Source organism: Bordetella muralis, assembly GCF_965139205.1.
Taxonomy (GTDB): domain Bacteria; phylum Pseudomonadota; class Gammaproteobacteria; order Burkholderiales; family Burkholderiaceae_B; genus Bordetella_A; species Bordetella_A muralis.
On record NZ_CBCSIU010000029.1, the window covers coordinates 1 to 48,331 of the forward strand.

Annotated in this window: 37 protein-coding genes and 2 pseudogenes; 22 read left to right on the plus strand and 17 right to left on the minus strand. The window is 61.1% G+C overall.

Features of this window, described 5'->3' with window-relative positions:
- Positions 1-243: 243 nt before the first annotated feature.
- Entirely contained in the window at positions 244-1,185 is a 942-nt protein-coding gene (argF, locus tag ACNA0I_RS24310; protein ID WP_415808599.1) for an ornithine carbamoyltransferase, read from the minus strand.
- 111 nt (positions 1,186-1,296) lie between these two features.
- Between argF and ACNA0I_RS24315 the strand changes: the two genes are divergently transcribed.
- Entirely contained in the window at positions 1,297-1,587 is a 291-nt protein-coding gene (locus tag ACNA0I_RS24315; RefSeq protein ID WP_415808600.1) for a DUF3579 domain-containing protein, read from the plus strand.
- Between the two features lie 9 nt (positions 1,588-1,596).
- Here the strand turns inward: ACNA0I_RS24315 and ACNA0I_RS24320 are convergent, their stop codons facing one another.
- The 3 genes from ACNA0I_RS24320 to ACNA0I_RS24330 form a co-directional block, all read right to left on the minus strand.
- Positions 1,597-3,705 (minus strand): TonB-dependent siderophore receptor, encoded by a 2,109-nt coding sequence (locus tag ACNA0I_RS24320; RefSeq protein WP_415808601.1) that lies wholly within the window; start codon positions 3,703-3,705, stop codon positions 1,597-1,599.
- 284 nt (positions 3,706-3,989) lie between these two features.
- Positions 3,990-4,946, minus strand: a complete 957-nt coding sequence (locus tag ACNA0I_RS24325) for a 2-hydroxyacid dehydrogenase (RefSeq protein ID WP_415808602.1) — start codon at positions 4,944-4,946, stop codon at positions 3,990-3,992.
- A gap of 42 nt (positions 4,947-4,988) precedes the next feature.
- On the minus strand, positions 4,989-5,960 hold the full coding sequence (locus tag ACNA0I_RS24330; protein ID WP_415808603.1) for a Bug family tripartite tricarboxylate transporter substrate binding protein: 972 nt from the start codon (positions 5,958-5,960) through the stop codon (positions 4,989-4,991).
- A gap of 200 nt (positions 5,961-6,160) precedes the next feature.
- Between ACNA0I_RS24330 and ACNA0I_RS24335 the strand changes: the two genes are divergently transcribed.
- From ACNA0I_RS24335 to garL, 4 genes are all read left to right on the plus strand, one after another.
- Positions 6,161-7,246, plus strand: a complete 1,086-nt coding sequence (locus ACNA0I_RS24335) for an SMP-30/gluconolactonase/LRE family protein (RefSeq protein WP_415808604.1) — start codon at positions 6,161-6,163, stop codon at positions 7,244-7,246.
- A 150-nt stretch (positions 7,247-7,396) separates the two neighbouring features.
- Entirely contained in the window at positions 7,397-8,104 is a 708-nt protein-coding gene (locus ACNA0I_RS24340; protein WP_415808625.1) for a FadR/GntR family transcriptional regulator, read from the plus strand.
- Positions 8,105-8,211: 107 nt separating this feature from the next.
- The gene (locus tag ACNA0I_RS24345; protein WP_415808605.1) at positions 8,212-9,333 is read left to right on the plus strand and encodes an Ldh family oxidoreductase; all 1,122 of its coding nucleotides are present in this window, start codon (positions 8,212-8,214) and stop codon (positions 9,331-9,333) included.
- Positions 9,334-9,453: 120 nt separating this feature from the next.
- On the plus strand, positions 9,454-10,221 hold the full coding sequence (garL, locus tag ACNA0I_RS24350; RefSeq protein ID WP_415808606.1) for a 2-dehydro-3-deoxyglucarate aldolase: 768 nt from the start codon (positions 9,454-9,456) through the stop codon (positions 10,219-10,221).
- 190 nt (positions 10,222-10,411) lie between these two features.
- Here garL and rpsT read toward each other — a convergent pair whose 3' ends face one another.
- From rpsT to ACNA0I_RS24405, 11 genes and pseudogenes are all read right to left on the minus strand, one after another.
- Positions 10,412-10,675 carry a 30S ribosomal protein S20 gene (gene rpsT, locus ACNA0I_RS24355; protein ID WP_094821746.1) on the minus strand — a complete coding sequence of 88 codons (264 nt, stop codon included), beginning with the start codon at positions 10,673-10,675 and terminating at the stop codon, positions 10,412-10,414.
- 144 nt (positions 10,676-10,819) lie between these two features.
- Complete coding sequence (locus tag ACNA0I_RS24360; RefSeq protein WP_415808626.1) at positions 10,820-11,770, minus strand: DUF4880 domain-containing protein; 951 nt, start codon at positions 11,768-11,770, stop codon at positions 10,820-10,822.
- A gap of 133 nt (positions 11,771-11,903) precedes the next feature.
- A complete protein-coding gene (gene murJ, locus ACNA0I_RS24365) occupies positions 11,904-13,463 on the minus strand; it encodes a murein biosynthesis integral membrane protein MurJ (RefSeq protein WP_415808607.1) in 1,560 nt (519 codons plus the stop codon).
- A gap of 201 nt (positions 13,464-13,664) precedes the next feature.
- Entirely contained in the window at positions 13,665-14,423 is a 759-nt protein-coding gene (locus ACNA0I_RS24370; protein WP_415808608.1) for a 3-hydroxyacyl-CoA dehydrogenase, read from the minus strand.
- A 74-nt stretch (positions 14,424-14,497) separates the two neighbouring features.
- Positions 14,498-15,027, minus strand: a 530-nt coding sequence (gene adk, locus ACNA0I_RS24375) for an adenylate kinase (RefSeq protein WP_415808609.1), incomplete at its 5' end; no start/stop codon positions are given.
- Between the two features lies 1 nt (position 15,028).
- Positions 15,029-15,154, minus strand: a pseudogene (locus ACNA0I_RS24380) (nucleoside monophosphate kinase); the annotation flags it as partial.
- A 96-nt stretch (positions 15,155-15,250) separates the two neighbouring features.
- Positions 15,251-16,018, minus strand: coding sequence for a 3-deoxy-manno-octulosonate cytidylyltransferase (gene kdsB / locus ACNA0I_RS24385; protein WP_415808610.1), 768 nt, complete (start codon positions 16,016-16,018; stop codon positions 15,251-15,253).
- Positions 16,015-16,206: a Trm112 family protein gene (locus ACNA0I_RS24390; protein ID WP_415808611.1), complete on the minus strand. Its 192-nt coding sequence runs from the start codon at positions 16,204-16,206 to the stop codon at positions 16,015-16,017. The genes kdsB and ACNA0I_RS24390 overlap by 4 nt, the downstream gene beginning before the upstream one ends.
- Before the next feature lie 96 nt (positions 16,207-16,302).
- Entirely contained in the window at positions 16,303-17,448 is a 1,146-nt protein-coding gene (gene lpxK, locus ACNA0I_RS24395) for a tetraacyldisaccharide 4'-kinase (protein WP_415808627.1), read from the minus strand.
- 53 nt (positions 17,449-17,501) lie between these two features.
- Positions 17,502-17,915 (minus strand): ExbD/TolR family protein, encoded by a 414-nt coding sequence (locus ACNA0I_RS24400; RefSeq protein WP_094821739.1) that lies wholly within the window; start codon positions 17,913-17,915, stop codon positions 17,502-17,504.
- Positions 17,912-18,532: a MotA/TolQ/ExbB proton channel family protein gene (locus tag ACNA0I_RS24405; RefSeq protein ID WP_415808612.1), complete on the minus strand. Its 621-nt coding sequence runs from the start codon at positions 18,530-18,532 to the stop codon at positions 17,912-17,914. The genes ACNA0I_RS24400 and ACNA0I_RS24405 overlap by 4 nt, the downstream gene beginning before the upstream one ends.
- Positions 18,533-18,887: 355 nt before the next feature.
- Between ACNA0I_RS24405 and xseA the strand changes: the two genes are divergently transcribed.
- The 4 genes from xseA (at position 18,888) to pcaF (ending at position 23,878) form a co-directional block, all read left to right on the plus strand.
- Positions 18,888-20,243 carry an exodeoxyribonuclease VII large subunit gene (gene xseA / locus ACNA0I_RS24410; RefSeq protein WP_415808613.1) on the plus strand — a complete coding sequence of 452 codons (1,356 nt, stop codon included), beginning with the start codon at positions 18,888-18,890 and terminating at the stop codon, positions 20,241-20,243.
- Positions 20,244-20,394: 151 nt separating this feature from the next.
- The gene (gene sodB / locus ACNA0I_RS24415; protein WP_094821736.1) at positions 20,395-20,973 is read left to right on the plus strand and encodes a superoxide dismutase [Fe]; all 579 of its coding nucleotides are present in this window, start codon (positions 20,395-20,397) and stop codon (positions 20,971-20,973) included.
- Between the two features lie 172 nt (positions 20,974-21,145).
- Positions 21,146-22,528 carry a chloride channel protein gene (locus ACNA0I_RS24420; RefSeq protein WP_415808614.1) on the plus strand — a complete coding sequence of 461 codons (1,383 nt, stop codon included), beginning with the start codon at positions 21,146-21,148 and terminating at the stop codon, positions 22,526-22,528.
- 144 nt (positions 22,529-22,672) lie between these two features.
- Positions 22,673-23,878: a 3-oxoadipyl-CoA thiolase gene (pcaF, locus tag ACNA0I_RS24425; RefSeq protein WP_415808615.1), complete on the plus strand. Its 1,206-nt coding sequence runs from the start codon at positions 22,673-22,675 to the stop codon at positions 23,876-23,878.
- Between the two features lie 139 nt (positions 23,879-24,017).
- Here the strand turns inward: pcaF and ACNA0I_RS24430 are convergent, their stop codons facing one another.
- Both ACNA0I_RS24430 and ACNA0I_RS24435 read right to left on the minus strand, forming a co-directional pair.
- The gene (locus tag ACNA0I_RS24430) at positions 24,018-24,440 is read right to left on the minus strand and encodes a DUF192 domain-containing protein (RefSeq protein ID WP_415808629.1); all 423 of its coding nucleotides are present in this window, start codon (positions 24,438-24,440) and stop codon (positions 24,018-24,020) included.
- A 246-nt stretch (positions 24,441-24,686) separates the two neighbouring features.
- Complete coding sequence (locus tag ACNA0I_RS24435) at positions 24,687-24,932, minus strand: cold-shock protein (RefSeq protein WP_006220277.1); 246 nt, start codon at positions 24,930-24,932, stop codon at positions 24,687-24,689.
- A gap of 220 nt (positions 24,933-25,152) precedes the next feature.
- On the opposite strand from ACNA0I_RS24435, the gene clpS reads away from it, so the two are divergent.
- The 13 genes and pseudogenes from clpS to ACNA0I_RS24500 all read left to right on the plus strand — a co-directional run bounded on the left by clpS (position 25,153) and on the right by ACNA0I_RS24500 (position 48,180).
- Positions 25,153-25,467 (plus strand): ATP-dependent Clp protease adapter ClpS, encoded by a 315-nt coding sequence (clpS, locus tag ACNA0I_RS24440; RefSeq protein ID WP_415808616.1) that lies wholly within the window; start codon positions 25,153-25,155, stop codon positions 25,465-25,467.
- Between the two features lie 222 nt (positions 25,468-25,689).
- Positions 25,690-30,885, plus strand: a complete 5,196-nt coding sequence (locus tag ACNA0I_RS24445) for an alpha-2-macroglobulin family protein (protein WP_415808617.1) — start codon at positions 25,690-25,692, stop codon at positions 30,883-30,885.
- Positions 30,886-31,039: 154 nt separating this feature from the next.
- A pseudogene (pbpC, locus tag ACNA0I_RS24450) lies at positions 31,040-33,061 on the plus strand (penicillin-binding protein 1C); the annotation flags it as partial.
- Positions 33,062-33,117: 56 nt separating this feature from the next.
- Positions 33,118-35,427, plus strand: coding sequence for an ATP-dependent Clp protease ATP-binding subunit ClpA (clpA, locus tag ACNA0I_RS24455; protein ID WP_415808618.1), 2,310 nt, complete (start codon positions 33,118-33,120; stop codon positions 35,425-35,427).
- Between the two features lie 2 nt (positions 35,428-35,429).
- A complete protein-coding gene (locus tag ACNA0I_RS24460; RefSeq protein ID WP_415808630.1) occupies positions 35,430-36,812 on the plus strand; it encodes a paraquat-inducible protein A in 1,383 nt (460 codons plus the stop codon).
- A 27-nt stretch (positions 36,813-36,839) separates the two neighbouring features.
- On the plus strand, positions 36,840-38,489 hold the full coding sequence (locus tag ACNA0I_RS24465; RefSeq protein WP_415808619.1) for a PqiB family protein: 1,650 nt from the start codon (positions 36,840-36,842) through the stop codon (positions 38,487-38,489).
- Between the two features lie 3 nt (positions 38,490-38,492).
- The gene (locus tag ACNA0I_RS24470) at positions 38,493-39,146 is read left to right on the plus strand and encodes a PqiC family protein (RefSeq protein WP_415808620.1); all 654 of its coding nucleotides are present in this window, start codon (positions 38,493-38,495) and stop codon (positions 39,144-39,146) included.
- A gap of 142 nt (positions 39,147-39,288) precedes the next feature.
- Complete coding sequence (gene putA, locus ACNA0I_RS24475; protein WP_415808621.1) at positions 39,289-43,101, plus strand: trifunctional transcriptional regulator/proline dehydrogenase/L-glutamate gamma-semialdehyde dehydrogenase; 3,813 nt, start codon at positions 39,289-39,291, stop codon at positions 43,099-43,101.
- Between the two features lie 243 nt (positions 43,102-43,344).
- Positions 43,345-44,490 carry a branched-chain amino acid ABC transporter substrate-binding protein gene (locus ACNA0I_RS24480; protein ID WP_415808622.1) on the plus strand — a complete coding sequence of 382 codons (1,146 nt, stop codon included), beginning with the start codon at positions 43,345-43,347 and terminating at the stop codon, positions 44,488-44,490.
- A 195-nt stretch (positions 44,491-44,685) separates the two neighbouring features.
- A complete protein-coding gene (locus tag ACNA0I_RS24485) occupies positions 44,686-45,537 on the plus strand; it encodes a branched-chain amino acid ABC transporter permease (RefSeq protein WP_415808631.1) in 852 nt (283 codons plus the stop codon).
- Positions 45,538-45,569: 32 nt separating this feature from the next.
- The gene (locus tag ACNA0I_RS24490) at positions 45,570-46,655 is read left to right on the plus strand and encodes an ABC transporter permease subunit (RefSeq protein WP_415808632.1); all 1,086 of its coding nucleotides are present in this window, start codon (positions 45,570-45,572) and stop codon (positions 46,653-46,655) included.
- Positions 46,652-47,458 (plus strand): ABC transporter ATP-binding protein, encoded by an 807-nt coding sequence (locus tag ACNA0I_RS24495; protein WP_415808623.1) that lies wholly within the window; start codon positions 46,652-46,654, stop codon positions 47,456-47,458. The genes ACNA0I_RS24490 and ACNA0I_RS24495 overlap by 4 nt, the downstream gene beginning before the upstream one ends.
- The gene (locus tag ACNA0I_RS24500) at positions 47,455-48,180 is read left to right on the plus strand and encodes an ABC transporter ATP-binding protein (RefSeq protein ID WP_415808624.1); all 726 of its coding nucleotides are present in this window, start codon (positions 47,455-47,457) and stop codon (positions 48,178-48,180) included. Before ACNA0I_RS24495 ends, ACNA0I_RS24500 begins: the two co-directional genes overlap by 4 nt.
- Positions 48,181-48,331 lie beyond the last annotated feature (151 nt).

Here is a 48,331-nt window from a genome sequence, read left to right on the forward strand (position 1 = left end):
GGATTGGCGGGGGAAGTCCGGGGGCCATGTTTGAGCGAAGCGAGTTTGGCCCCCGGCCCGCCGATGGTTCGCGGACGTAGGCCGAGTCCCCGTTGAGGGGACGAGTCAGCCGACCAGGCCTGTCCGCCACTGCGCCCCGGCTGCGGCAAACGGCTCAAGAACTCGCTTTTCCCGCCGCACCGAGGGCGTCAAAACCTATGTGCCGAGGGCCAAGAGCTCAAGCATCTCGCGCCCGAACGGATTTCAATCGATTTTGCCCAACAACAGGAATTCCATCAGGGCTTTCTGCACGTGCAGTCGGTTCTCTGCCTCGTCCCAGACGACGCTTTGCGGGCCGTCGATGACTTCACCGGTGACTTCTTCGCCGCGGTGAGCGGGCAGGCAGTGCATGAATACGGCCTGGGGATCGGCGGCAGCCATCATTTCCGCGTCGACGCACCAGTCGGCAAAGGCGGCGCGGCGGGCGTCGTTTTCGGCCTCGTAGCCCATGCTGGTCCAGACGTCGGTCGTCACCAGGTGAGCGCCCCGGCAGGCCTCGATGGGATCGGCAAACTGGCGCAAGACGCCCTCGGGCGGGGTGCCAATGCGATTGGGCTCGAGCTCATAGCCCGACGGCGTGGACACATGCAGCGTAAAGCCCAGCATTTCGGCCGCCTGCAGCCAGGTGTACGACATGTTGTTGGCATCACCGATCCAGGCAACGGTCTTGCCGGCGATCGGGCCACGATGCTCGATGTAGGTGAAGATGTCGGCCAGAATCTGGCAAGGGTGGAATTCGTTGGTCAGCCCGTTGATGACCGGCACGCGCGAATGCGAGGCAAAACGCTCGATGCGGGTCTGCTCGAACGTGCGGATCATGACGATGTCGACCATGCGGGAAATCACGCGGGCCGTGTCTTCGATGGGCTCGGAGCGGCCCAGTTGCGAATCGTTGGACGTCAGGTTGATGACAGAGCCGCCCATTTGGTACATCCCGGCCTCGAAGGAGACGCGAGTGCGGGTGCTGGCTTTCTCGAACACCATGGCCAGAGTGCGGTCGTGCAGCGGCATATGGGGCTCGTAGCGCTTGAACTTGTCTTTGATCAAGCGGGCACGGTCGAGAACATAGGCGATTTCACTGGGGGAAAAGTCCCGGAACTGCAGGAAGTGCCGCAACGGGCCAGTCTGGTGCGCAGGAGGTGTCATGATGAAAAGGGCGAAGCCAAAACATCAATCATATACAATTCGCGGCGCGGGCCGCATCTTTGTCGTTTGTCCGATCCGGACGCAGCGCACGCCGCCCGTGGTGAAAAATTCATGACAAATCGCGTCAAACAATTCGTTATTCACGGTGTCACCGAGAGTGGCTCCCGTTTTCGTCCCAGTGATTGGGCCGAGCGCCTGGCCGGCGTGATGGCCCAGTTCCGGCCGCCCGGCTCGGCTGGCAGCCATCTGACTTATTCGCCCTATGTTTTACCGATGTTGATCGATGGAGTGCGGGGCGTGGTGGTGGATCTGCGGCTGCGGGACCTGGAGCCGCTGGCCTACAAATTCGTGGTGGACTTCGCCCGCGACAATAACCTCAGGACCGAGGAGCGCGAGGTGTGACGCCTCGGCCTAATATTGGTACCCCAGTGTCAGCATGGCGGTGCGGCCGTCTCCCAGCGCGACGGCGTTACGCAAGCCGCCGGTGAAGTAGTCCTTGTCGAACAGGTTTCGCACGGTCAGCGCCGCTCGCCAATGTGCCGCGTGATACGCGACACCGACGTCTGCCACGGCGTAACCGGGAATTTCGTACCCGTAGGCATGACGGGGGCTTTCTCCCCGTACGGCGCCGTTGAGTTCCCAGCCTAGCAGCCGGTCCTGCAGGCGATATCGCGCCGTCAGATTGAAACTGTGCCGCGGCACGTTGTCCAGCCAATCTCCCTCTGTGGAAGGCGATTGACCGCCGTCGTCGGTGATGATGGCAGCGGTATAGGCATAGCCTCCCATCAGGCTCAAGCCGTTGCCCAGATCGGAGGCAAAGCCGATTTCCGCACCCCGGGTACGTTGTTCACCTACGGCGATACTGAAGCCGTCGTTGAAGGGGTCGGATTGCAGGACGCTGCGACGGCGCAAATCGAAGGCGGCCAACGTCAAGCTGGTGGCCCCATCATCCAGATCGAATTTCACGCCGATTTCCCATTGCGATCCTTTTTCGGGATCAAACACATTGCCATCGACGTCGGTTCCGCTGTTGGGATAGAACGAGGTCGCATAGCTGATATAGGGACGCACGCCTGGCCACATTTCGTACATGATGGCTGCAGAGCCGGTGGTGGCTTGAGACGGATTGTCTGCGCGCTCGCCGTTCAAATGGTTGGTGGAGTAGGTCGCGGCTTGGTCGCGCCTCAGGCCTGCTACGAATTGCCAGCGCTCGCCGAACTCCATCTGGTCGCGTAGATAGACGCCCAGTGTGCGTAATGTCGACGTGGTATCGGTTCGGGGATTGGCGGGGCAGGTGATATCGCTGCCGTAGACGGGGTCATAAACATCCAGCGTGCCTACGCTGCAGGTGTACGACAACGCGTTTTCCCGTGACCGTAGATAGTCGATCCCGACGGTGACGGTATGGCGGCCCAGCGGGGTGTCGAAAAGGCGCTGGGCATTGGTGTCGAGGGAAAAGGTGTCGCCGTCCCAGGCCTGGTCTGTCGCCGTGCGCCGCAGCGTTCGATTGTCCGCATTCAGCGTGCCGTTGGCGATCAACTGACCCGTGACCGAGAACTGTTGCCAGCGCAGATTTTGATTGAGAGTCCAACCATTGGCAAAGCGATGGGTGAGGGCATAGCCGATGCGGCTCTGGAATGCCCGATAAGGGTCCTGGTCCGGTTCGCCGATGAATCGGCTGCGGGCGATGCTGCCCAAGGGGTTGGGCAATACGGAGCCCGCCAGTGGTAGACCCTGCTGGCGGATGTAGCGGCGTTCCTGGTAGCTGGCCAAAATCGTAAAGTCGGTGGCGGCGCCCAGGTCCAGCGATAACGAGGGGGCGATCCAGCGATTTTTGAACCACACATAGTCGGTCGCGTCGTGGGAGTTCATCGCGAGTGCGTTCAAACGAAACGCTGCCTTGCCGTTGTCGGAGAGCGGAGTCCCCATGTCCAGCGTGCCCTGGTAGAAATCATGGCTGGCCACCGTGACATCGGCGCGGGCAAAGGCCTCGGCTTGTGGACGTTTGCTCACCATGTTTACCAGTCCGCCCGGCAACACCAAGCCATACAGCAATGACGCGGGCCCTTTGAGGACTTCGACTTGGTCGACGCCGAACAATTCTTGTGCGACACGGTTGCTGTCTGAGACGCGCAGGCCGTCCAGAAAAATGGAATCCGATGCCACTTGACCGCGAATGATCAGATCGTCCCAGCCGCGGCGACCAAATTGATTGCTGACCACGTCCGGCACATTATGCAGGGCATCGGCCAGGGTCTGCGCCTGTTGGCTGTCGAGCACGGCGCGTGGTACTACGGTGATGGATTGCGGTGTCGCCGATAGCGGAATAGAGGATTTATTGACTTGTGGCGGGGTGACCGGATTGAATGCCTCGGTATCGTCATTGCCGGTTATCTGTACTGCCGGCATTTGCGCGATGTCATTATCGGGATGGCCTGTAGTGGTGGACTGCGCGATGGCGAGGGCGGGGACGAGTACGATCAGGCAAGCAAGGGGACGTTGCGGCAACGGCGAGGGCATGGCGTGATTTGAAAGGCAGCGAGGTGAGGGGGGCGAGGCGAGAGCAGAGGTCGATATCTACTCGGGAATAATAATTATTGCACTAATAACGATAATCGTTTTTATTTAGCATTTTGACCCATCGTCGATGAGGTGTAATGATGTTGGACGGTCTTTGAGGGACGCGCCTGAGTCCGTAAGGAAAGAGACCGGATTCAGGTGCAATAGCGGGCGTTGCACCCGCTTGGCAGACCAGTGCCGGCACGAGAGTGAGCCGTTGCACGGCTCACTGTGCGGCTGAGGTGTTATTCGACCGGCGTGACCAGTTTGCCGTTCTGGAAATACGATGCCAGGTTTTCCAGCATCAGGTCTTCCATGGCAAGACGGGTTTCGTAGGTGGCGCTGCCAATGTGAGGCAGCAAGACCGTGTTATCGCTGTCGATGAGGGCCTCGGGCACTTTGGGTTCGTATTCGAACACGTCCAGGGCGGCGCAACCGAGTTTGCCGTTCTCGAGGGCGGTTGTCAGGGCTTGTTCGTCAATGACGGGACCGCGCGCGATGTTGACGATGATGCCTTTGGGACCCAATGCCTCGATGACCTGCTGATTGACCAGATGGCGGGTTTCCGGGCCGCCGACGGTCGCAACGACCAAGAAATCGGCCCAGGTAGCGAGATCGATCAGCGAGGCTTCGTAGCCGTACGGCACATCAGTCCGTGCACGGCGGTTGTGATAGCGGACTTCCATGTCGAAACCGTCACCGCGGCGGGCGATGGCCTGGCCGATGCGGCCCAGGCCGATCACACCCAGTTTTTTGCCGCTGACGCGGGTGCCCAGCGGGATGTTGCCATGGACCTGGCCCCAGCGGCCGGCGCGTACAAAACGGTCGCCCAGGCTCATGCGGCGCGCCCCGGCGATCATCAGCCCCCAGGCCAGATCGGCCACGCAGTCGGTCAGGACGTCGGGCGTGTTGCTGACGAGGACACCACGGGCACGGGCGGCTTGTACGTCGATGGTTTCGTAGCCCACCCCCCAACTGCAAATGGCTTTCAGATCAGGCAGCGCATTGATCAGGTCGGCGTCGGCGCCCATGGTTGCCGAGGTGACCACGGCGGTGATGCCTTTGCCGTGGTCGGTGAGGGCGGCTTTGCGATCCCCGTGTTTCCAGAGCTCGAAGACGTCGTAGTCGTTGGCGAGCCGTTGGTTGGCAGAAGGAGAGCCGGACAGAGAGCCGACCTGAAGAATGCGTGGCTTGGTGGTCATGTCGTTGATGATTGGGGTGGGAAAAAGCAAATGCTACTTGATTTATTGCAACTCAATGCCGCCTTCTTTGATGACCTGTTTCCAACGGGCGACCTCGGCTTTTTGGAAGGCGGCGAACTCTTCGGGTGTGTTGGCCACGACCTCAAAGCCCAGGCCTTGCAGCGTTTTCGTCACGCCGGGATCACGCAGCGTGGTGCGCAGTGCGTCGGAGAGGGTTTTCACGACAGGGGCGGGAGTGTCTTTGGGCACGGCAAAACCTTGCCACGAGTACACCACCATGTCTTTGATGCCGGCCTCGGCCAGCGTGGGCACGTTGGGCAATTCCGGTGAGCGGGTGTCGCCGGTGATGGCCAGGGCCTTCAGTTTGCCAGCCTGTACATGTTTCTGTACTGCGCCGAGGTTCTGGAACGAGACGTTGACCTGGGCGCCCAAAAGGTCGGCAATGGCCGCGCCGCCGCCGCGGTAGGGGACGTCTACACCGGTCGTGCCGGTGCGCTGACGAAACAGGATGGCAGACAGGTGGTCCGAGGATCCTGTGCCGGATGAGGCGTACGAGACTTTGCCGGGATTTTTCTTGGCGTATTCCACCAGTTCGGCGACGGTGTTGGGCGGGAACGAGGGCGGTGCAACCAGGATGTTGGGGTTGCGCACGGCCTGAGTCAGATAGGTAAAGTCCTTGCTCGGGTTGTACGAGAGTTCTTTGTACAAGGCCTCGTTAATGGCAAAGGTGCCGATAGAACCGACCATCATGGTGTAGCCGTCTGGCGTGGAGCGTGCGAGAGCCTGTGCGCCGATGGCGCTGTTTGCGCCGGGTTTGTTTTCGGCTACGAAGGTCTGGCCCAGGAGCTTTTGCATCCCCGGCAGGACCGAACGCGCCGTGATGTCGGATGAGCCGCCAGGGACAAAGGGCACGATGACGGTGACGGGCTTGTCGGGATACGAAGCCGCATGGGCAGCAGTGCCGCCGAGCAGGGTGAGGCTGGCGGTTGCGATGGCGCTAATCAGTTTCTTCACGATGTCTCCTGTGCGCGTTGGGCGCATCTTGTGAGAAGGGAGTCTTGTAAAACAAGACCAAGCGTTGAGAGTATGCTTGTCAAACAAGTATACTTTCCGAGGCCGTATCGTACGGTGATAAGCACGGCATTTTTAGCAGTAGATACCCTAGTGTGAGCATGCTCGCACTGCGAAGATAACGATAAGCCGGAGACAACTTTATGCGTGATATTCCTGCTCCACAGTCCACTGCCGTATCCGAATCAAAGCAGACGAATCCTGAAGCCGAGACATTGGCCAGTAATGGGCGTCGCCGTTGGTTGGCGGGGGTCGGCGCAGCGGCGGTGACGTTGCCCGCATGGGCGCGTGCCTGGGAGCCTGCTGCAGCGTATCCCGACCCTTCGGTACAGGTGCTGGACGCTACGTTTGAGCCCTATCGGTTGTTCAATGCGGGCGTGGAGCGCATTGCGACAGGCATGCGCTGGAATGAGGGGCCGGTGTGGTTTGGCGATGGGCGGTTTTTGCTGTGGAGCGATATTCCCAACGACCGCATCATGAAATGGGATGAGTCCACGGGCGCGGTCAGCGAGTTTCGCAAACCCTCGAATTACTCCAATGGCAATACGCGCGATCGGCAGGGCCGTCTGGTCACGTGCGAGCATCTGACGCGCCGCGTCACTCGTACGGAATATGACGGTTCGATCACGGTGCTGATGGATAGTTACGAGGGCAAGCCGCTGAATTCGCCCAATGATGTGATCTGCCATTCGGATGGCTCGATCTGGTTTTCGGATCCTCCGTTCGGGATTGGCGGTAATTACGAGGGCCGCAAGGCCAAGGCTGAATTGCCGCATACGGTCTATCGTATCGATGCGCAGACGGGCAAGGGCGAGGCCATGATCACCAATCTGAAGGGAACCAATGGTCTGTGTTTTTCCCCTGATGAGTCGCTGTTGTATGTGGTAGAAGGGCGCGCTACGCCAAATCGCTTGATCCATGTGTATGACGTGACCGAGGGCGGCAAAAAGCTGTCTGATGGCCGGGTGTTCCTGGATGCCCAAGGTGGCACCATCGACGGGATGCGCTGCGATGTGGACGGCAATCTGTGGCTGGGTTGGGGCATGGGCGAGGGCAAGGACGGCGTGATGGTCGTCTCGTCTCAAGGCAAACGCCTGGGCCATATTCATTTGCCCGAGCGCTGCGCCAATCTGTGCTTTGGCGGTGCGCAGCGCAATCGCCTGTTCATGGCCTCGTCGCACTCCATTTATGCCTTGTATGTGAATACGCAAGGGGCGGTTGGCGGTTAGTGCGTCATGTCGCCTACACGTAAACGAACAGCGAGGCCGGGGGCGGGCACAACGAATGCCAGCTCCTTGATTCCAGCCGCGCAGGCGGGGGTCGGTGCACTCGCTGACGAGGCGAACGCACCCGCGGCTGAGAAGCAGGGCAGCGGTGCCTTGGTCCTGGAGCGAGGCCAGCGCGTGCGTCTGGCAGACCAGCTGTATGGCCAGATCTTTGAGCAGATTGTCGAGGGCGGGCTGAATGTCGGCGACAAGCTGCCATCGGAGCACGAGATCTGCGAGCGTTTTGGCGTCTCGCGGCCGGTGGTGCGCGAGGCGCTGCTGCGCTTGCGTGCTGATGGGTTGGTGACAGCGCACCAGGGTTTGGGGACGTTTGTCAGTCATCAGCCCGCACCGCGTTTAAAGACGTTCAGCGATGTGCGGAATGTGGGAGCGTATCTACGTGCCCAAGAGATCCGTGTTGCGCTGGAGGGCGACGCCGCACGTCTGGCCGCCATGCGGCGCACGGACGAGGAATTGCATCAGATCGAACAGGCGCATGCAGCGTTCGTGGATGAACTGGAGCGTGGCCGTATTTCGGCTGAGGCGGACCTGGCCTTTCATGCCTGTATTGCACAGGCGACGGGTAATGATTATTACCTGGGGGTGCTGGAATCGATTCACGAGTCGATCAGCGGTTTCATGCGCCTGACATTGAGCCTGACGCGTACCGGGTCGCGTCAACGTGCACAACGTGTTGTGGACGAGCACGCCGCCATTTTGTCGGCGATACGCGAGCAGGACGGAGAGCGGGCGCGGGTGGCGATGCAGTTTCATCTAGGTCAGGCGCGTCATCGACTGGTGGATCGTGAACGGGATCAATGAGAATCGAATGGCTGGGCGCGGCTCAGCGTGGTTCAACGCATGTATGGTGGCAATACGAGTGGAATGCCTGTTGAGAACAAGGGTGTGAAGCCCGAAGGAGAGCGGCAGTGAAGGGTGGTAGTAGCCAAATAATCAATGTGCCGGCGCAGCAGGTGCGTCAGCAGATACGGTTGGTGTTGATGGCGTGGGGGATGCCGGAGGATCTGGCCGTCACCACATCGGACCTGATGGCGGAAACGGATTTGCTGGGAATCGATTCGCACGGCATTTCCATGTTGCCTGCGTACGAGGCCAAGTTGCGTGCGGGCACGTTGCAGATCGGTGCGCGGCCTCGTGTGGTACGTGAGGCTACGTCTACTGCGTTGCTCGATGGCATGGCGGGTCTGGGGTACCCCGTGGCGGCGCAGGCGATGAATCTCGCGGTAGACAAGGCCTTGGAGCATGGTGTAGGCGCCGTTTCGGTACGAAATTCGCATCACTTCGGCGCGGCGGGTGTTTACGCGCGTATGGCCGTGCGGCGTGGCACAGTGGGATTGGTGACCAGTAGTGCGACGACGCTGATCATGGTTCCCACGCATGGCGCGTTTCCGATGCTGGGGACCAATCCGATTGCGTTTGCAGCCCCGGCGGCACAGAACGAACCCTTTGTGCTGGATATGGCCACGACCACGGTCGCTGCGAACAAGGTCAAGGTGTACGACTTTCATGGCAAGCCCTTGCCCGAGGGGTGGGCAGTCGATGGCCAGGGCGGCAATGTGACCGATTCGGCTGAAGCGATGCGCTATATCTTTGATCGTCGCGAGGGCGGCTTGACGCCGTTGGGCGGCACCGCCGCCATGAGCAGCCATAAAGGCTATGGTCTGGCGATGATGGCGCAAATCCTGGGCGGCACGTTGAGCGGCAGTGCGTTGGCGGCGCGGCAGGCCGCGGTGCGCCGGCCGGGCGATCCCGATGATATCGGGCATTTCTTTTTGGCACTGAATCCGGATGCATTCCGGGACTCGGGGTCATTTGAAGACGAGCTGGACGAGGTGATCGACACCTTGCATGAAACGCCACCGGCCGATCCGGCCAAGCCCGTGCAGGTGGCCGGAGAGCCCGAGGCGGTCGAGCGGGAGCGGCGTTTGCGCGAAGGTATTCCGATTCCATTCGCGTTGGAAGAGCGCCTGCGCGCTATTTGTGAGCGTAGCGGCGTGGACTATGTGCTGAGTGCCGCCAGCGCAGCCTGAGCCTCTGACGCCGCGCTTGATGGACGTTTTTCCAGGAGCGCATGTCGCGCCACGTTTTTGGCTCTCGTTGCCGGATTCCGTGCAGCCACGAGGGCTTTCTACTTAGCCAAGGAAGTGATTATGAATTCACCGTTGCCTAACCGTTTTCGCCAGCAGATCCTGGCTCGCGAGCGGCTGATCGGCTTTTGGATGTGCATGTCCAACCACATTACTGCTGAACTGGCAGGCCTGGCCAACTACGATTGGTTGCTGATCGATGGCGAACATTCGCCCAACGAAGTCCCGTTGATGTTGCAGCAGTTGCAGGCTCTGCAGGGCAGCACGAGTGCGGCAATTGGCCGGCCTTCTTGGAATGATCCGGTCGAGATCAAGCGTTTGCTGGATATCGGGTTTTATAACCTGTTGATCCCGTTTATCGAGACGGCGGAAGAGGCGCGCCGCGCCGTCGCTGCTACGCGCTATCCGCCGCAGGGGATCCGGGGTGTGGCGGGGGCACAGCGCAGCAACCGCTATGGCACGGTGCCGGATTATCTGACGACGATCAACGACAACGTCTGCGTACTGTTGCAGATCGAGAGCCGAGCCGGTGTGGATGCCGTCGATGAGATCGCGGCGGTCGAGGGCGTGGACGGCATCTTTATTGGACCGTCGGATCTGGCGGCGGGCTTGGGGCACCTGGGCAATCCAGGGCATCCAGAGGTGCAAGAGGTCATTCGCCATCTGTATGAACGCGTCACTGCTCAGGGCAAGGCTGTAGGCACCTTGGCGCCTGTGCAGGCAGATGCACGCCGCTATCTGGACATGGGGATGCACTTTGTAGCGGTGGGCACGGACCTGGGCGTGTTCAAGCAAGCGACCTTCGCGCTGCGTGAGGCGTTTGCGAAGTAAGTGAAATCGGCCGGTAATCCGGCCGATTTGTTTGCTGGCGCATGTCGTGCAGGCACGCATTGGCTGGCAGCGGGTTGCGATCAGTCATGACCAGCGAAATCCATTGCTGCAATAACAAAAGGATGCCCACGGGCATCCTTTTGTTTTGCCGTATTCATGCAGCCCTGCAGAGCAGGGGCAGCAGAATGGCTTAGGCCAGCGCCTTGATGGCGGCAGCCAAGCGGCTCTTGTGGCGAGCGGCCTTGTTTTTGTGAATGATGTTCTTGTCAGCCACGCGATCGATCACGCTGGTGGCTTTTTGGAACACTTCGCTAGCCGCCGCCTTGTCGCCGGCTTCGATCGATTGGCGTACGCGCTTGATGGCGGTGCGCAGCATCGAGCGCAGGCTGGAGTTGTGCTTGTTACGCTCGACGGATTGGCGAGCGCGTTTGCGGGCTTGGGCGGTATTGGCCATGTGTTAATTAATTAAGTGAATTCGGCAAAGTCCAACATTGTAGCAAGTTTGCCGGGGATTGCAAGGAATTTCTAGTGTTGTGTCTTAAGAGTCTGCCCTGAGCCCCTAGACGCGTCGCACGGCAGCCGCCTAGGCAGTGTTACGTCAGGCCGAGGCAACGGCTATGGAGGTGACCCAGGGCGTGAAACGCTGCACGGTGATGGGCAGATGCTGTTCGAGGCTGCGTAATGTTCCACTGACATCATCTAGTGAGTATTCGCCGGAGACGGGTAGTCCCCCTGCCGCGACGGTAACGCGTAACGTCCCCGAATAGTAAGGACGTAAGGTCTCGACAATTTCATTCAGTGTAACGTCCCGCGCCACGATGCGTCCATGTTCCCAGGCGGCTCGGGTAGCCATTTCTCGGCTGGGTTCACCCAGGCGAAGTGCATCAAAGCGTATGCCCATGCCGGGTTGCAGAACAGTATGTGCGCCAGCACGGGTCTGGATTTCGATAGGCTCGTCATGAGCGACAACCAGGGTGCGGTGCGACTGTTGGCGCACCATGTAGCGCGCACCATGCGATCGGATCAGCCCCTCGGCCGTCTTGGTCAGGAATGGCCGGGATTCATTTGTAGCGGCTTCGATCGTGACCGCGCCGCTTTGCAAATTGAGCTGGCGCAGGTAGGGGGTGTAGCTCAAGTCCAGGGAACTGCGTGCATCGAGCAGCAGGCTGCTGCCGTCGGTGAGCGTGTAACGGCGCCGTTCGGAGGTACCGGTCGCAGCGTCCGACGCCAAGTTTTGCAGCGGGTAGACCGCGTTGCACGCATACGCTGTAGCGCCGCCAGCGAGCACCGTCAGCCCCGCGCGAGTCAGGAAGCGGCGCCGGCTATACGAGGCGGTCGTGGATGGGCGAGACGAATCGTCCGCTTGATCAAAGGCCGCACCATCGATGCTGGTGGTCAAATTTTGCCAGGCTTGATGGTGCTGAGGGTGCGCGTCGCGCCACGCCCGAAACTCGGCGTAGTCGTGCTGCGTGGCACGACCTGATCGCAGCAATAACAGCCAGTCGATGGCTTGGTTTGCCAGAGGGGATGCGTGGCTGAAGGGAGGCATCATTCCCATAAGCGAATCCGAACGGCTATGGAAGGTTAAATAGTAATGCTATTTTTACTTTAGTTTACATTAATTGTGAAAATTCTTTTAAATGAAGTTAAAAAACTTTTTGTTATTAACAATGCAAGGGGGATTATTTGCTGCGCCGACGGCCGAAATCGCGTAGGCGGAAACCAAAAATGAACAGCGCAGCAAAATACGCGATGCCGCTTGCGGCCAGGACGGCAGCTAACCACAGCGCGCGTTGCGCGGGGTGGCTTTGTAAGGCTATCCAATCCAGATGATGATCAGCGTAGTAAAGAACGGCAGCCAAGGCTGCCAACGCCGGCACCAGGCGCAGCGCGAATGTCAGCCAGCCCGGACCGGGACGGTACGTCCCTCGGCGCAAGAGGCCGAACAATAACGCCAGGGCGTTGAGCGTGGCGCCCAGACCGATAGCCAGCGCGAGGCCGGCGTGAGCCAGTGCCGGGACCAAGGCCAGGTTCATGAGTTGGGTCACAATCAGCACCATGACAGCGATTTTGACCGGTGTGCGGATGTCCTGTTGGGCATAAAAGCCGGGCGCCAGGATTTTCACACTGAGAATGCCGATCAAGCCGACGGAATAGGCCATCACGGCCAACCGGGTCTGTATGACGTCCTGGGCCTGAAAGGCGCCGTAATGAAAGAGCGTGGCGACCAGCCCGTCCGATAAGAGCGCCAGGCCCAGCGCGGCAGGCAAGCCCAGCAATATCACCAGGCGCAGCCCCCAGTCCAGCAGGGCGGAATAGCCAGCCTGGTCTTGTTTCGCATGTGCGGCCGACAGGCTGGGTAACAGTACGGTGCCCAACGCGACACCCAGCAGTGCAGTGGGAAATTCCATCAAGCGATCGGCAAACGATAGCCATGTGACACTACCTGGCGTGAGCCACGTGGCGATATTGGTATTTATCAACAGCGATATTTGCGCGACCGATACGCCGAGGGTGGCGGGCGCCATTTGTTTCAGGATGCGTTTGACGGTGGCGTCGCCCCAGGCCAGCCGCAGATTGGTCGCAAAGCGGGGCGTCAGGCCCAGACGCGCCAGGGCAATCCATTGCATTACCAGTTGGGCCACGCCGCCCGCCATGACGCCAACCGCCAGAGCGTATATCGGGATATCCATGCGCGGAGCCAGCCATAGGCAGGCTCCAATCATGGAGAGGTTAAGCAGAACAGGAGTGAAGGCCGGCACGGCAAAGCGCCGCCAGGTATTGAGAACCCCCGAGGCAAAGGCCACCAGCGACATGCACAGGATGTACGGGAACATCATTCGCGTCATCCAGACTGCTGCGCCGAACTCCGTGCCGCGGGCTTCGCCGCGCAAGCCGCTGGCCATGGCGGTGACAACCCACGGTGCGGCGAGAATGCCGATGAGTGTGACGGCCATCAGGGCCAGCGTCAGCAGCAGCGCCACGCGATCGAGCAGGGTGCGCACCTCGGCGTCTGTGCGTTCGGTGCGGGCGGCACCCAGGATGGGCACGAAGGCCTGAGCGAATGCGCCCTCGGCGAACAGGCGCCGCAACAGATTCGGAATCCGGAAAGCGACCCAGAAGGCGTCTGTCAGCGGCCCGGCGCCAAAGGCGCGTGCAACCAGAATGTCGCGAACCAAACCGGTGATACGCGACAACAGCGTGAAGCTACTGACCGTAGCGGCCGAGCGAAACAGACTCATGGGGTGACAAGAAAATTAAACGGTAAAAAAGGCCCCACGCTGCACCTTCGGCTTGCGGCCCCGCAAGGAGGCTTTTTTGCTTTGGACTCGGCCCAGCGGCAAAAATCCCCCTGACGCGGGTTGCCGCCAGGGGGAGTGTTGTTCCGGGCGCGCCCGGGACGACATGGTGCGCACCCGCAGCGTCGGCGCGCAGGGCTTGTATCATTTTGGCGGCATGCGGATCGCGCCATCCAGACGGATGGTCTCACCGTTGAGCATGTCGTTGGTGACGATACTGTGCACCAGCTTGGCGTAGTCCTCGGGACGACCCAGGCGTGCGGGGAACGGGATGCTGGCAGCCAGGGAGTCCTGGACCTCTTGGGGCATGCCGAAGATCATCGGTGTGCCGAAGATTCCCGGCGCGATGGTCATGCAGCGGATACCGGCTTTGGATAGATCGCGCGCGATCGGCAGGGTCATGCCCGCGACGCCCGCCTTTGAGGCGGCGTAGGCGGCTTGGCCGATCTGGCCGTCGAATGCCGCCACGGAGGCGGTGTTGATCAGGACGCCGCGTTCGCCGGTGGGCTCAGGGGTGTTGGCGCTCATGGCCTCGGCAGCCAGACGCATCATGTTGAAGCTGCCGATCAGGTTGATCGAGACGACTTTCTGGAACAATTCCAGCGGATGGGCGCCATTTTTGCCGACGATCTTGGCGGCGGGGGCAACGCCTGCGCAGTTGACCAGGCCGAACAGTGCACCGAGTTCCAGCGCAGCAGCGACCGCTTGCTGACCGTCAGCCTCTTGGGTGACGTCGCAATGCACGTAACGTTGGCCCAGTTCTTTGGCCAGGGCTTCGCCGGGTTCGTCTTGAACATCGGCGATGACGACTTTCGCGCCGTTGTCGACCAGCATGCGCACGGTGCCGGCGCCCAGGCCAGAGGCCCCGCCAGTCACAATGAATACCTTGTTCGCGATTTCCATACGAGTTCTTCAGAGGGAGAGGTTCAAAGAAACGCCGTGGCATGCCACGGCGCCCAGGGGGGAGCGCGAGAGCCTTAGCTGGCCAGCGCCTCGAATAGGCGGGCTTTGATTTCGTCAACCGCGCCTACACCCGAAATCTTGCGGTATTTGGGTGCTTTGGCATCGCCTGCTTCGGCCCAGGACGAGTAATAGTCCACAAGCGGGCGCGTCTGGCTTTGGTAGACAGCCAGACGGTTGCGTACGGTGGCTTCGCTATCATCGTCGCGCTGGATCAATGCCTCGCCGGTGATATCGTCAACGCCCGCAACTTTGGGCGGATTAAAGCGTACGTGATAGCTGCGGCCGCTGGCCGGGTGGACGCGGCGGCCGCTGATGCGTTCGATGATGTCTTCTTCAGGGACGGCGATTTCGACGACGTAGTCGAGTGCGACGCCCGCGCTTTTGAGTGCATCGGCTTGGGGAATCGTGCGCGGAAAGCCGTCAAACAAGTAACCGTTGGCGCAATCCGGTTGTTTCAGGCGGTCTCGCACCAAGCCGATGATGATGTCATCAGAGACCAGGCCTCCTGCGTCCATGACCTTTTTGGCTTCCAGGCCGAGCGGGGNGCCGGCCTTGACGGCCGCACGCAGCATATCGCCGGTGGAAATCTGCGGGATGGCGAACTGCTGGGTGACGAAGGCGGCCTGGGTGCCTTTGCCGGCGCCGGGCGGACCGAGCAGGATGAGACGCATGGGAGGAGCTCCTGAATAGTGGATGAATTTTAAGAATGAGGACGATTATGCCGCAACGCGGTGGACGGTGTGATTACGAGAATCAGGGAAAACCCGTCATTGTGGGCGATTGGCATACCAGGCACGGACTCTTTCGAGGTCTGCGGGGGTATCTACGCCAGCCATAGGCGGTTGCGGGGTGCGATGTACGACAATGGTGTGGCCGTGCTCGAGTGCGCGCAGTTGTTCGAGGGCCTCGAAACGCTCCAGCGTGCCCTGGGGCAGATTCGGAAAACGCCGCAAGAAAGCTACGCGGTAGGCATACAACCCAATGTGATGCAGTGCCGGTAATCCTGGGGTCAGCACGCGTTCGCCGCTGGCCAGGGCATCGCGAGCCCACGGAATCGGTGCGCGGGAAAAGTACAGGGCACGCCCATCGGCGCCGCAGACGACCTTGACCACGTTGGGATTGAAGAGGGATTCGGCATCGGCCAAGGGGCAGGCGCACGTCGCGATGTCGGCATCGGGATGATCGCGCAGCAGCGCCGCCACGGCATCGACGAGGGTGGGATCGATTTGCGGCTCGTCGCCCTGGACATTGACGACGATGGCGTCGTCGGCCAGACCCAGTTGTTCGACGGCCTCGGCCAGGCGATCGGTGCCGGTGGGATGATCTGCTCGGGTCAAGACGGCCTGGTGACCGTGCTCGCTAGCCGCCTGCTGTACGCGAGTATCGTCAGTGGCGATGATGACTTGCGCAGCCTGTGAGGCCGCGGCTCGCTCCGCGACGCGCACAACCATGGGTTTGCCGGCAATATCGGCCAGTGGCTTGTCGGGCAGGCGCGTGGACGCCATACGCGCGGGGATGAGGGCGATGAAACTCACGATGTCGCCGTGTCGGGGCGAGGGGTGTCCAGCGACCGCGCTTCGGATTCGAGCATGACGGGAATGCCGTCGCGCACCGGGTAGGCCAGGCGGTCGGCGCGGCAGGTCAGTTCGGCCTGGGTGCGGTCGTAGTCGAGACGGCCCTTGCAAAGCGGGCAGACGAGCGTATCAAGTAGGCGGGATTCCATAGGCGTAATTCTAAAGCAGTTTGGGGCCAGAACGGACGCTGCACTACCTGAGATGCGAGCTTTGGTGTGACGTTTTTAGCCTGGGGAGCCGTGGTGTCAACGTGCGTCGGCGATTCTACGCAGGCGCTGGTCGAGCCAATCAAACAGGGTTGGGTCGGAGAACTGTGCCTGGACCGGGATTTCCCAGAGGCGCGCGTCACAGTGATCCCGGCATTTGATGGCGTCTTTCGAGGTGATCAAGATGGCGTCGGCCTGCACGGCTTCGAACGGAGACTGCCGATAGTCGTAATGATCGGGCAGCGCCAGGCACGGGGTAGGCTGTATACCGGCCGCCTGCAAGGTCGCGAAAAATCGGTCGGGATTACCGATGCCGGCTGCCGCGGCAACGCTGCGAAAGGCTGATGGATCGGCAAAGTCGGCCAGGGGCCGTTCTACGCCCGTGGAGATCTGGCGGGCAGCGTCGGGGCGCAACTGCATGTCGGTCTGTCTGGGGGCAGCCGGGCTGTTCGCCGTCGACGGTCCCGAGGATGACTCAGTGGCATTTGACGCGGCCGACTGTGTCGGCTGCCAAACATGGGCACCAGGCGGCGAGGGCTGGCGGTCCGAGGGAAACGACGCCGCGGGTGACGCGTGTAGGTTCGTGCCGTTGGCCGAGCGATTCGTGATGATGGCGTCCACCGTATTCAATCGGGACGCGGGTTCGCGCAATGGCCCGGCCGGCAACAGGTGCCCGTTACCGACGCCGCGTTCATCCTGCACCACGATTTCTGCGTCACGCGCCAGCGCCAAGTGTTGCAACCCGTCGTCGGACACGATGACATCCGTTTGCGGGTACCGCTCAAGCAGGGCCTGGGCGGCCAGGGCGCGGCGCGGATGCACGGCCACAGGGGCGCCGCTTGTGTGGGCGATCAGGGCCGGTTCGTCGCCAAAGTCAGCGGGATTCAGTTCGCCATGGCCGACTCGCGGTTGGGGGCCGATCTTGGCGCCGTATCCGCGGCTGACGACGCCGGGTGTCCAGCCACGTTCGCGCAATGCCTGTACGGTCGCGATCACCACGGGTGTTTTACCGGTACCGCCGACATAAATGTTGCCGATCACGACCACTGGCACGGGGGCGCGATAGACCGGACGCCGGCCATTCACGTACTGCGCACGCCGTCGTTTCACATGCCAGCTCGTCAGGGCCGCAAGCGGGCGCAGCAGCATGGCCAGCCAGCCGTCATGCTGCCATTGGCGTTGCATAAAGCCTGAGGCAGACGGCGAGGCGGACGAGCTGTTGCGCGGCACGGAGGGAGTCACCGGGCGTTCTGAGCCGCAAAATTGACGCGGCTGATACCTGCCAGGCGAGCCGCCTCCATGACGTTGACCACGGCCTGATGGGTGGCTTGCGCATCGGCGTTGATCAGCAGCATGGGGGATTCTTTCCCCGCAGCGGCCAGGGCGAGCATGTTGGCGATGTCGCTGGCGTTGGCGGCGTCGATCACGGTTCCGTTCAAGGCATATCGGCCATCGCGACTGACGTCGAGCGTGATCTCGGGAGCCGTGTCCTGCTCGATGGCGGCCTCGGGCAGGGTAATCTGCAACTGCGTATAGCGGGCAAAAGACGTGGTGGCGGCCAAAAAAATGAGGATTACCAACAAGACATCGATCAAGGGGATCAGATTGATGTCGAGTTCATCACGGTCGCCGCGCCGGCTGCGAAAATTCATGGCTGGGCCCTGGGCGGAATGGTAGGGCGGCTCAGCCGTGCGAGGCGCGCCGCGGCTTGTTCCATATCGTTGAGCAGGTTGTCGGCCCGGCTGCGCAGATAACGATGGCCAATCATCGCGGGGATGGCGATCAGGATGCCGAAGGCGGTGTTGTACAGCGCAATGGAAATGCCGCGCGCCAACTGGGCGGGGTCGCCTCCGGCGGGCGTGTACGACGCAAAAATCTCGATCATGCCCACGACGGTGCCGAACAGGCCGAGCAACGGGGCGATGACGGCAACTGTGCCGAGCGCGGCAATGTACCGGTTCAGGTCGTGTGCGACGGCTCGGCCCACGTCTTCGACGGCAGCGCGCTGGACTTCGCGTGGTTGATTCCGGTGGCGCAGGACTTCGGCCAGAATGCGTCCCATGGGCGAATGCTGTTCCAACCGGGTCAGCGCCTCCGGGCTGTCTTGGCCGTTGCGCTGCATTTCCAGCACTTGCTCGGCCAGGCCTTTCGGCAAAATCAAATTACGGCGCAGGGAGAGCAGCCGTTCGACGATCAACGCCAGGCCCAGGATAGAGGTGATCAGCAGCGGCCAGATTGGCCAGCCGGCTTCGCGGAAAATGGACAGCAAAAGAGGGCTCCGGGAGAGAGCTGCGGTAAAGGTCGCAGCCGATTTAAGCGCGCACTGTACCGGTCAGAAGGGGACTATGGCAAGGCCGGGACGAGGTCGGGGGATAACCGCCAATCTATCCACAGATTTTGTGGATAATTCTGTGCAAAACTAAGGCTAAACATGGATAGATGCTGGCTTTGCGCTGGATTGTGCCCGCCGCCGTTATTTTGTTTGCGCGAATTTATTCATATAAAACAAACTCTTAGTACGAATTTGCTAGCGTTGCGGGCAGCGCTGCACGATTTGCGTGCTTACGGTATCATCGCGGCCCACTTGGCGCGCCCTGTGGACAGTTATCTCTCTGGAAAGCCTTATGACAATTGAATTTCCCGTCACAAACGACGTATTTACGCGGGATATCCTCACAGTCGCCCAGTTGAACCAGGCTGTAGGCCAATTGTTGGAACGCAATGTCCCGCCGTTGTGGGTGCGCGGCGAGATTTCCAATTTCACCCAGGCAGCGTCAGGACATTGGTACTTCACCTTGAAGGACAACCGGGCCGCTGTGCGGGCAGTCATGTTTCGCGGCCGCGCGTCCGCCGTCGGGTTTGTGCCCAGAGCCGGCGATCAGGTCGAAATCCGCGCTCGCGTCTCGCTATACGAGCCCCGAGGGGACTACCAATTGCAAGCCGATGCCATGCGGCGGGCGGGCCTGGGCAATTTGTACGAGGCATTTCTGCGTCTGAAGACCCAACTGGCCGCCGAAGGCTTGTTTGAGGATAGCGTCAAGCGCAAGCCGGTCGCTCTGCCGCGCGCCATCGGGGTGATTACCTCGTTGCATGCGGCGGCATTGCGGGATGTGCTGTCCGCTTTGGCACGCCGTGCACCGCAAGTGCCGGTCGTGATTTATCCCGCTCCGGTCCAGGGCGCTGATTCGGCGGCCAGATTGGCGGCCCAGGTGCAATTGGCGAATGCCCGCCAAGAAGTCGACACGCTGTTGTTGGTGCGTGGCGGAGGCAGTATCGAGGACCTATGGAGCTTTAACGACGAGACCCTGGCCCGGCTGGTGGCAGCGAGTGCCATTCCTATTATTAGCGGGGTGGGGCACGAAACCGATTTCACGATCGTGGACTTTGTGGCCGATGTGCGGGCGCCGACGCCGACGGCGGCCGCAGAGCTGGCCTGCGTGCCGCGAGCGGATTTGCTGGCACGTATCGGCCATGCCGTACAGCGTTTGAGCCGGGGGCAGCAGCGCCGCCTAGATCAGGCGGCGCAACGCCTGGATCGCGCCGCGGCGCAGTTGGTGTCGCCCGCGCGCCGCCTGGCGCATCAGGCCGAACGCCTGAATACGCTACGTCATCGTTTGCATTCTGCGTGGCAAGGTCCTTACGGCCGGCGGACGGCGCGCTTGGGAATGTTGGTACAACGCCTGGCGCACGCTACCCCGGATACCGGGCGGGCAAGTGAGCGCGTGGCCGCGCTGGCCCGCCGCCTGCATCAGGCCCAGGAACGCCAACTGGCCACCCGCCAGGCTCGGACTGCTGCCGTCAGTGCGCATTTGCGTGCCCTGGACCCGCAACACACCTTGGCGCGAGGCTATGCCATCGTGCGCGACGCCGAGGGCCGGATTCTGCGTGACGCTGCGCCGTTGACCAAAGGTCAGGCGCTGAATTTGACGTTCGCGCGTGGCGGGGCTCAGGTGGAAGTGCTGGATACGCAAGACACGTGATGTCACCGCCTCGGCGAGTGCGGCGCAGATCGCTTAAGACTGATTCTTCTTTCGCGTAACCCCGCGCGGCACTGGGTTAACCCCGAATGCAGGACAAAGAGCCGATACAATCTATCTGCTTGATCGTGCAATCAACCAAGAAGGAACTCTCATGGCATTTACGCTTCCTCCCCTGCCTTATGCGCTGGACGCCCTGGCGCCGCATATCTCCAAAGAAACCCTCGAGTTTCACTACGGCAAGCACCATCAGACCTACGTCACGAACCTGAACAATCTGGTCCCGGGCACCGAGTTTGAAAACGCTTCGCTCGAAGACGTCGTCAAAAAGTCCTCGGGTGGCGTATTCAACAATGCCGCACAAATCTGGAACCACACGTTCTACTGGAACAGCCTGGCTCCCAACGCTGGCGGCGCACCCTCGGGCGCACTGGCCGATGCCATCAACGCCAAGTGGGGCAGCTTTGACGCTTTCAAAGAAGCCTTCAACAAATCGGCTGCCGGCAACTTTGGTTCGGGCTGGACCTGGCTCGTCAAGAAGGCCGACGGCTCGCTGGACATCGTCAACACCAGCAATGCCGCTACCCCGCTGACCACCGCAGACAAGCCTCTGCTGACCTGTGATGTGTGGGAACACGCCTACTACATCGACTACCGCAATGCCCGTCCCAAGTACCTGGAAAACTTCTGGGCACTGGTGAACTGGGACTTCGCTGCGAAAAACTTCGCCTAAGTCGTATCCGGTTTCGATGAAAACGCCCAGCCTAGGCTGGGCGTTTTTGTTGAGCCGTATCACTGCGTTTGCACCAATCTGGCCTCCATCGACATGGCACGCAGTGTTTTTCTTGCGCCATACTTGACGGCCCAATCCGTCTGTTTCGTGACGATTCTGGCAAAATGCGGCGATGTCCACGACCTCGCCTCCTCGCAGTCTGTTCTCACGCGTGTCTCTACTCGCCCGTCGTAAGTTGCGGCAGTTCGGCCGTCTCTCGCGCAAGAGTCTGCAGCTCAGTTTGCTGTTGGGCGGCGCAGCCTTGGTGGCTCTCGTGTCGCTGGGGTTTGCATGGTTGGCCGATCTGGCGCTGGAATGGAACCATGCGTGGACTTCGCGTGCAGGTTGGCTGGCGTTCATCGTGCTGCCCGTGGCCTTTGGGATTCTGCGCTGGATGACGATCCGTTGGGCGCCCAACGCGGCAGGCAGCGGGATTCCGCAAGTCATCGGCTCCTTGTCGTTGCCGCCCGGCGCTGCGCAAAGCAGCCTGGTTTCGATGCGGCAAACGCTGCTGAAAATTCCATTGACCTTTTTTGGGCTGGCGGCGGGCGCTTCCGCGGGACGCGAAGGCCCGTCCGTGCAGGTGGGCGCGGCGGTCATGCTGGCTTGGGGAAACTTTTGGCGCAGCAAAGGGGTCCCGTTACGCGGTTTTCATGCCAATGAGCTGATCGCGGCGGGTGCGGCCGGAGGTCTGGCAGCCGCTTTTAACGCGCCGTTGGCCGGCGTCATTTTTGCGATCGAGGAGCTGGGGCGCGGCACCATCTTGCGTTGGCAGCGCCTGGTATTGATCGGCGTGCTGGCCTCCGGGTTTCTCGTTGTCGCCGTCGTTGGAAATAACCCGTATTTCGGCACCTTTGGCGGCGAGCCGCTGCCGAACTATATGGTGTTATGGGTGTTGCTGTGCGGCCTGGCTAATGGTGTACTGGGCGGTCTGTTCAGCTGGTTGCTGAGCAAGGGGGTCTCAGGGGTTGCCCCCATGAATTGGCGTGGCTGGATCCGGCGGCATCCTGTTTATACGGCTGCTGCCATGGGATTGATTCTGGCGTGTCTCGGCGTATTGAGCGGTCAGACTGTCTATGGCACGGGATATGGCGTGGCCAGCGGCCTGCTCTCAGGCGAGACCGAGGGGCCGGCGGCCTTTGGCCTGGCGAAACTGGGGGCGACCGTGGCGTCATACTGGGCTGGAATCCCAGGCGGCATTTTCACTCCAGCGCTAACGACAGGGGCGGGCGTCGGCCAGCATATCTGGGAACTGACCGGTGGCGAGATTGACCGCCGTGTGCTGGTGTTGATATCCATGGCGGCGTTTCTGGCGGCGGCAACGCAGTCTCCGTTGACGGCGAGCGTCATCGTGATGGAAATGACGGGCAGCCAGCCGATGCTGTTCTGGCTATTGGTGGGCTCGCTGTCGGCGTCGGTGATTGCGCGGCAGTTTTGTCCGCGGCCGTTTTATCATTTTGCTGCAGGACGCTATCGTCGCCAGGCTCAGGTTGAGGCCGGACGCACCACGACATAGGGCGGCCGTAAAGCAGGTGTCCATACACTGGACTGCGTCCATGTGGTGGACGCTCGGGCATGGCACTGCGCCGGTGCACGGTCGCGTGGCGTAAGATCGCATGCTATCTTTTTTGTCATTCACTTTTCTTACGAGCTTCGATCCATGACCGTGCACGCTTATATTTGTGATGCCATCCGTACTCCTTTTGGCCGTTACGGCGGCGCTTTGGCGCCCGTGCGCGCCGACGATCTGGCGGCTGTGCCTATCAAGGCCCTGATGGCGCGCAATCCGGGCGTGAACTGGGAAGAGTTGACCGATGTGATCTTCGGCTGCGCCAACCAGGCCGGCGAGGACAACCGTAACGTCGCCCGCATGGCGGCATTGCTGGCCGGACTGCCCGTCGATGTGCCCGGCGGCACGGTCAACCGCCTGTGCGGCTCGGGTCTGGACGCCGTGGGTACGGCGGCTCGCGCCATCCGTGCCGGCGAGGCTGGCTTGATGTTGGCGGGCGGTGTCGAAAGCATGAGCCGTGCGCCGTTCGTCATGGGCAAAGCCGAGAGCGCATTTTCTCGCAGCGCCTCGATTTATGACACGACCATCGGCTGGCGCTTTGTCAACAAACTGATGAAGGCGCAATACGGCGTGGACTCCATGCCGGAAACCGCGGAAAACGTGGCGGACGATTTCAAGATCAGCCGCGAGGACCAGGATAAATTCGCGCTGGCCAGCCAGTCCAAAACGGCCCGCGCTCAAAAAGAAGGCTATTTCGACGCTGAAATCACCCCGGTGTCGATCGCTCAGAAAAAGGGCGACCCTATCGTCGTGAATACCGACGAGCACCCGCGTGAAACCAGTCTGGAGGCCCTGAGCCGCCTCAAAGGCGTGGTCCGCGAAGGCGGCTCGGTGACGGCCGGCAATGCGTCGGGCGTGAATGACGGTTCGGCCGCGCTCTTGCTCGCAGACGAGGCCAGCGCAGCGCGTCATGGCTTGACGCCGCGTGCGCGCGTCGTAGGCATGGCTACCGTCGGTGTGGCTCCGCGCATCATGGGCATGGGCCCCGCACCGGCCACACGCAAGGTCTTGGCGCTCACTGGCCTGACCTTGGATCAGATCGATGTCATCGAGCTCAACGAAGCCTTTGCCGCGCAGGGCTTGGCCGTTCTGCGAGACCTGGGCATCGCCGACGACGATGCGCGCGTGAATCCGAATGGCGGCGCGATCGCGTTGGGCCATCCGCTGGGTGCCAGCGGCGCGCGTCTGGCGACGACCGCCGTCAATCAATTGCATCGCACCGGCGGCCGCTATGCGCTGTGCACGATGTGCATCGGGGTGGGGCAGGGCATCGCCGTCGTGCTCGAGCGCGTGTAATACCGTGGCAGCGGCGGCGTTTCGGCGTCGCCTGCCCAAATAAAAAAGCCGGTTTTACCGGCTTTTTTTCGTTAGATCACCCCACCCACACGCTGACGCCATTCACCCGTCGCGCATTCCGGCAGCGTATCAAACGCGTTTACTGGGAAATGCCTCCCAGCCGCTGGCCCGCTGCCACGCCATGGGTGTCGAACCAGCCTTGCGCCATTTCCAGCGCATAGCGCACCGGCTGTTCCGAACAATGCGGATCATCGGTCTGCGGCGCCATATCGGCCATATTGACGATAGTGCCATCATCGGCGATGAATGCGATGGACAAGGGCACCAGCGTATTGCGCATCCAGAAACACTGCATCTCAGGTTCTTCGAACACGAACAGCATGCCGTTATTGTCCGGCAGGCTTTTGCGCAGCATCAAGCCGACGCGCCGGGTCTCGTCGGTATTGGCGACTTCGGCTCGGATCACGTGGATCCCTGCGGTCAATTCGGTGATGGGCAAGCCGGTTTGCGGGCCGGCAGGTGTTTGCGCTGCCGCGGGGATGCTCGCCGTGGTCAGGAGCATGCACGTTGCCAGCGTGGTCACCGTGCGGGCGTTGCGCAGCGGCAAGTGAAAGGAAGATTGCCCTGTGACCAGACGGGAGAGGGCGCGTGCAAACTGCGTGAAACGATGAGTCAACATGAGGCCGAAAACAGCAAAAAATAACAAGGCGGGGCATGTCGCCCCGCCTGGGTAATGACGCCGCCTTCTAAAACAATCCCACCGTAGGTCTGGTTTGTCTATCGTTCGGCGCGATAATGATACTGGGCGTCAGGCCGCCGTAATATTCAGCGCCTGTTTGCCTTTAGGTCCCTGAATAATTTCGAATGCCACTTTCTGGCCTTCTTTCAGGGTTTTGAACCCATTCATCTGGATCGACGAAAAATGTGCGAACAGATCTTCACCGCCATCGTCAGGCGTAATGAAGCCAAAACCTTTCGCGTCGTTGAACCATTTGACGGTGCCCGTCGATTTGGGATTGTCCCCTTGGACGGCGGTTGCGGTCGTATCAGACATGCGGACTGCCTCATTTTGAATCGTATATTTGACAGAAACTTTTGGCCTAAACCATTGCCTCCCGGCTCCGAAGACGCTTGTTGACACAAGATAGCCCTCGGATGCGTGGATAATGCTCTGCTTTTCTTTAAACCGTCAAGTGTGGAAATTACGCATCTGTACGTGTAATTTTAAGTAATACGCGGCGTTGCCGCCCATTGTTTCAATACAATTCCGCCTTATGAGTTCGACCTTTGATACACAGCATGACCTCGTCGTGGAGAAACAGACGGCCCGTACCGCGCCGCCGCCCATGTACCAGGTATTGTTGCTCAATGATGATTACACCCCCATGGAGTTCGTGGTGAAGGTCCTGCAAAAGTTCTTCGGCAAGAATCAAGAAGACGCTACCCGGATCATGCTGCAGGTGCACCATGAAGGGCGCGGCATCTGTGGTGTTTATCCGCGAGATGTGGCGGCGACGCGTATTTCCCAAGTCGCGCAGTATGCGCGAGAACGCCAGCATCCATTGCAGTGCGTGATGGAGCCTGTCTAGCAGCTGCACAAAGAACAGTAATGACAGCCAACGGGCCGTTCAGATAGGGACGAACATCGCGGGGTATCAGACCTGTTGCGACGGGTAGCACGTTTATGCCTGATGGGCGCTTGGTACGTAGTAGTGATCTTGTAATTGGCGTATAGTCGCGGCGCGCTGGCGCGTGCCGGGCGAGGATTCGTGGGCGTGTGGCGCCCTAACATGTTGTACAGAGGCAAAGCCATGGGTAAAAAGAGTGGCGTGATCGGAGTCGTGGCGCTGGTGATTGCCATCGCTGTGGGTGTCGGGGTATGGCAATGGCGCAGTGATGCGCCGCCTAGTGCGGATCCTCCCGCGGCCCCTGCGTCGCAATCCGGTGCGGCGAGCGGCACAACCCAAACGGCGAGTCCCTCGGCATCAACGCCACAGCCATCGGCCAGCTCTACGGCCACTATTGGCCAGAACGATCCCTTTGCCATGCTGGATTGCAAGCCGCGCCAGTTCCGCGATGCGATGGCGTTGGCCGTCACCTTTACCCAGCCGGTGGGCCGCGAGACAGACCTGACCCGCTATTTCAACGTGATCGACACTGGCGAAGCCAAGCCCGCCGAGGATGGCGAGCAGTCGACCGTCGGACAAACCGCCACTGTGGTGCCACCGGGGCAGGCCGCACCCGCAGGCAAGGCTGTCGAGGGAGCATGGGCGGTTGGCGACAATCCGCGCATCGTCTATTTCCCGTATGTGCAACCGCAGCGAGCCTACACCATCCGCGTGCGCTCCGATTTCCCGGCTGCCCAAAAAGACACCACGTTGGGCGACGAGCGCCAGTGCAGCGTGCAAACCGAGGCCATGCCGCCGTCGTTTTACTTTGCCAGCCGCGGCGTCGTGCTGCCGGCGGGCCAGAATGGCGGCTTGCCCGTGGCGACCGTCAATATGCCCGAGGTCGATGTGCAGTTTCTGCGCGTCTCGCCCGAGCACATGCCTGAATTTTTCGACGATGTCCTGGGCCTGAGTCCTTCCAACGAGGATGACGAGGACGATTGGCGTTATTCCGACAACCGCAGCCTGAAGGGCCTGGTCAGCAACTGGGACCTGGATCGCCTGCATAGCCTGACGACCAGCGTCTATCAGGGCCGTTTCATCACCGATGACAAGCCCAATCGCCGTCATGTGACGTTCCTGCCGGTTGAAAACATCCAGGAATTGCGTCAGCCCGGCATTTACGTGGCGATCATGAGCGAGCCCGGCCGGTTCCGCTACGAATATCAGGTGACCTATTTCTACATCAGCGACATGGGTCTGCACGTGCGTCGTTATACCGATCGCACCGAGGCCTATACCATTTCGCTGAAAACGGGTCAGCCTATCGCCGACGCTGAAGTCGAACTCGTCGATGGCTCGGGCAAAGTCCTGGCAAAGGCCGCGTCCGACAAGGGTGGCCACGTCCGTTTTGACGGCGATTCGTCGCGCGCGCGCCTGATCCGCGCCGTGCGCGGCAGCGAATTGACCATGTTGTCTCTCGGCGAGCCTGCCCTGGATTTGTCCGAATACGACATCGGTGGCCATACGTCCCGGCCGAATAACCTGTTCGTGTATTCCGGCCGTAATCTCTACCGTCCCGGCGAAACATTCCACGTATCCGTATTACCGCGTGACCTCGACGGCCAGCCGCTGAAGGCCGCGCCCTTGACCGCTGTCCTGAAACGCCCCGACGGCAGGGTGGTGCGCAGCGAGCTCTGGCAACCAGATAGCAAGGTCGCGAACTATATCGAACACGCGATCACTCTGCCGGTCGATGCCCAGACCGGTAAATGGCTGCTCGAACTGCGTGTCGACCCGGCCGCCAAGGTGCCTGATGCTGCCTGGTGGTTCCAGACCGAGGAATTCCTGCCCGAACGCATGAAGCTGCATCTGGACTCCAAGCAACCGGTGCTGTCGCCGGGAGAAGCCTGGACAGTGGATGTGCAGGGCGATTACCTCTATGGTGCGCCCGCCGCTGGCAATCGCCTGTTGTCGAGCTTCCAGGTCAAACGTAATCGCTATGCGCTCGCGCAACAGTGGCCTGGTTTTATCTTTGGCGATGTGGCCGACGACACGCTGCGTCACTACGAGGAAATGCCCGAAACCACATTGGACGACAGCGGATCCACGCAACTGACGATCGATCCGCAGTCTGCCGGCAAGGCGAAATCGCCGCTGAGCGTGCGTTTGTCCGCGAGCCTGTTGGAATCCGGTGGCCGCCCGGTCGTGCGTTCGATCGAACGCAGCGTCTGGCCTGCCGACAAACTGATTGCTGTGCGCCCGTTATTCAACAATGACGTGACCCGCGAAGGCTCGCCTGCGAGTTTCGAGGTCGTGCGCGTCAATGCCTCGGGCGAGGTAGTGCCGCTGCCGGAAGCCCAGGTGCGTCTGTTCCGCGAAAACCGCAATTACTACTGGCGTTATGACGACCAACGCGGCTGGAACAGCGGCTATACCGATACCGAAGACCTCGAGGACTCGCGCACGATCGCGTTGCCCAATCGCACCGCGTTGACTCTGCCCGTCAGTTGGGGCCGCTATCGTCTTGAAATCACCGATCCTGAAACCGGCGAGGTGATGCGTTACCGTTTCTACGCAGGCTGGGACGCCCAGGATGCCGATTCGGTGGGTAACCGTCCCGACCGCGTCCAAATGAAACTCGAGGGCGTGCCCGCACGCCCGGGCGACAAGGTCAAGCTGACTGTGACGCCGCCGCATGACGGCCAGGCGTTGGTCACCGTCGAAGGCGATCGCATGCTGTGGTCGAACTGGGTGGACGTCAAGGCGACTGGCACCGAGGTCAGCATCCCGATCGACGAATCGTGGAAACGTCACGATCTTTACGTCTCTGCCGTGGTGTTCCGTCCGGGCAGCGCCGGGGATCGTGTGACGCCTGCGCGTGCCGTCGGTCTGGCGTTCCTGCCCATTGCCAGCGACGATCGCAAGCTGAACGTCACCCTGACGGCACCCGCCAAAGTCGAGCCTGAAAAGCGGACCACGGTGCGTGTGAAAGTCGACGGTGCGAAAGGGCAGAGCGCCCACGTCACGCTGTCTGCGGTGGATGTCGGTATCCTCAATATCAATCAGTACGCGACGCCGGACCCGATGGATTTCTTCTTTGGCAAACACCGTTATGACGCCGAATTGCGCGACATGTACGGCAAGCTGATCGAGAAAATGGACGGCACCCAGGGCCGACTGAAATGGGGCGGCGATGCCGCCATGCGCGGCGACAGCCGCAGCCTGCCCAAAAAGGTCAAACTGGTCGATCTGTACTCCGGTCCGGTCAAGCTGAACGATCAGGGCGAGGCCGATATTCCTCTGGATCTGCCCGATTTCAATGGCACGCTGCGTTTGATGGCAGTCGCATTTACCGACTCGCACTACGGCCATGCCGATCAGGAAATGGTAGTGGCTGCGCCTATCGTGGCGGAACTGAACATGCCGCGTTTCATCTCGCCGGGTGATCGGGCGACGGTGGCGGTCGATGTGGCCAACCTGAGCGGATCGGCACAGCAAGTCACCGTGACGCTGCAGGCCTTGGACCCCTTGTCCATCGCCGACGGCGGCACGCGTACGCTCACGCTGAAAGATCGCCAACGCACCACCGTGCGCTTTACGGCTACCCCGACGGGTTCCTATGGCCTGGGTCTGATGCGCCTGGTGATCGATGGCAAGGGCGGTGCAAAACCGATCCATATCGAACGCGAGTCCGTGCTGCAGGTGCAGCCGTCGCATGCCGCCGAGCATATCGTCAAACGGGTGCGTCTGGCCCCGGGCGAGAGCTTTACGCCGGGTGCTGGGGTGATGGCGGGTTATTACCCCGACTCCGTCACCGCCAACATCAGCCTGTCGAATCGCCCGCCGATCAACGTCTCGCGTCTGGTGCAGGACCTGTTGCGTTATCCCTACGGTTGCACCGAGCAGACCATCAGTTCGGCGATACCGTGGGTGCTGCTGGACGAAACCGACGGCAAGCGTTTTGGCCTGCCTGTGCAGACGAAAGAACAGCGCGCCGAAAAAGTCGCCGTCGCAGTGGGACGGCTGGCCGGTATGCGTAACGCAGCAGGCGGATACTCGCTGTGGGGCAATGAGGCCTCGGCGCGGGATGTCTGGCTGACCTCGTATGCGGTCGGTTTCCTGCAGGACGCGCGCGATCAGGGCTTTGACGTGCCCGAACAATCGCTCGATCGTTCGCGGCAATGGCTGCAGGAGCAATTGCAGCAGAGCTCGGGATCGTTCGGCACGTGGCCGGATGCGTTGCGTAAGTCGCTGCAGAATGGCAGCGTCGAGAGCGGCTATATCGACATGATGCGCGGCGATCATCGCCGTTTCGCAGGCTATGCTGCTGCCGCACTGACCTTGGCGCGCGACAAACAGGCTTCATTGGCGACGGTGCGTCAGCTGTTCGATCGTTACCAGGAGCGCGCCTTGTCGCCTCTGCCGTTGATTCAATTGGCGGCGGCATTCCAGTTGATGGGCGACACGGGACGTATGGAAAAAGCCACGCAGCAGGCCATGGAGCGAGCCTATGGCTACCCGATCAAGGGCAGCTACTACTATGGCGCCTGGCTGGGCGACTACGGCAGCCCCGTGCGTGATTACGCCTTGGGCTACGCCATCGCGAGCAAGTATCAGCTCTCGCCGCAACGTCGCGAAACCTTGATGATGCAACTCGATGACCATTTGCGCGGCCGCTCATACCTGTCGACGCAAGAGCAAATGGCGCTGGTGCTGGCGGCCCGCGCTGCGGGCGGTGATGCGGCGAAGCCCTGGGCGGCGACCATGGCTGCGGCATCGGGAACGAAAAACCTGACTAGCGCCGAAGACGAAACCGTCGCGTTGAAAGCGGACGATTTGTCTTTGCTGCAAGTGACCAATACGGGTTCGAATGTCCTGTTCGCCGAGTTTGATCTGCAAGGCACGCGACAGGATCCCCCGGCGCCGCGCAGCGACGTGATCTCCTTGCAACGTCGTTGGTACACCCCCGACGGCCGTTCGTGGGATGGCGGTGTCCTGCGCACGGGCGATATGCTGGTGGTCCGCCTCACGGCAAGCGCGAACCAGACGATTCCTGACGCGCTGATCGTGGACCGGGTGCCGGCAGGCCTGGAAATCGAGAACCTCAACCTGTCGCAGAGCCCCGACATGCAAGAGTGGGAAATCGGCGGGGTGCGCGTGGCCGAGGCCATGTCGAATTCGGCGATCAAGCATCGTGAGTTCCGCGACGATCGATATGTCGCTGCAGTATCCTTGACCCGTAGCAGTGTCGACGTGTTCTACATGGCGCGCGTGGTGACGCCGGGACGCTATGCAGTGCCGTCCACGGTGGCCGAGGACATGTACCGACCCGAATTGCGAGGCGTGGGCGAACGGTGGAGCCCCATCGAAGTCCGTGATCGCGCGGCCGCTCGGTAAGGGTATTTGAGGGACCGGTTTGGTGAAATATTTCCGCCGGGGGGTGATAGGGCTGGCCGGCACGCTCGTCGTACTGGCTGCACTGCTCTTCATCCTGGATCGGCTGTTTCCTTTACCGCCGGTGGGCAGCGGCGGCGCCTCGGTCGTGATCGCNGCCGACGGCACGCCGCTGCGTACCTATCCCAGCCGCGACGGCATCTGGCGTTACCCCGTGACGCCGGAGCAGGTCTCGCCGTATTACCTGCAAACGCTGCTGGGATACGAAGACCGTTGGTTCTACTGGCATCCAGGCGTCAACCCCGTCTCGCTCATGCGTGCTGCGTGGCAGTGGGCCGCGCACGGGCGTATCGTGTCTGGCGGGTCAACCATCACCATGCAGGTAGCGCGTTTATTGGACCCCGAACTCGCGGGACAGCCCTCGCGTTTTCTGTCGGCCAAGCTGCGCCAGATGGCGCGCGCGGTGCAGTTGGAACTGCACTACAGCAAAGACGACATTCTCGGCATGTACCTGACGCATGCGCCGATGGGCGGCATTGTCGAGGGGGCGGAGATGGCCTCACGCATGTGGCTGGGCAAATCGGCGATGGACCTGAGCCCGGCCGAGGCCGCGCTGCTGACCGCATTGCCTCAATCGCCATCGCGGTTGCGTCCGGACCGCCATCCACAGGCCGCCCAGGTCGCGCGCGATAAAGTGCTGGATCGCATGGCAACCAATGGCATCTGGAGCGTTGCCGAGGTCGCCGACGCCAAAATCGAAAACGTGCTGGCTCCGCCGTTGCGCGCGCGTTGGCTGGCGCCATTGGCAGCGCAGCGCCTGCAAACCGAGCAGCGCCGCAGCGGTGAACGCGCGGCGATCGTGCAATCCACGCTGGATGCGGATATTCAGACGACTGCGGAGCACATGCTGCTGGATCGTGTCGACGCATTGCCCGCCAAAGTCTCCATGGCGGTGCTCGTCATGGATAACGACACGCTGGAAATCAAGGCCTATGCCGGATCGGCGGATTTCTCCGACGAGAGCCGTTATTCCCATGTCGATATGGTGCGCGGGGTACGTTCGCCCGGATCTACGCTCAAACCGTTTTTGTATGCGCAGGCCCTGGATGACGGGATCGTGCATTCCGAAAGCATGTTGCTGGATGCGCCACTTTCGTTCGGCGGTTACGCGCCGGGGAATTTCCAAGCCGCATTTTCCGGCCCGGTCAGCGTGGCGCAGGCCTTGCAGCGTTCGCTGAATGTGCCGGCCGTCGATCTGCTGGACCGTGTCGGGCCGAACCGATTTGCGTCGATGATGCTGGCCGGTGGCGTGCAATTGCGCTTGCCGGCGGGGGCGTCACCGAATCTGAGCTTGATTTTAGGCGGGGGCGGCACCACTTTAGAGGAACTGGTCGGTGCTTATCGTGCGTTGGCGCGTGGCGGCCTGGCCGGGCGGCCGCGTCTGTCGCCCGATCAGCCTCGCGTCGAGTCGCGCATGATGAGCGCTGGCGCGGCCTGGATTGTGCGTGACATCCTGGAGGGCGGCGGGCATCCCGACCGTCCCCTTGAGCAGACCGGACGCCGATTGGCCTGGAAAACGGGCACCAGTTTCGGTTTTCGCGATGCCTGGGCGGTTGGGGTGACCGACAATTGGACCATCGGGGTCTGGGTGGGGCGACCGGATGGCACGCCTAATCCGGGTTTTTTTGGCGCCAATGTGGCCGCACCGTTGCTGAGCGATCTAGTAGCCGCGTTACCACCAGGGCCATTCTCTGCACGTACCCGACCGGTTAGTGTAAAACCGGTAGTGACGTGTTGGCCTTTCGGATGGCGGCAGGGCAGTCTGCAGGCTGGGCAGTGTGCGCAGCCGCGTGCAGCCTGGTCGTTGGACGAGACGGTGCCGCCGACCTTTGCGGGTTATGCTGATGTGGCGAATGGTCCGCTGCGTTTGCAGGGCATTGCGACCGGGTCGGTGTTGCGTCCCGTGCCGGGGCGTCATGGTGTGTCAGTGGATGTCAGTGTGCAAGGTGCACGCGGACAGGTATGGTGGATGCTGGATGGGCGTGTTCAACAACGTGGCGAGGCTTCTGAGTCAGTGAAACTATCTATGGTGCACAATGGCCGGTATACCTTGACCGCGATGGATGAACAAGGCCGATACGATCGTGTGGTTTTTGAAATCACTGGCGTTACGCCCTGATCAGCTTAGAATATGAATCGTGTATTTCGATCGCTTCAATGCGTTATGGAGGAAGCGTGATTTCCCAAGAGCTTGAAGTCAGCCTGCATATGGCTTTCGTCGAGGCCCGTTCGGCCCGGCATGAATTTATTACCGTCGAGCACCTGTTGTTGTCGCTGCTCGACAATGCGTCGGCCATCGAGGTGCTGCGCGCCTGCTCGGCCAATCTCGATGATTTGCGTCGCAATCTGCGTCAGTTCGTGTCCGAAAACACGCCGGTCATTCCCACCGGCGCCGAAGTCGACACACAGCCGACGCTGGGTTTTCAGCGCGTGATTCAACGCGCCATCATGCACGTATCGGCGGGCGGTACCGGTAAAAAACCGGTCACGGGCGCCAACGTGCTGGTCGCCATTTTTGGCGAAAAAGATTCGCATGCGGTGTATTACCTGCAACAGCAGGGGGTGACACGGCTGGACGTGGTCAACTTCCTGTCGCATGGCATCACCAAGCAGCCCCAGGAAGAATCCGCCTCCGCCACGCCGAAGGAACAACCTGGCGCCGAAGAAAACGCCGAGTCGCGCCAGTCGCCGTTGGATCAATACGCCACCGATCTGAATGCCGCTGCACTGGCGGGGCGTATCGATCCGCTGATCGGCCGCGAACACGAAGTCGAACGCGTGATCCAGGTCTTGTGCCGCCGCCGGAAAAACAATCCCCTGTTGGTGGGCGAGGCTGGTGTGGGCAAAACCGCGATTGCCGAGGGCTTGGCCTGGCGCATCACGCGCGGCGAAGTCCCCGAGGTCCTGCAGGCTGCTCATGTTTACGCATTGGATATGGGCGCGTTGCTCGCTGGCACCAAATATCGCGGCGATTTCGAACAGCGCCTCAAAGGCGTTCTGAAACAGATCCGCGGCAATCCCGACGCGATTTTGTTCATCGACGAAATCCACACCCTGATCGGTGCCGGATCGGCATCGGGCGGTACGCTGGATGCGTCCAACCTGCTCAAGCCTGCCTTGTCGTCCGGGCAGCTGAAATGCATTGGCGCCACGACCTATACCGAGTTCCGCGGCGTCTTTGAAAAAGACCACGCGCTGTCGCGCCGGTTCCAGAAAATCGACGTGCCCGAGCCCAGCGTCGAGCAGACCGTGCAGATTCTGCGCGGCCTGAAGAGCCGCTTCGAAGAACACCACAGCGTGCGCTATTCCGCCGCGGCGTTGAGTGCTGCTGCGGAACTGTCCGCGCGCTACATCAATGATCGTCATTTGCCCGACAAGGCCATCGACGTCATCGACGAGGCAGGCGCTGCGCAACGCCTGCTGCCGCGCTCGCGCCAGAAAAAAGTCATCGGCAAGATCGACATCGAAAACATCGTGTCCAAGATCGCGCGCATACCGCCGCAATCCGTGTCCAACGATGACCGCAGCAAGCTCGCCACGCTGGAACGCGATCTGAAGACCGTCGTGTTCGGTCAGGACAACGCCATCGAGGCGCTGGCGGCCTCTATCAAGATGGCGCGTTCCGGCCTGGGTAAACCAGAGCGCCCCATCGGGTCATTCCTGTTTTCCGGCCCCACGGGCGTGGGTAAAACCGAAGTCGCCCGTCAACTCGCGTTCACCTTGGGCGTCGAGCTGCTGCGTTTCGACATGTCCGAGTATATGGAACGTCACGCTGTGTCGCGCCTGATCGGCGCGCCGCCGGGATATGTCGGGTTTGACCAGGGTGGCCTGTTGACCGAGGCGATCACCAAGCAACCGCATTGTGTGTTGCTGCTGGACGAGATCGAAAAAGCGCATCCCGATGTGTTCAACATCCTGCTGCAGGTGATGGACCACGGTACGCTGACCGACAACAACGGGCGCAAGGCCGATTTCCGCAACGTCATCATCATCATGACGACCAATGCGGGGGCCGAAACCCTGAATCGTCCCACCATCGGCTTTTCGAACAGCCGCGTGGCGGGCGACGAGATGGCCGAGATCCGCCGCGTGTTCACGCCCGAGTTCCGCAACCGTCTGGACGCCATCATTCCGTTTGCCGGTCTGTCGCGCGAAATCATCCTGCGCGTTGTCGACAAATTCCTCATGCAGCTCGAGGACCAACTGCACGAACGCCGTGTCGAGGCTGTCTTTACCGAGGCTTTGCGCGCTCATCTGGCCAAAGAGGGCTTCGATCCCCTCATGGGCGCGCGGCCGATGCAGCGCTTGATCCAGGACACGATCCGTCGTGCCTTGGCCGACGAACTGCTGTTCGGCAAGCTGGCCGACGGCGGTACGGTGACAGTCGATTTGGATGCCGACGGCAAGGTGCAGCTGAGTTTCGACGGCCGCAAATCGTCGGACTCAGGCGCCCGTGATCGACAGGAAGTCGAGTTGGTCGATTGAGCCTGCCCACAGAACCGCTGATTGCCTGCGAACATTGCGGCAATATTTTCCGGCGGCACGAGTTGCAGCGCGGCGAAACGGCGACGTGCGCGCGCTGCGGCACGGTTTTGTGGAAGTATTGCGGAATCAGTCTCTCGAGCTGGTTGGCGTTGTGCCTGACTACGTTGATCGTTTTTGTCGTGGCCAATGCCTATCCCGTCATGAGCATGTCGGTGCAAGGCATGACCCGCGACGCCTCCTTGCTCGACGCGGTCATCATGACTTGGAACCAGGGGTACGTGCTTACAGCCCTGATGACGGGGTTGGCCGGGTTCGGCGTGCCGTTGGCGAGCCTGGCCCTGTTGCTGTGGGTGTTGTTCCCGCTGACGATGGGACGAGAGCCCGTCGGCTTTCGTCCCATCATGCGTTTGTTCGGCGCATTACGCCCGTGGGGCATGGTGCCAGTCTTCTTGCTTGGTGTGTTGGTGTCCGTGGTAAAGCTCGCGGGCATGGCGTCGGTCAGTCCGCAGCCGGGACTGTTCGCGTTCGGGGCATTGACCATCCTGATGACGATCCTCTCCCGCCTGTCGCCGCATGCCTTATGGCGTTATGCCGAGCAGGAAGGCGTAGTGCCGGTCTATGCGCCGAGACGCGAGGCGGGCAAGGTTCTGACCGGTTGTCACGTGTGCGGGCAAGTGCAGACGGTGCCCGCTCAGGCCGGTGACCATTCGCACAGCGAGATGCATCATTGCGTCCGTTGCAACGCAGTAGTGCATCAGCGCAAGCCCGCCAGCCTGGCGCGCACCTGGGCACTGCTGTTGGCTGCCGCGGCGCTCTACGTGCCGGCCAATGTACTGCCCATCATGAACATCAACTCGGTTTTCCTGGGCGATAGCGGCCATACCATTCTGGGTGGGGTGGTCGAGCTTTGGCATACCGGGTCGTGGGATATCGCGGTGATTGTTTTCATCGCGAGTATTGTGGTGCCATTGACGAAAATGTTGGCCCTGGCGGTGTTGGCCGCTGGCGTAGAACGCTGCATCCCGTTTAATTTGCGCCAGCGGACGCGTATGTACGAGATGATCGAATTCATTGGCCAATGGTCCATGTTGGATGTTTTCGTTGTCATTCTGCTGGCGGCCTTGGCCCATTTCCAGGGGCTCATGGAGATTTCAGCGGGCCCCGCGGCGGCATCTTTCGGTCTGGTCGTGGTGTTGACAATGCTGGCAGCGATGAGCTTTGATCCTCGTATCGCGTGGGACAAGGAAGTGCAAGATGAATCTGATAATGTGTCACCCCAGCAGGGGACTCAGGACGGGCGGCGTCATGAGTCTTTGAGTGCTGAATCTCAGATTGGGCGTGACTCCGGACGCCAGTCTGCGGCTTCCTTGCAAGACTCTGCATAGCAAAAATAACAGGCGCGCATTCATACTATGGCTGAACAAAACCCTTCGAATCCCGACGACGAGATCGCCGCCCCCGAGGTCGTACGTAAAAAAACACGGCGTATCGGCTGGATATGGTTGGTGCCGGTCGTCGCTGCCGTCGTCGCGCTCTCGCTGGTGTTGCGCACCTGGATGCAGGAAGGCCCGGAAATTTCCATCGTGTTCAACACGGCTGAAGGCCTGGAAGTCGGTAAGACCCAGGTCCGCTATAAGGACGTCGTGATCGGCATGGTGCAGGGCATTCATTTCAACGAGGATCGCTCCAAAGTCGTTGTCAAGGTTCAGTTGTCCAAGAACGCAGCGGGCTTGGCAACCTCCGGCACTAATTTTTGGGTGGTTCGGCCACGCCTCGGGTTTAGCGGTGTGTCAGGTCTGGGGACACTGCTGTCGGGGGCGTATATCGATGTCGATGCCCGGAATGCTGGCGGTACGTCGACCTCGGCCACGCAATTCGAATTCGTTGGTCTGGAGACGCCGCCGCCGGTGACCCACGATCGTAGCGGCAAACGCTTTATCCTCAAGGCCCGTGATCTGGGGTCCTTGGACATCGGCTCGCCGGTGTATTTCCGGCGTATCAATGTCGGGCGCGTCATTGGGTATAACCTCGATGAGAGCGGCGACTCGGTGAATGTCGAGGTCTTTGTCGATGCGCCCAACGACAAATTTGTCACTGCAGGCACACGTTTCTGGAATGCCAGCGGTATCGATTTGCAGGTGGATGCCGGGGGAGTGCAGTTGCATACGCAGTCCTTGCTGTCCCTGGCGCTTGGCGGTGTGGCTTTTGCGCCCGTCAATGTCAGCCAACAAGACATGGCCAAGCCGGGTGCGAAATTTGAACTGTATGACAGCGAGAATGCAGCGAAAGCCAATCCCGACGGTGATCCGTTCCCGATCCGGATGCGTTTCGATCAGTCTATCCGTGGGTTGGCCGTCGGAGCGACGATCGACTTCCAGGGTATTACCTTAGGGCAAGTCACCAAGATCAGTATCGACTTCGACAACGACAAAAAACGGTTCTTCGCGGTGGTCGATGCCGTCACGTATCCTGAGCGTCTGGGTCCGGTCTACGACAGAATGCACGCGCGTGCCGAAGCCGATGGCGACGCGGGCGGACGCCTGCTGGGTGTCATGATCAGATACGGCCTGCGTGCCCAACTGCGAACCGCCAACCTCCTGACGGGCCAGTTGTACATCGTGCTAGAGAATTTCCCGAAAGCCGAGCCAGTGGATTTCAAACTCACGGATCCTGTGGTGATCCCCACGGTCCCGGGCAATCTCGAACAACTGCAGCAGCAGATCACCAACATCGTCGACAAGATCGACAAAATCCCGTTCGATCAAATCGGTCGCGATTTGCGTACGACCTTGTCGAGTACGTCACGCTTGCTCGAGAACCTGGACCAGCGCGTCGCGCCCGATCTGCGCAATACCCTGCAGGCCGCGCGTAAATCGCTCGATAGCATTAATGAACTGTTGGCGCGTGACGGGTCGCTGCCGGTTAACGCCGAACAGGCCATGACGGAGCTGGGGCGTGCAGCGCGTTCGCTGCGTAGCTTGGCCGACTATCTGCAAGTCCATCCCGAGGCCTTGATCCGTGGCCGTGGCGAAGACCCGATACCCGGTCAAATCAGGAACTGATCTATGTCTGCTACACGACGCATTCCGTTGTTGTCCGCCTTGATGCTCTCGGCCCTGCTGGCTGGCTGCGGGGGCTCGCCTTCGGTGCGCTACTACACGCTGCAATCCGACCCGCAAACGGCGGCGCGCAGCGTGCCGCGCGTGGATTATCAAATCGAGGTTGCGCCCGTGAACGTGCCGCAACAGGCCGATCAGCCGCAAATCATGTTGCGGCCGGGGCAGGGCGACGGCGCCCTGACGCCCATGTATTCCGACCGCTGGAGTGCGCCGCTGGCCGATGAAATACGCTCAGCCTTGGCCGACACGCTGACGCGCACCCTGGGCGCGCTGGATGTGCAGACACTCACGCCTGCGCCGGACGTGCCGGTGTGGCGGATCCAGGTCGATGTGCAGCGCTTTGACATGGTCGTGGGCGGCCCGGCACGGTTGGATGCCACCTGGCGCGTGCGGCCGCTCAACATGAAAGGGGGGCGCGCGTTGCTATGCCGTTCGGTGGTGCAGCTGCCGGCGGATCAGTTCAACGCCGTGGATTCGCTGGTGCAGGCCCAACAACAGGCTGTGGTGCTGCTGGGAAATACGATTGCCTCGGCGATTCAATCCGGTGGTGCGCGCGCTACGCCGGCAGCAGAGCAGGTACAAATGCTGGGATGTACTTGAAACACGGGTTAACCCTTAAAGGTTAACCATTATTTCAAACCGGTTGTATCTTCCTTAGTATTCGGTTTTACCGAAACAGCAACTCAGTGCCGTGGCGCGCGACGTCTACGCACGGGCTGCTTCACTGAGGATTTGCGTCATCATGACCAGCACCACACTGGGCGTCAAGGTGGATGACACCTTGCGCGATCGCTTGAAGGCCGCTGCGCGGAAACTCAGCTGCACCCCGCATTGGCTGCACAAGCAGGCGTTGCTGGCCTATCTGGACAAAATCGAGCGCGGCCAATTGCCGGCCGAAATTTTGCATCTATCCTCTGACGAGCCGGATGCCGAGGACGCCGACGCGGCGACGCAGGCCATGACGCCGCCGTTCTTCGAGTTTGGTCAGGACGTGCAGCCGCAATCCGTCCTGCGTGCTGCGATTACGGCCGCTTATCGCCGCCCCGAACCCGAGTGCGTACCGTTGTTGCTCGGTCAGGCTCGCATGCCCCATCCCGAAAAAATCCACGCCATGGCTACTCACCTGGTAAAAGCCCTGCGCGACAAGCGCGGCGGCGGCGGGGTCGAGGGCCTGATTCAAGAATTCTCGCTGTCCAGCCAGGAGGGCGTTGCGCTGATGTGCCTGGCCGAGGCCTTGCTGCGTATTCCTGATCGTGCGACGCGCGATGCGCTGATACGCGACAAAATCTCGCGCGGCGACTGGCGTTCGCATATGGGCGGTTCGCAGTCCTTGTTCGTCAACGCCGCGACGTGGGGGCTGATGCTGACCGGCAAATTGGTTGCGGTCAACAGCGAGCAGTCCCTGTCCAAGGCCTTGACGCGCTTGATCGGCAAGGGCGGCGAGCCTCTGGTGCGCAAAGGCGTCAACATGGCCATGCGCATGATGGGCGAACAATTCGTGTCGGGCCAGACGATTTCCGAGGCCTTGGCCAACAATCGCAAACAGGAATCCAAAGGTTTCCGCTATTCCTACGACATGCTGGGCGAGGCCGCCACGACCAGCGAAGACGCGGACCGTTACTACGCCTCGTATGAGCAGGCCATTCATGCCATCGGCAAAGCCGCCGCGGGCCGCGGCATCTACGAAGGCCCCGGCATCTCCATCAAGCTCTCGGCCTTGCACCCCACGTACTCGCGCGCTCAGCGCGAGCGCGTCATGCGGGAATTGTTGCCGCGCGTGCGCTCGTTGACGATCTTGGCGCGTCAATACGACATTGGCCTGAACATCGATGCAGAGGAGGCCGATCGCCTGGAAATTTCCCTGGATCTGCTCGAAGCGCTTTGCATGACCCCTGAACTCGAGGGGTGGAACGGGATCGGATTCGTCATCCAGGCATATCAAAAACGTGCGCCGTTCGTCATCGATTACGTTATCGATCTGGCGCGCCGCAGCCGCCATCGCATCATGGTGCGGCTGGTCAAGGGCGCCTATTGGGACACCGAAATCAAACGCGCGCAGATCGACGGCCTGGAGGGCTACCCGGTCTATACCCGCAAGGTCTACACCGATGTCGCGTACCTGGCTTGCGCACGCAAGCTCTTGGCCGCGCCAGAGGCTGTCTATCCGCAGTTTGCGACGCATAATGCGTACACCTTGGCCGCGGTGTATCAACTGGCCGGCCAGAACTACTATCCCGGCCAGTATGAATTCCAATGCCTGCATGGCATGGGCGAGCCCCTGTACGAAGAAGTCGTCGGCCCGGTCGCCAATGGCAAACTCAACCGGCCGTGCCGCATCTACGCGCCAGTGGGCACGCACGAAACCCTGTTGGCCTATCTGGTGCGCCGTTTGCTGGAAAATGGCGCGAACACGTCCTTCGTCAACTTGATTGGCGACGAAGACATCTCGATCGATACGCTTGTTGCAGATCCCGTCGATGTTGCCATGCGCATTACGCCGTTGGGCGCGCCGCACGAGCAGATCCCGTTGCCGCGCGAACTCTATGGCCCGGCCGGCAGCGGCGCCCGTCTGAACTCGGCTGGCCTGGACCTGACCAACGAACATCGCCTGGGCTCGCTCGCGGCGGCGTTGCTGACCAGCGCGGCGACACCCTGGCAGGCCATGCCCATGCTGGGCGAATCTCATGGCGCCTGGGATGCCGAGCGTGCGATCGAGGTGCGCAATCCGGCCGACCATCGCGATCGCGTCGGTTATCTGATCGAGGCCCAGCCTGCCGAAGTCGAACAAGCCCTGCGCGTCGCAGAAAGCACGGCACCGATCTGGCAAGCGACGCCTGTGGGGGAGCGCGCCCAATGCTTGCGCCGTGCCGCGCAACTTCTTGAAGAGGGCATGCAGCCATTGTTGGGCCTGATCGTGCGCGAGGCGGGCAAATCTCTGCCCAACGCCATTGCCGAGGTACGCGAGGCCGTGGATTTCCTGCGGTATTACGCGGACCAGGCCGAACGCGAATTCAACAACGATACTCATCGTCCATTGGGTACCGTGCTGTGCATCAGCCCCTGGAATTTCCCGCTCGCCATCTTTACCGGCCAAGTCGCGGCTGCCCTGGTTGCCGGCAATAGCGTGATCGCCAAGCCCGCCGAGCAGACCTGCCTGATCGCGGCTCAGGCCGTACAGATTCTGCGTGCGGCAGGGGTGCCGAGCGGCGCGGTGCAATTGCTGCCCGGCCGTGGCGAAACCGTCGGCGCCCAGTTGGTCGAAAGTCCTGCGATCGATGGCGTCATGTTCACCGGATCCACCGATGTGGCGCGCCTGATTGCGCGTACCCTGGCGCGCCGCCTGGACGATCAGGGCCACACCATTCCGCTGATCGCAGAGACGGGCGGGCAAAATGCCATGATCGTGGATTCGTCCGCCTTGGCCGAGCAGGTCGTGTTCGATGTCCTGAACTCGGCCTACGATTCCGCGGGCCAGCGTTGCTCTGCGTTGCGCGTGCTGTGCTTGCAAGAAGACAGCGCCGATCACATCCTGCACATGCTGCGCGGCGCGATGCGTGAATTGCATGTCGGCAATCCCGATCAATTGGCCGCCAACGTCGGCCCCGTGATCGATGCCGAGGCGCGCGACAACATCCTGCGCCATATCGAGACCATGCGTACTGCCGGCCATCGCGTCGATCAGGTCGAGCCTGACGCCAACTGCCGTTATGGCACGTTTGTGCCGCCGACCTTGATCGAAATCGGCAGCATCGACGAGCTCACGCGAGAAGTCTTCGGCCCGGTATTGCATGTGCTGCGTTACCGGCGCGATGCCCTGGACCAGGTGCTGGATCAGATCAATGCCACAGGCTACGGATTGACCTTTGGCGTGCACAGCCGTATCGACGAAACCATTGGACATGTCACCGGGCGCGTGCATGCCGGCAATATGTACGTCAATCGCAACATCGTCGGTGCGGTGGTGGGCGTGCAACCGTTTGGCGGCGAGGGGCTATCAGGGACGGGGCCAAAGGCCGGCGGCCCGTTGTACCTGTATCGTCTCCTGGCCGTGCGCCCCGCGGGGTTGCCGCCCTGCGTGGACGGGACATCCTTGCCTGCCGTGCAGATCCTGCCTGGTCCGACAGGCGAACAGAACACCTATCAGTTGCAGTCCCGCGGGACGGTGCTGTGTGTGGCCGCTACCGAGACCGGCGCACAGGCCCAGTATGCGGCCGCGCAGGCCTCGGGGAACAAGGCCATGTTCCTGGATACGCCAGCCGCCCAGGCGTGGCGTGCCGCAGGGGGCGCAGGCGCGAATGTGACGCTGTTGACTGACGACAAAGTCGACGACACTGCATTCCAAGGCGTATTGTTCGAAGGGGACGGCGACGATCTGCGTGCCTGGAACGAGCGCATTGCCGCGCGCAATGGCCCGATCTTGATTGTGCAGGGCTTGACCCCGGATGCTCTGGCCGCTGGTGCTGCCTATACGCTGGAGCAGCTCGTGGCCGAGCGTTCCATCAGTGTCAATACGGCCGCGGCAGGGGGCAACGCCAGTCTGATGTCTATCGGGTAATCGCAGTTCAGCCGTCTGACGCTGCGCATCAGTTTCGGCGTTGGCGGCAATGGTCTGCAGTCGTACGGCTGATCGCCGTTTGGTTGTAGAACAACGCGCGGGTTATCGCCAATAGCCGAAAGGTTGTACTCGATCAAAAATCCGGTGCAACTTTTTTCGGTACAAATCCAGAAGAGTCAGGCCGCTGCGCCAAAAGCAGTAGTGTGCCTATGCAGTACCTTATTCACACAGGAGGGTATAGAGATGACATTCGCATTTTCCCGGCCAGTTCTACTGGCAGCGTTGGCCGCAGCCAGCCTCGTCAGCGTGGCGCACGCCGAAGACATCAAATTCGGTTTTGCAGCGCCCTTGACCGGGCCGCAATCGCACTACGGCGAAGACATGCAGAACGGGCTGACGCTGGCCCTGGAAGAAGCTAACAAAAAAGGCATCAAGGTAGATGGCGAGACCGCCAAATTCGAGTTGGTGTCGCGTGACGATCAAGCCGATCCGCGTACCGCTGTGCAGGTCGCGCAGCAACTGGTCGACGAAGAAGTCGACGGCATTCTCGGCCATTTCAACTCAGGCACCACGATCCCGGCTTCGCGCGTCTACAACGAGGCCGGCTTGCCGCAGATCGCGATGGCGACCTCACCGGAATACACCGCCCAAGGCTACGACACGACGTTCCGCATGATGACCAGCGACACGCAGCAGGGCGCTGCCGTGGGCCAGTTCATCGTCGAGAAACTCAAGGCCAAAAAGGTCGCCATCATCGACGACCGTACCGCCTACGGACAGGGCTTGGCCGACGAGGTCGAAAAAGCCGTCAAAAAGGCCGGTGGTGAAATCGTGCGCCGCGAATACACCACGGACAAGGCCAACGATTTCACCGCCATTCTGACCAATATCAAGGCCGCCGCGCCGGACGCGATTTTCTACGGCGGCCTGGACGCGCAGTCCGGTCCCATGAAACGTCAATTGGTCAGCCTGGGTGTCAAGGCGCCATTGGTATCGGGCGAAATGACCCGCAGCGACACCTTCCTGAAACTGGCCGGCGATGCCGCAGAGGGCACCTATGCGTCGCTGGCTGGCGTACCGCTGGACAAGATGACAGCCGGCAAGGATTTCGCGCAACGCTATGAGGCCCGATTCAAAAAGGCTCCTGGCGTCTATGCCCCCTACGCCTATGATGGCGCCTGGACCATGATCACCGCGATCGAACAGGCAGGTTCCGCAAATCCCGACGACTATCTGCCCAAGCTGGCCAAAATAGAGCGCAAAGGCGCCACCAGCGAACACATTGCCTACGACGACAAAGGCGATCTGAAAGAAATCTCGGTCACCATTTACGAAGTCAAAAACGGTAAATGGGAAATGGTCGAGACCATGGTCAGCCAAGCCAACTAAGCCTGGCTTCGTCTGCGGGCGCCTCGTGCCCNCNGCGCCGCATCAGTGCCGCGCGGCATGGCGTCCGCGCGGTGCGGCAACCTCTCTTTACGAGCACATCACAGGCTCAGTATTCCTATGGATATTTTCATTCAGCAGCTCATCAATGGCCTGACGCTGGGCAGCGTATACGCGCTCGTCGCGCTGGGCTATACGATGGTGTACGGCATCATCGGGCTCATCAATTTCGCGCACGGCGATGTGGTCATGATCGGGGCCATGGCGGCCACCATGATCGCCACCGCACTGATCGGCGGCGATCCCACTGTCTCAGCCTTTGCCGTGCTGGGAGTGGGCTTATTAGTGTCGGTGCCTTTGTGCATGGCCGTGGGCTGGACTGCCGAGCGCGTGGCCTACCGGCCGTTGCGCCGCGCGCCGCGCCTGGCCGCATTGATCACGGCCATCGGCGTTTCGATCATTCTGCAAAACCTCGCCATGATGGTGTGGGGGCGCAACTATCTGAACTTTCCCCAGGTCCTGGAACCACGTGTGTTCGAGCTGGCCGGAGCGCGCATGAGCTCGCTGCAGATGGCCATCGTGCTGATCGCCGCGTTGATCATGGGGGCGCTGCTCGCGGTCGTGCATAAGACGCGATTGGGCACCGCCATGCGCGCCACTGCACAGAACCGTGAGGTGGCGGGCCTGATGGGCGTCAACATCAATACGGTGATCTCGGCAGCGTTTTTAATCGGTTCCGCCTTGGCCGCAGTCGCCGGCATGATGGTTACCACGTATTACGGGGTGGCGCAATACACCATGGGGTTCATGCTGGGCCTGAAGGCCTTTACCGCTGCGGTGTTAGGCGGGATCGGTAATCTGGTCGGCGCGATGGCGGGCGGCTTGCTGCTGGGCATCATCGAGTCCCTGGGGGCCGGTTATATCGGCGACATTACCGGCGGATTCCTCGGCAGCCATTACCAGGATGTGTTTGCCTTCGTCGTGCTGGTGCTGGTGTTGATTTTCCGTCCGTCGGGCTTGCTGGGCGAACGGGTAGGGGATCGGGCATGACGAACGCGACATCTTCGAGCGGGAAACCGGGCATGCGGACTGCGGCATCCTCTCGCGGCCTGTCGAGCCGCAATCTATTGGGCGTCGTCCTGATAGGCGTTGCCTTGGCCGTGCTGCCATTTGTGCTGGGCATTGCCGGGCAAAGCTGGGTGCGTATCGTCAACTTTGCGTTGCTATACGTGATGCTGGCGTTGGGTCTGAATATCGTCGTGGGTTTTGCGGGCCTGCTGGATCTGGGCTATATCGCGTTTTATGCCGTGGGCGCCTATGCGTGGGCGCTATTGGCGTCGCCGCATTTCGGCCTGCATTTGCCATTCTGGGCGATTCTGCCCATCAGCTTGGGACTGGCCTGCGTGTTCGGCGTGTTGCTGGGCGCGCCGACATTAAAGCTGCGCGGCGATTATCTCGCTATCGTTACGTTGGGCTTTGGCGAGATCATCCGCATCTTTCTCAATAACCTGAACGCCCCTGTCAACATCACCAACGGGCCGCAAGGCATCAATCGCATCGATGGATTCAAAGTCGGCGAATTCATGTTCAGCCGATCAGAAACCATCATGGGCATGCGGTTCACCAGCCCCGAGAAATACTACTACCTGTTGTTGGGCATCACGCTGTTGATCGTGCTGGTGTGCATGCGCCTGCAGAATTCCCGCATCGGCCGCGCCTGGGAGGCCATACGCGAAGACGAGATCGCCGCCAAGGCGATGGGCATCAATACCCGCAATGTGAAGCTCCTGGCATTCGCCATGGGCGCCTCGTTTGGCGGGGTCGCGGGGGCGCTTTTCGCGTCGATGCAGGGCTTTGTCAGCCCCGAGAGCTTCAGCCTCACCGAATCCATTTCCGTGTTGTGCATGGTCGTGCTCGGTGGTATGGGCAATATTCCGGGCGTCATTCTTGGTGCGATTCTGCTGGCGGCGTTGCCCGAGTTCTTGCGCGCCGTTGTCGAGCCCGTGCAGCGTTTGATTTTTGGCGAGGTCGTACTCGACCCCGAGGGCATCCGTATGTTGTTGTTTGGTTTGGCCATGGTGTGCGTCATGCTGTTCCGCCCCGCAGGGTTGTGGCCGTCTGCTGTGCGTAAGCGCGAGTTGGCCGGCACGAACGGAGGCCAGGCATGAGCATCATTTTGCAAGCCGAAGGCCTGGGTAAACGCTTCGGCGGCTTGCAGGCGCTATCGGGCGTCAGCTTCGATATCCAAGCCGGCGAAATCTACGGCCTGATCGGCCCGAACGGTGCGGGTAAAACGACACTGTTCAACGTGTTGACCGGCCTGTACATCCCTGAAGAAGGCCGCTGCACGTTCAACGGCGAATCCCTCACCGGCCGCAAGCCGCACGAGGTCGCCGAAGTCGGTCTCGCACGTACCTTTCAGAACATTCGTTTGTTCGCCAATCTGAGCGCGATCGAAAACGTGATGATCGGCCGTCACGTCCGCACGCATGCGGGCGTGTTTGGCGCGGTGTTTCGCACTCGCGCCACGCGTGCAGAGGAGTCCGCCATCGAACAGCGTGCGCACGAGTTGCTCGACTACGTCGGCATTGGCGCGCGCGCCAATGATGTAGCACGCTCGTTGTCGTATGGCGACCAGCGGCGCCTGGAGATTGCGCGAGCGCTCGCCACCGAGCCCAAGCTGCTCGCGCTGGACGAACCTGCCGCAGGCATGAATGCATCTGAAACCGTGGTCCTGCGTCAACTGATCGAGAAAATCCGTAACGACGGGATCACCGTACTGTTGATTGAACACGATATGAAACTCGTCATGGGACTGTGCGATCGCGTGCTGGTCCTGGAATACGGCAAGGTCCTGTCCATGGGCAAGCCGGCGCAGGTCCAGCGCGATCCCAAAGTCATCGAAGCCTATCTGGGTGCGGGCGCGGCCCAGGATACCCAGGCGATTCCTGCGGAGCATCCCCAATCATGAGCGCAACCCAACCTTTATTGGATCTGCGCAGCCTGGAGGTTGCCTATGGTGGTATCCGTGCCGTGCGAGGTATTGACCTGCACGTCGATGCGGGCGAACTCGTTTGCCTGATCGGGGCGAACGGCGCAGGTAAGAGCACGACGCTGCGAGCGATATGTGGCCTGGTGCCGCTGGCAGGCGGCGATGTCCAGTACGATGGCCAATCCATCAATGGCCGGAAATCGTTTGAACTCGTACGCCGCGGCCTGATAATGGTTCCCGAGGGACGAGGCATTTTCGGCCAACTCACCATCGAAGAAAATCTGGCGATGGGCGCCTATACGCGGCGCGATGCCGCGCAGGTACGGCAAGACACCGAGCGTGTGTTCACGCTGTTTCCGCGCTTGGCCGAACGCCGCAAACAGGCGGCTGGCACGCTATCCGGCGGTGAACAGCAGATGGTCGCCATGGGCCGCGCCATGATTGCGCGTCCCAAATTGCTGCTGCTCGACGAGCCTTCGATGGGCCTCGCACCCTTGATGGTGGAAAAGGTCTTCGAAGTCGTACGCACCATTGCCAACGAGGGCGTGACCATCTTGCTCATCGAGCAGAATGCCAAGCTCGCGTTGGAACATAGCCATCGTGGTTATGTCATGGAGTCTGGTGAATTGACTCTCTCGGGACCGTCAAAACAGTTGCTGACGGATCCGAAAGTCCGGGCGGCGTATCTGGGCGAGGTGTAAGTTGGTTGTTGCGCTGATTAAACCTCTTTTTTGATAGAGTCGGCTTTTGCGCTGTTGCGTTGGGGTGGGTTGCTGATGAGGGGATGAGTTCTTATGGACGTCGATGCGGGGCAGTGGCTGCGTGGGGGCTTCACGTGGCCGGTCCGGCGCC

Coding starts and splice junctions, on each gene's coding strand:
- ACNA0I_RS24315 (WP_415808600.1), top strand. CDS start 1,297: ATGACAAATCGCGTCAAACAATTCGTTATTCACGGTGTCACCGAGAGT.
- murJ (WP_415808607.1), bottom strand. CDS start 13,463: ATGAGTCTGTTTCGCTCGGCCGCTACGGTCAGTAGCTTCACGCTGTTG.
- ACNA0I_RS24370 (WP_415808608.1), bottom strand. CDS start 14,423: ATGGAAATCGCGAACAAGGTATTCATTGTGACTGGCGGGGCCTCTGGC.
- ACNA0I_RS24435 (WP_006220277.1), bottom strand. CDS start 24,932: ATGTCTGATACGACCGCAACCGCCGTCCAAGGGGACAATCCCAAATCG.
- ACNA0I_RS24390 (WP_415808611.1), bottom strand. CDS start 16,206: ATGGAATCCCGCCTACTTGATACGCTCGTCTGCCCGCTTTGCAAGGGC.
- ACNA0I_RS24420 (WP_415808614.1), top strand. CDS start 21,146: ATGTCCACGACCTCGCCTCCTCGCAGTCTGTTCTCACGCGTGTCTCTA.
- ACNA0I_RS24500 (WP_415808624.1), top strand. CDS start 47,455: ATGAGCGCAACCCAACCTTTATTGGATCTGCGCAGCCTGGAGGTTGCC.
- ACNA0I_RS24320 (WP_415808601.1), bottom strand. CDS start 3,705: ATGCCCTCGCCGTTGCCGCAACGTCCCCTTGCTTGCCTGATCGTACTC.
- ACNA0I_RS24485 (WP_415808631.1), top strand. CDS start 44,686: ATGGTGTACGGCATCATCGGGCTCATCAATTTCGCGCACGGCGATGTG.
- xseA (WP_415808613.1), top strand. CDS start 18,888: ATGACAATTGAATTTCCCGTCACAAACGACGTATTTACGCGGGATATC.
- ACNA0I_RS24445 (WP_415808617.1), top strand. CDS start 25,690: ATGGGTAAAAAGAGTGGCGTGATCGGAGTCGTGGCGCTGGTGATTGCC.
- ACNA0I_RS24470 (WP_415808620.1), top strand. CDS start 38,493: ATGTCTGCTACACGACGCATTCCGTTGTTGTCCGCCTTGATGCTCTCG.
- ACNA0I_RS24360 (WP_415808626.1), bottom strand. CDS start 11,770: ATGCCTCCCTTCAGCCACGCATCCCCTCTGGCAAACCAAGCCATCGAC.
- clpS (WP_415808616.1), top strand. CDS start 25,153: ATGAGTTCGACCTTTGATACACAGCATGACCTCGTCGTGGAGAAACAG.
- ACNA0I_RS24400 (WP_094821739.1), bottom strand. CDS start 17,915: ATGAATTTTCGCAGCCGGCGCGGCGACCGTGATGAACTCGACATCAAT.
- garL (WP_415808606.1), top strand. CDS start 9,454: ATGAATTCACCGTTGCCTAACCGTTTTCGCCAGCAGATCCTGGCTCGC.
- lpxK (WP_415808627.1), bottom strand. CDS start 17,448: ATGCAACGCCAATGGCAGCATGACGGCTGGCTGGCCATGCTGCTGCGC.
- ACNA0I_RS24490 (WP_415808632.1), top strand. CDS start 45,570: ATGCGGACTGCGGCATCCTCTCGCGGCCTGTCGAGCCGCAATCTATTG.
- ACNA0I_RS24335 (WP_415808604.1), top strand. CDS start 6,161: ATGCGTGATATTCCTGCTCCACAGTCCACTGCCGTATCCGAATCAAAG.
- ACNA0I_RS24430 (WP_415808629.1), bottom strand. CDS start 24,440: ATGCTCCTGACCACGGCGAGCATCCCCGCGGCAGCGCAAACACCTGCC.
- argF (WP_415808599.1), bottom strand. CDS start 1,185: ATGACACCTCCTGCGCACCAGACTGGCCCGTTGCGGCACTTCCTGCAG.
- putA (WP_415808621.1), top strand. CDS start 39,289: ATGACCAGCACCACACTGGGCGTCAAGGTGGATGACACCTTGCGCGAT.
- ACNA0I_RS24465 (WP_415808619.1), top strand. CDS start 36,840: ATGGCTGAACAAAACCCTTCGAATCCCGACGACGAGATCGCCGCCCCC.
- rpsT (WP_094821746.1), bottom strand. CDS start 10,675: ATGGCCAATACCGCCCAAGCCCGCAAACGCGCTCGCCAATCCGTCGAG.
- ACNA0I_RS24495 (WP_415808623.1), top strand. CDS start 46,652: ATGAGCATCATTTTGCAAGCCGAAGGCCTGGGTAAACGCTTCGGCGGC.
- sodB (WP_094821736.1), top strand. CDS start 20,395: ATGGCATTTACGCTTCCTCCCCTGCCTTATGCGCTGGACGCCCTGGCG.
- pcaF (WP_415808615.1), top strand. CDS start 22,673: ATGACCGTGCACGCTTATATTTGTGATGCCATCCGTACTCCTTTTGGC.
- ACNA0I_RS24480 (WP_415808622.1), top strand. CDS start 43,345: ATGACATTCGCATTTTCCCGGCCAGTTCTACTGGCAGCGTTGGCCGCA.
- ACNA0I_RS24325 (WP_415808602.1), bottom strand. CDS start 4,946: ATGACCACCAAGCCACGCATTCTTCAGGTCGGCTCTCTGTCCGGCTCT.